Source organism: Psychrobacter celer, assembly GCF_016107555.1.
In the GTDB taxonomy this organism is placed as follows: domain Bacteria; phylum Pseudomonadota; class Gammaproteobacteria; order Pseudomonadales; family Moraxellaceae; genus Psychrobacter; species Psychrobacter celer.
In genome coordinates, this window is sequence record NZ_JABASU010000025.1 from 1 (window position 1) to 42,351 (window position 42,351).

General features: G+C 46.0%; 52 protein-coding genes and 1 tRNA gene. 46 read left to right on the plus strand and 7 right to left on the minus strand.

Annotated features, from left to right (window positions below):
- Positions 1-73: 73 nt before the first annotated feature.
- A complete protein-coding gene (locus JFC05_RS10545) occupies positions 74-853 on the plus strand; it encodes a DUF4230 domain-containing protein (RefSeq protein WP_198336856.1) in 780 nt (259 codons plus the stop codon).
- A 17-nt stretch (positions 854-870) separates the two neighbouring features.
- Here JFC05_RS10545 and JFC05_RS10550 read toward each other — a convergent pair whose 3' ends face one another.
- A complete protein-coding gene (locus JFC05_RS10550; RefSeq protein WP_198336857.1) occupies positions 871-2,475 on the minus strand; it encodes a cryptochrome/photolyase family protein in 1,605 nt (534 codons plus the stop codon).
- A gap of 229 nt (positions 2,476-2,704) precedes the next feature.
- Between JFC05_RS10550 and JFC05_RS10555 the strand changes: the two genes are divergently transcribed.
- From JFC05_RS10555 to JFC05_RS10605, 11 genes are all read left to right on the plus strand, one after another.
- On the plus strand, positions 2,705-3,376 hold the full coding sequence (locus tag JFC05_RS10555) for a phosphoribosylanthranilate isomerase (RefSeq protein ID WP_198336858.1): 672 nt from the start codon (positions 2,705-2,707) through the stop codon (positions 3,374-3,376).
- A 164-nt stretch (positions 3,377-3,540) separates the two neighbouring features.
- A complete protein-coding gene (gene trpB, locus JFC05_RS10560; RefSeq protein WP_227697530.1) occupies positions 3,541-4,815 on the plus strand; it encodes a tryptophan synthase subunit beta in 1,275 nt (424 codons plus the stop codon).
- 3 nt (positions 4,816-4,818) lie between these two features.
- On the plus strand, positions 4,819-5,751 hold the full coding sequence (locus JFC05_RS10565) for a hypothetical protein (RefSeq protein WP_198336859.1): 933 nt from the start codon (positions 4,819-4,821) through the stop codon (positions 5,749-5,751).
- A 7-nt stretch (positions 5,752-5,758) separates the two neighbouring features.
- A complete protein-coding gene (locus JFC05_RS10570; protein WP_198336860.1) occupies positions 5,759-6,238 on the plus strand; it encodes a Panacea domain-containing protein in 480 nt (159 codons plus the stop codon).
- A 15-nt stretch (positions 6,239-6,253) separates the two neighbouring features.
- Positions 6,254-7,078, plus strand: a complete 825-nt coding sequence (gene trpA, locus JFC05_RS10575; protein WP_198336861.1) for a tryptophan synthase subunit alpha — start codon at positions 6,254-6,256, stop codon at positions 7,076-7,078.
- A gap of 317 nt (positions 7,079-7,395) precedes the next feature.
- On the plus strand, positions 7,396-8,373 hold the full coding sequence (gene accD, locus JFC05_RS10580; protein ID WP_198336862.1) for an acetyl-CoA carboxylase, carboxyltransferase subunit beta: 978 nt from the start codon (positions 7,396-7,398) through the stop codon (positions 8,371-8,373).
- 162 nt (positions 8,374-8,535) lie between these two features.
- Entirely contained in the window at positions 8,536-9,903 is a 1,368-nt protein-coding gene (gene folC, locus JFC05_RS10585; protein ID WP_198336863.1) for a bifunctional tetrahydrofolate synthase/dihydrofolate synthase, read from the plus strand.
- 375 nt (positions 9,904-10,278) lie between these two features.
- The gene (locus JFC05_RS10590) at positions 10,279-11,517 is read left to right on the plus strand and encodes a LysM peptidoglycan-binding domain-containing protein (protein ID WP_198336864.1); all 1,239 of its coding nucleotides are present in this window, start codon (positions 10,279-10,281) and stop codon (positions 11,515-11,517) included.
- A gap of 286 nt (positions 11,518-11,803) precedes the next feature.
- Complete coding sequence (locus JFC05_RS10595; RefSeq protein ID WP_198336865.1) at positions 11,804-12,334, plus strand: DUF2726 domain-containing protein; 531 nt, start codon at positions 11,804-11,806, stop codon at positions 12,332-12,334.
- Positions 12,335-12,604: 270 nt separating this feature from the next.
- Positions 12,605-14,065 (plus strand): hypothetical protein, encoded by a 1,461-nt coding sequence (locus tag JFC05_RS10600; protein ID WP_198336866.1) that lies wholly within the window; start codon positions 12,605-12,607, stop codon positions 14,063-14,065.
- Positions 14,066-14,214: 149 nt separating this feature from the next.
- Positions 14,215-15,471, plus strand: coding sequence for a hypothetical protein (locus JFC05_RS10605; RefSeq protein ID WP_198336867.1), 1,257 nt, complete (start codon positions 14,215-14,217; stop codon positions 15,469-15,471).
- Positions 15,472-15,482: 11 nt separating this feature from the next.
- Here JFC05_RS10605 and JFC05_RS10610 read toward each other — a convergent pair whose 3' ends face one another.
- The gene (locus JFC05_RS10610; protein WP_227697531.1) at positions 15,483-16,448 is read right to left on the minus strand and encodes a DUF1853 family protein; all 966 of its coding nucleotides are present in this window, start codon (positions 16,446-16,448) and stop codon (positions 15,483-15,485) included.
- A 205-nt stretch (positions 16,449-16,653) separates the two neighbouring features.
- Here JFC05_RS10610 and JFC05_RS10615 point away from each other — a divergent pair, with 205 nt between their 5' ends.
- Positions 16,654-16,863 (plus strand): YdhR family protein, encoded by a 210-nt coding sequence (locus JFC05_RS10615; RefSeq protein WP_244658180.1) that lies wholly within the window; start codon positions 16,654-16,656, stop codon positions 16,861-16,863.
- Positions 16,864-16,967: 104 nt separating this feature from the next.
- Here the strand turns inward: JFC05_RS10615 and JFC05_RS10620 are convergent.
- The 4 genes from JFC05_RS10620 to gatC form a co-directional block, all read right to left on the minus strand.
- Positions 16,968-17,044 (minus strand) — tRNA-Pro (locus JFC05_RS10620).
- A gap of 115 nt (positions 17,045-17,159) precedes the next feature.
- Complete coding sequence (gatB, locus tag JFC05_RS10625) at positions 17,160-18,686, minus strand: Asp-tRNA(Asn)/Glu-tRNA(Gln) amidotransferase subunit GatB (protein ID WP_198336868.1); 1,527 nt, start codon at positions 18,684-18,686, stop codon at positions 17,160-17,162.
- On the minus strand, positions 18,686-20,182 hold the full coding sequence (gene gatA, locus JFC05_RS10630; protein WP_198336869.1) for an Asp-tRNA(Asn)/Glu-tRNA(Gln) amidotransferase subunit GatA: 1,497 nt from the start codon (positions 20,180-20,182) through the stop codon (positions 18,686-18,688). The genes gatB and gatA overlap by 1 nt, the downstream gene beginning before the upstream one ends.
- 66 nt (positions 20,183-20,248) lie before the next feature.
- Positions 20,249-20,563 (minus strand): Asp-tRNA(Asn)/Glu-tRNA(Gln) amidotransferase subunit GatC, encoded by a 315-nt coding sequence (gene gatC / locus JFC05_RS10635; protein WP_105244904.1) that lies wholly within the window; start codon positions 20,561-20,563, stop codon positions 20,249-20,251.
- 611 nt (positions 20,564-21,174) lie between these two features.
- Between gatC and JFC05_RS10640 the strand changes: the two genes are divergently transcribed.
- The 33 genes from JFC05_RS10640 to rplQ all read left to right on the plus strand — a co-directional run bounded on the left by JFC05_RS10640 (position 21,175) and on the right by rplQ (position 41,178).
- Entirely contained in the window at positions 21,175-22,212 is a 1,038-nt protein-coding gene (locus JFC05_RS10640; RefSeq protein ID WP_075102264.1) for a rod shape-determining protein, read from the plus strand.
- A 250-nt stretch (positions 22,213-22,462) separates the two neighbouring features.
- Entirely contained in the window at positions 22,463-23,317 is an 855-nt protein-coding gene (gene mreC / locus JFC05_RS10645) for a rod shape-determining protein MreC (protein WP_105244905.1), read from the plus strand.
- Positions 23,318-23,371: 54 nt separating this feature from the next.
- Positions 23,372-23,857, plus strand: a complete 486-nt coding sequence (gene mreD / locus JFC05_RS10650; protein WP_198336870.1) for a rod shape-determining protein MreD — start codon at positions 23,372-23,374, stop codon at positions 23,855-23,857.
- A 198-nt stretch (positions 23,858-24,055) separates the two neighbouring features.
- Complete coding sequence (locus tag JFC05_RS10655) at positions 24,056-24,766, plus strand: Maf family protein (protein ID WP_198336871.1); 711 nt, start codon at positions 24,056-24,058, stop codon at positions 24,764-24,766.
- A gap of 152 nt (positions 24,767-24,918) precedes the next feature.
- On the plus strand, positions 24,919-26,556 hold the full coding sequence (locus JFC05_RS10660) for an Rne/Rng family ribonuclease (protein ID WP_198336872.1): 1,638 nt from the start codon (positions 24,919-24,921) through the stop codon (positions 26,554-26,556).
- A gap of 466 nt (positions 26,557-27,022) precedes the next feature.
- The gene (rpsJ, locus tag JFC05_RS10665; protein WP_010196670.1) at positions 27,023-27,334 is read left to right on the plus strand and encodes a 30S ribosomal protein S10; all 312 of its coding nucleotides are present in this window, start codon (positions 27,023-27,025) and stop codon (positions 27,332-27,334) included.
- Between the two features lie 47 nt (positions 27,335-27,381).
- Positions 27,382-28,020 (plus strand): 50S ribosomal protein L3, encoded by a 639-nt coding sequence (gene rplC, locus JFC05_RS10670; protein ID WP_198336873.1) that lies wholly within the window; start codon positions 27,382-27,384, stop codon positions 28,018-28,020.
- Positions 28,021-28,034: 14 nt separating this feature from the next.
- A complete protein-coding gene (gene rplD, locus JFC05_RS10675; protein WP_075102270.1) occupies positions 28,035-28,637 on the plus strand; it encodes a 50S ribosomal protein L4 in 603 nt (200 codons plus the stop codon).
- The gene (gene rplW, locus JFC05_RS10680) at positions 28,634-28,984 is read left to right on the plus strand and encodes a 50S ribosomal protein L23 (RefSeq protein ID WP_198336874.1); all 351 of its coding nucleotides are present in this window, start codon (positions 28,634-28,636) and stop codon (positions 28,982-28,984) included. The genes rplD and rplW overlap by 4 nt, the downstream gene beginning before the upstream one ends.
- Positions 28,985-28,995: 11 nt before the next feature.
- Positions 28,996-29,826 carry a 50S ribosomal protein L2 gene (gene rplB, locus JFC05_RS10685; protein ID WP_100749084.1) on the plus strand — a complete coding sequence of 277 codons (831 nt, stop codon included), beginning with the start codon at positions 28,996-28,998 and terminating at the stop codon, positions 29,824-29,826.
- 12 nt (positions 29,827-29,838) lie between these two features.
- The gene (rpsS, locus tag JFC05_RS10690; protein WP_058368265.1) at positions 29,839-30,114 is read left to right on the plus strand and encodes a 30S ribosomal protein S19; all 276 of its coding nucleotides are present in this window, start codon (positions 29,839-29,841) and stop codon (positions 30,112-30,114) included.
- 10 nt (positions 30,115-30,124) lie between these two features.
- Positions 30,125-30,454, plus strand: coding sequence for a 50S ribosomal protein L22 (gene rplV, locus JFC05_RS10695; RefSeq protein ID WP_045446615.1), 330 nt, complete (start codon positions 30,125-30,127; stop codon positions 30,452-30,454).
- A gap of 3 nt (positions 30,455-30,457) precedes the next feature.
- Positions 30,458-31,180: a 30S ribosomal protein S3 gene (gene rpsC / locus JFC05_RS10700; RefSeq protein ID WP_075102273.1), complete on the plus strand. Its 723-nt coding sequence runs from the start codon at positions 30,458-30,460 to the stop codon at positions 31,178-31,180.
- Between the two features lie 3 nt (positions 31,181-31,183).
- Complete coding sequence (gene rplP / locus JFC05_RS10705) at positions 31,184-31,597, plus strand: 50S ribosomal protein L16 (RefSeq protein WP_025644399.1); 414 nt, start codon at positions 31,184-31,186, stop codon at positions 31,595-31,597.
- Entirely contained in the window at positions 31,597-31,794 is a 198-nt protein-coding gene (gene rpmC, locus JFC05_RS10710) for a 50S ribosomal protein L29 (protein WP_025644397.1), read from the plus strand. Before rplP ends, rpmC begins: the two co-directional genes overlap by 1 nt.
- Entirely contained in the window at positions 31,791-32,066 is a 276-nt protein-coding gene (rpsQ, locus tag JFC05_RS10715; protein WP_021813375.1) for a 30S ribosomal protein S17, read from the plus strand. The genes rpmC and rpsQ overlap by 4 nt, the downstream gene beginning before the upstream one ends.
- Before the next feature lie 181 nt (positions 32,067-32,247).
- On the plus strand, positions 32,248-32,616 hold the full coding sequence (gene rplN / locus JFC05_RS10720; RefSeq protein WP_010196702.1) for a 50S ribosomal protein L14: 369 nt from the start codon (positions 32,248-32,250) through the stop codon (positions 32,614-32,616).
- A gap of 8 nt (positions 32,617-32,624) precedes the next feature.
- Positions 32,625-32,942 (plus strand): 50S ribosomal protein L24, encoded by a 318-nt coding sequence (rplX, locus tag JFC05_RS10725; RefSeq protein ID WP_075102275.1) that lies wholly within the window; start codon positions 32,625-32,627, stop codon positions 32,940-32,942.
- A 21-nt stretch (positions 32,943-32,963) separates the two neighbouring features.
- Complete coding sequence (gene rplE, locus JFC05_RS10730) at positions 32,964-33,500, plus strand: 50S ribosomal protein L5 (RefSeq protein ID WP_075102276.1); 537 nt, start codon at positions 32,964-32,966, stop codon at positions 33,498-33,500.
- Positions 33,501-33,512: 12 nt separating this feature from the next.
- Positions 33,513-33,818 (plus strand): 30S ribosomal protein S14, encoded by a 306-nt coding sequence (gene rpsN, locus JFC05_RS10735; protein WP_075102277.1) that lies wholly within the window; start codon positions 33,513-33,515, stop codon positions 33,816-33,818.
- Between the two features lie 11 nt (positions 33,819-33,829).
- The gene (gene rpsH, locus JFC05_RS10740) at positions 33,830-34,228 is read left to right on the plus strand and encodes a 30S ribosomal protein S8 (protein WP_105244909.1); all 399 of its coding nucleotides are present in this window, start codon (positions 33,830-33,832) and stop codon (positions 34,226-34,228) included.
- A 220-nt stretch (positions 34,229-34,448) separates the two neighbouring features.
- Positions 34,449-34,982 (plus strand): 50S ribosomal protein L6, encoded by a 534-nt coding sequence (rplF, locus tag JFC05_RS10745; protein ID WP_105244910.1) that lies wholly within the window; start codon positions 34,449-34,451, stop codon positions 34,980-34,982.
- Between the two features lie 11 nt (positions 34,983-34,993).
- The gene (rplR, locus tag JFC05_RS10750; RefSeq protein ID WP_075102280.1) at positions 34,994-35,344 is read left to right on the plus strand and encodes a 50S ribosomal protein L18; all 351 of its coding nucleotides are present in this window, start codon (positions 34,994-34,996) and stop codon (positions 35,342-35,344) included.
- A 2-nt stretch (positions 35,345-35,346) separates the two neighbouring features.
- On the plus strand, positions 35,347-35,862 hold the full coding sequence (gene rpsE, locus JFC05_RS10755; RefSeq protein WP_075102281.1) for a 30S ribosomal protein S5: 516 nt from the start codon (positions 35,347-35,349) through the stop codon (positions 35,860-35,862).
- Positions 35,863-35,882: 20 nt separating this feature from the next.
- The gene (gene rpmD / locus JFC05_RS10760) at positions 35,883-36,062 is read left to right on the plus strand and encodes a 50S ribosomal protein L30 (RefSeq protein ID WP_071003155.1); all 180 of its coding nucleotides are present in this window, start codon (positions 35,883-35,885) and stop codon (positions 36,060-36,062) included.
- Complete coding sequence (rplO, locus tag JFC05_RS10765) at positions 36,062-36,502, plus strand: 50S ribosomal protein L15 (RefSeq protein ID WP_198336875.1); 441 nt, start codon at positions 36,062-36,064, stop codon at positions 36,500-36,502. The genes rpmD and rplO overlap by 1 nt, the downstream gene beginning before the upstream one ends.
- Positions 36,503-36,521: 19 nt before the next feature.
- Complete coding sequence (secY, locus tag JFC05_RS10770) at positions 36,522-37,853, plus strand: preprotein translocase subunit SecY (protein WP_178377954.1); 1,332 nt, start codon at positions 36,522-36,524, stop codon at positions 37,851-37,853.
- A 32-nt stretch (positions 37,854-37,885) separates the two neighbouring features.
- Entirely contained in the window at positions 37,886-38,002 is a 117-nt protein-coding gene (gene rpmJ / locus JFC05_RS10775) for a 50S ribosomal protein L36 (RefSeq protein WP_011279805.1), read from the plus strand.
- Positions 38,003-38,253: 251 nt separating this feature from the next.
- Entirely contained in the window at positions 38,254-38,610 is a 357-nt protein-coding gene (gene rpsM, locus JFC05_RS10780; RefSeq protein WP_198336876.1) for a 30S ribosomal protein S13, read from the plus strand.
- A gap of 20 nt (positions 38,611-38,630) precedes the next feature.
- Positions 38,631-39,020 (plus strand): 30S ribosomal protein S11, encoded by a 390-nt coding sequence (gene rpsK / locus JFC05_RS10785; protein WP_058368279.1) that lies wholly within the window; start codon positions 38,631-38,633, stop codon positions 39,018-39,020.
- 48 nt (positions 39,021-39,068) lie between these two features.
- Positions 39,069-39,710 carry a 30S ribosomal protein S4 gene (rpsD, locus tag JFC05_RS10790; RefSeq protein ID WP_186475030.1) on the plus strand — a complete coding sequence of 214 codons (642 nt, stop codon included), beginning with the start codon at positions 39,069-39,071 and terminating at the stop codon, positions 39,708-39,710.
- Between the two features lie 81 nt (positions 39,711-39,791).
- On the plus strand, positions 39,792-40,799 hold the full coding sequence (locus tag JFC05_RS10795) for a DNA-directed RNA polymerase subunit alpha (RefSeq protein ID WP_075102286.1): 1,008 nt from the start codon (positions 39,792-39,794) through the stop codon (positions 40,797-40,799).
- 19 nt (positions 40,800-40,818) lie between these two features.
- A complete protein-coding gene (rplQ, locus tag JFC05_RS10800; RefSeq protein WP_105244912.1) occupies positions 40,819-41,178 on the plus strand; it encodes a 50S ribosomal protein L17 in 360 nt (119 codons plus the stop codon).
- A 79-nt stretch (positions 41,179-41,257) separates the two neighbouring features.
- On the opposite strand, the gene JFC05_RS10805 is transcribed toward rplQ, so the two are convergent.
- Positions 41,258-41,878, minus strand: coding sequence for an L-threonylcarbamoyladenylate synthase (locus JFC05_RS10805; RefSeq protein WP_192994626.1), 621 nt, complete (start codon positions 41,876-41,878; stop codon positions 41,258-41,260).
- Positions 41,879-42,351 lie beyond the last annotated feature (473 nt).

Consider the following 42,351-nt stretch of genomic DNA (forward strand, 5'->3'; position numbering starts at 1 on the left):
GTTTAAAAATAGCATCCCAGTAGCGCTATGACATTTTTAGAGTGTATCGACTATAATACTGAAGGTGGTGTCAATGAATCATCCCGATAATAAAGCGCCTGCGGATAACGCGCGCGACAACAAATATCCAGCGCCAAATCCACCAACAAAAAAGCCCATTGCCTTTATGTCGTGGCTGATATTGCTGATTGGTTTGGCCGCGCTGGCATTTGCTATCTATAGTATGCAGCCGGCAAGTGAAGAAGCGCCTATCGAAACCATCAGCCGTGAGGGCTTGGTGACGCAAATTCAGCAGTTAAACCGCTTACAGACAGTCGCCTTTAATGTCGATACGGTGATTACCAGCGAGCGGCAAGGCAGCTGGATGAAGCTGTGGCAAGATGAACAAAAGGGGCTGTTTATCGCTCGCGGGCGCGTCGATGCGGGCATAGATTTGAGTGCGCTGACACCTGAGATGGTGCAAGTCATCCAGCCCGATCCAGCGGCTGACAGTGAAGTGCTGCGCAAAGCTGCCCAAAATGACACGCAGGCCACAACTGTCAATACCGCTGCCATGATGCCGCAAATCAATATCACCTTACCGCCGTCAGAGATATTTTCAGTATATCTGGATGATATTGAGATTTATGACTGGCAGACGGGCGCGTTTGGGCTGATGCAGGTCGATCCAAAGATACTTGCGCAAGCACAGACCATGGCAAAAAAAGAAGTGCTAGAGCGTGCCTGCCGCGGTGATGTGATGAATATTGCCTTGCAAAACGCTCAGACGCAGCTGCAGCAGTTATTTGCCATGACGGGCGCGGTGGTGACGGTGAACACCCAAGGCGCGGGCGCGTGTCAGTTGCCCTCGTAGCACGTCAGTCGACTGTATTACGATTTTTTAAACTCAGCAATGGCCAACTGACGAGCCGCTTTATGCTCAACCATCGGCACAGGGTAGTCGATATCAGCAAACTTGCCGCCCTTTGCCAGCTCTTTACGCATCTTGTCCTCACTATGCAAGATGCTGGCAGGAATATCTTTTAATTCAGGCAGCCAAGTTTTAATAAACACGCCATCCTTGTCATGTGTTTTGCCTTGGCTAAAGGGATTCATGATCCGAAAGTAAGGCGCAGAGTCTGTACCGGTTGAGGCGCTCCACTGCCAGCCGCCATTATTAGAGGCAAAGTCGCCATCGATGAGCTGCTGCATAAAATAGCGCTCGCCTAAGCGCCAATCAATCAGCAAGTCTTTGGTCAAAAACATCGCGGTGACCATACGCAGGCGATTGTGCATAAAGCCAGTCGCATTTAGGCTGCGCATCGCCGCATCAACGAGTGGCACGCCTGTCTTGCCAGTACACCATGCCTCAAGGTCATCCTTGTCATACGACCAATCAATCTTCTTATCTGTCTCTTCTTTATAGGCCTTGTGGCGGATAAGGGCAGGCTTGTCCACTAGCACATGACGATAAAAGTCGCGCCATGCCAGCTCACTTATCCAGCGATTGATGTCTTCATTGTCGCCATCATTGCCGTGTAGTTTTTCTTGCGCTAGGCTTGCCTGTAGATAGCATAATCTAGGACTGATGACGCCAATGGTCAGGTAGGCGGATAGCTGACTGGTGGCCTCGAGGCTAGGCGTATCACGGCTGATATCATAGTCGTCGATGTCGTCGGCAATAAAGTCGTTTAGACGCTGACAGGCAGCTGTTTCGCCTGCAAGGTAGGCGGCGCGGGCTTTTGTTAATTGAGCATCCATATCGAGATGCTGCGATAAATCAGCCTTTTGTCGTGCGTTTTGATAAGTGCTGACCACCTTGTTACTCAATGCTTCGATGTCTTGTAGTGTGGTGGCGCTGTCTTTTGATAATTTTAGCTTGGTTTTATTATTATTTATGGCGGTGGCTTCATGCATTTGTATGCTGCTGATATCCAAAGTATGCCGCCATTTTTTATAAAACGGGGTAAACACTTGATACATGCTATCGCCATCATTGGTGGTGATGCTTTGTGGTGGCAAGATACATTGGTCATGCCAGCGTACAAACTCGATATTGTCTTTTGCTAGCTGCTTTGCTAATTGTTCATCACGGTCGATCTCATTGCCTTCGTACTCATGGTTAGCCATGATACAGCGGATATTATTGTCCTGACATAGTGTGCTGAGCGCGTCGATACAGTCGGCAAAGCTGGGGCAACGTTGTACCGTCAATGTGATGTTTAGCTGCGCTTGTAGCGCGTTGGCAAGTATGGGCAAGGTGCGGGCGATATGATCCACCTGTACTAAGGAAGTATCATGCGCATGCCACTGCTCTGGCGTCAAAAAAAACACCGCACTGACGCGCGCATGATCTGCCTGCGCGCGCTCGCAAAGTGCCGTCAGCGCTGTATTGTCATGCAGTCGTAAATCTCGGCGAAACCACATTAGATAATGCGGCATATTCATATCCGTATTATCATCGTTATCGCCATTAGCAGACGCAGTCTTAGACATGCAAGTATCCTTATACCAATCAATCGCAATCATAAACAAAACTATGAATAAAAGTATGCTAGGATAAGTTTTTTGATGCAATGGGTTTGGCAGATAAGTAACAAATCAGCATCATAGCGTCAGGTCGATATAAAAGGGATACAACGAGATTGGGAGCATCAGACTCTCAGTACAATGGTAGATATTGAACCTATTAAATTTTTTAAGCCTTTCAAATTAAGGTCAGACAATGCAGGTGAAGTTTTGCGGGTTTACCCAGCTTAGTGATGTGCAGAGCGCTGTGCAGTTGGGTGTGGATGCGGTTGGTTTGGTGTTTTACCCACCAAGCCCGCGTGCTGTCACGGCCAAACAGGCGCAGGCATTGAGTGCCGCTATACCGGCGTTTGTCAGTGTCGTGGCACTGGTGGTCAATATGACTCACGATGAGCTGCTGGGGCTGGCAAACCATGTATCTTTTGACATCATTCAATTCCACGGCGACGAAACGCCTGAGCAGTGCCAGCAGCTGGCAAGCGCGGTCAATAAACGCTGGATCAAGGCGCTACGTATCGATGCCGAGCAAGACACGGCAGCTAGCGTGCGCGCGCGTATCGATAGCTTTGCCGCGACGGGTGCCAGTAGTATCTTGCTCGATGCTTATCATCCGCAAAAATACGGCGGTACGGGCGCGCGCTTTGATTGGAGTTTGATACCACAGGGCAGCGCTTTACCGATTGTTTTAGCCGGCGGCCTCGCTGCTGATAATGTCGCAGGCACACTTGATTTACCTATCTATGGCGTCGATGTCAGCGGCGGTATCGAATCTGCTAAAGGCAAAAAAGACGCTGCAAAAATGCGCGCCTTTATGAAGGCAGTCAAACGTGACCGATGGCAAAACGAGACGGTCACTGACGGGCTTTAAGATAATTGCTATATTGGTATCTATGTGATGTCTATATATTGTTATTTGCTCGTTATTCCGAATTTTTGCTTGTCGCCTAGTTATATGACGATATGGCGGCAAGCCTAGACGCTTTATCTCCTTCATCTTTATATTAAAAGCCCCCACTTATCGTAGGAATTATCATGAGTCATGCCTCAAACAAAGCGCTATCTGATGCTGCAAAATCTATCAATACCTTTACTAATCCAGCAGATGTGCAAGACTTTAATCAATACCCTGATGCACGCGGACACTTTGGTGTCCATGGCGGTCGTTTTGTTTCTGAAACGCTGATGGCGGCATTAGAAGAGCTAGAAACCTTATACACCAAAGTCAAAGCTGATCCGGCTTTTTGGGAAGAATATCACAATGATTTGGTCAATTATGTCGGTCGCCCAACCCCGCTTTATCATGCCAAACGCCTGAGTGATGAGATTGGCGGCGCGCAGATTTATTTTAAACGTGAAGACCTCAATCACACAGGCGCACACAAGGTCAATAATACCATCGGGCAGGCACTACTTGCCAAGATGTGCGGCAAAAAACGCATCATCGCCGAAACGGGCGCAGGACAGCATGGCGTGGCGACAGCGACAATTGCCGCGCGCCTAGGCTTAGAGTGCATCGTCTATATGGGCGCTGATGACGTCGAGCGTCAAAAGATGAACGTCTATCGTATGCGCCTGCTTGGTGCGACAGTGGTGCCAGTGACGTCTGGCTCGCGCACTCTCAAGGACGCCATGAACGAAGCGATGCGCGACTGGGTGACCAACGTTGACACCACTTATTACATCATCGGCACCGTTGCAGGGCCGCATCCTTATCCGCTACTGGTACGTGATTTCCAAGCGATTATCGGTAAAGAAGCCCGTATTCAACATTTAGAAAAAACGGGCAAATTGCCTGATGCGTTGGTTGCCTGTGTTGGTGGTGGCTCCAACGCGATTGGGCTGTTTTTTGATTTCTTAAACGATACTGACGTTAAAATGTATGGCGTCGAAGCAACGGGTGATGGTATAGAGACTGGCCGCCATTCAGCGCCATTGGCCGCTGGTCGCATCGGCGTGCTGCATGGTAACCGTACCTACCTAATGGCAGACGATGAAGGTCAAATCCAAGAGACGCATTCTATCTCAGCGGGTCTTGATTACCCTGGCGTCGGTCCTGAGCATAGCTTCTTAAAAGACATGAAGCGTGTTGAATACGTTGGCTGTACTGATAAAGAGTCGCTAGAGGGCTTTCATGAAGTGACGCGTAAAGAAGGGATTATCCCTGCGCTTGAATCTGCTCATGCGGTCGCCTATGCGCTGAAGCTGGCTAAAACCATGACGCCTGAGCAAAGCATCATCGTTAATATGTCAGGTCGCGGTGATAAGGATTTGCATTCGGTAATGAAGGCAGAAGGGATTGAGTTATAATTAATGAGTAAAATATGGTCGTTTTTAGGCTTCGCAAGCAATAGAGAAATATTCAGTAAAATTGGAGCTAAAATAGATAAGGGAGGTTATCTGGCGATAACCTCTGTTGCTACACTGTTCTCAGGATTTTTCTTGAAGTTACTCTCAGAGAGCGGCTTCAATACTTTACCATTCTGGCTATTTTTGTTTTTAACTATAACTTCAGCTTTATTTCTAATTTTCGGAATAATAGGAGGTTATAAAGACTCCAAAAAGCTATTGGATGCCAAGAATGAAATTCAAAAAAAATTCGATGAACTAGACCGAAAATACGAAAATTTGACTATTAGTTTGAAAGAAAAAGAAGGTGATTTGAGGCTTCTGTATGAAAAGTTAGTTAGGAGTTGGTTGAAAAATATTGATGTAGAAATTCGTATGGAAAACTCTGAGAGAGTATCAATATACTTTGTAAAGAATGATGAGTTTTATATACTTGGTAGATACTCGCAAAATCCTAAGCTAGAGAAAATTCATACTCAAAAATTTGCTCTAGATAAAGGGGTTTTAAGCCTCGCTTGGGAAAATGGTCAACATACAGAACTCTCATGTCCAGTGTATAAGGATAGTAGAGATAGTTATGTGGATTATATTAAGAAAACTTATGGTTATTCTGAAGAGATTATTGATAGATTTACTATGAAAAGCTGTAATTATATAGGTGTTTCTATTGAAGATAGAGGGAAAAGAATAGGTGTTATACTTTTTGAAAGTGAAGCTGAGTCTCTCGTTAACAAAGAAGATGATATAACGACTGTAATGAACAGTTATAGTGAGAAAATTAGAGGGCTCATAGTCGATGGACAAAACTATTATCACGTCTTATTCAAAGATAATAACAATGTCAATGCTGCTGAAATAGAAGTTATGAATGCATTAAGTAGCAAAGTGGAAATGTGAGGTCTATATGAATAAACTAGAAGCAGTGATGTTGTACTTATGCCAAAACTATCCGTATGAACATGAGCTATCCAACTCTAGGCTAACTAAACTTGTGTACCTATCAGATTGGTTTAATTGTTTAATTAACGAAAAGCAGATATCTGACATCCATTGGATATTTAACCATTATGGACCGTATGTTGATGACGTTATGAAAACAGCAGAGAACAGCAGCTGTTTTGAAATAGAATATCAGAAAAATTTTTATGGCAATTTTAAAACTCTTGTGAAATGCAGTTCGTATAAGGATGTAGTCTTAGCTCAAGAAGAAAAATTAGTTTTAGACTTTGTCATAAATAAAACAAATAAAATGTATTACAATGATTTTATCGACTATGTGTACTCTACTTATCCAGTATATTCTAAACATCGCTATTCAAGTCTAGACCTTGCTAATTTAGCAAACGAATTTAAGAAAGAAAATTTCAATAAATTAGAAAATTAAAAAAAAGAGAACACTATGACCCGTATTGAAAGCACTTTTGAAACTTTAAAATCACAAAACAAAAAAGCCCTAATTCCTTATGTGATGGCAGGCGATCCAACGCCTGATAACTTTGTCGGCCTCTTGCATGACTTAGTCAAGCATGGCGCGAATATGATCGAAGTGGGTTTGCCGTTTTCTGACCCCATGGCCGATGGGCCAACCGTATCGCTAGCGGGTGAGCGTGCATTAGCTGCAGGTACTAGTACGCGTGATGCGCTAAATATGGTGGCAGAGTTTCGCAAACAAGACACGCAAACGCCAATTATCCTGATGGGTTACCTAAACCCTGTCGAGATCATCGGTTATGATAATTTTGTCACCTTATGCGAGCAGGCAGGCGTCGATGGTATTTTGATGGTGGATTTGCCGCCAGCGGAGGCGGGCAGCTTTACTCAGCATTTAACTGAGCACGCGATGAATGAGATTTTCTTATTATCGCCCACCACTTTGCCTGAGCGCCGTGAGCAAGTGCTGACCCACTGCGGTGGCTATATTTATTATGTGTCGCTCAAAGGCGTGACGGGCTCAGCGACGCTAGATACCGATGATGTCGCCATTCAAGTACAAGCCATCAAAGCAGAGACCGATTTGCCGGTCTGCGTGGGTTTTGGTATCCGTGATGCGGCCTCTGCTAAAGCGATCGGTCAGCATGCTGATGGGGTTATCGTTGGTAGTGCGCTGGTACAAAACTTCGCCGATATCGATGCTAGTGATGCGGCGGCAGTGGCCAATGCTCAACAAAAAATCATGGCAAAAATGGACGAGCTGCGTGGTGCTTTAGACAGTTTGACAGTTTAACGGACGGTATCATAGGTAAGCGGTGAGTTGTTCAAGGTGTCCCTAGGGGTGATGAGCTGAGGCGACGGCGCGCTGGACGAATGACAAGGTTTATCATAACAGGGTTTATAATAACAATGTCTATAAAGACAGCACGAAATGGCTTTGCTAAAGTTAGTTTACGTGTGTAAACTAACCTCATATATAAGTTGTGACCGTCTCGCATGAGCTTACCTGCTGATGGCTTATATCATCGAGTGCTGTGACGATTAAATTGATTTTATAAATGGACTCTTAGGGACAAGTAAACGAGCCAACTTGCCTGTAAGCCTTTGATAATGGCGAATACTATGACTGATACAATAACCAAAGCTGATATGACAACTCCAAACAATATCGAAAAAACCGCAACTGACAAACCCAGCGCCGAAAAAAACGGCAATGCTGCTGGCCAATCGTGGTTTAATCGCCCAATACCTGGTATTAAGCAGCAACTGACCGCTCCATTGACTGCGGTTGAGACTGAACCATCGACCAAGTGTAGCAACTGCCACTCGATGATTACCAATACCGCGCTGATTTTTAACTGTTATGTGTGCCCGCATTGTGACCATCATCTACCGATGAGCGCCCGTGAGCGTCTAAACTGGCTGCTCGATCAAGTAGATGGCGAGATGGGGCAAGAGTTCAATGCAAAAGATCCATTGAGCTTCGTCGATAGTAAGCCGTATCCACAGCGCATGAGCGAAGCACAAGACAAGACAGGCGAGTCTGAAGCGCTGATCGTGATGTATGGCAAGCTGCGCAATCTAGACATTGTCACTTGTGCCTTTGATTTTCGCTTTATGGGCGGCTCGATGGGATCGGTGGTCGGTGATCGGTTTGTACAAGCCGCTGAAAAAGCCCTTGAGGAAAAAATACCACTGGTCTGTTTTGCAGCCTCAGGCGGCGCGCGTATGCAAGAAGGCTTGCTGTCGTTGATGCAAATGGCGCGCACCGCCGCTGCGATTGAGCGCTTGCGATTAGCGGGCGTACCGTATATTGTGGTGTTGACCAATCCCGTCTATGGCGGTGTGACAGCCTCGCTGGCGATGCTAGGAGACATTCATTTGGCAGAGCCAAAAGCGATGATTGGTTTTGCTGGCAAGCGCGTGATCGAGCAGACGGTACGCGAAACCTTAGAAGAGCCGTTTCAGCGCGCTGAGTTTTTGCTAGAGCATGGGGTGGTGGATGAAGTGGTGCATCGTCATCAGCTGATCGATACCATTTATCGTCTGCTGGCAAAACTGTGTCACGTCACCAATGTGGATGCGTAACGCCGCACCGGTTATGGCGTTTATCGCATAGGCACAGCTACAAAGCTGCTCTTAAAAATAGCATTTATCGTCAATCACGGTAAATGCTGTTTTTGCTTTTTGGCTGGGTAGTTATATACTGTCTTCAGTTTTTATTTGATTATTTTTTGATAGGTTTTCTTCATGTCTGACTCCTTAGTTGCTACCTCAAGTACGCCCGATAACCAGTCTAGTTTGACCGAATGGCTCAATTATATGCAGCAGATCCATGTGTCGGCGATTGACATGGGGCTGTCGCGCGTGTTGCCAGTGGCTGAGGCGCTAGGCTTGGTACAGTCCGCCAAAAACGATGCTTATGTATTTACTGTAGCGGGCACCAATGGTAAAGGCTCAACGACCGCAGTGATTGCGCAAATGTGCCAAGCGGCAGGGTATAAAACGGCGTTGTATCAATCACCGCATTTAAGCGTTTTTAATGAGCGGGTGCGCATCGATGGCGAGATGGTCAGCGATGAGACCTTAATCAATGCCTTTAGTAAGGTGGAGGCAGCGCGGCTGCAGTGCGATTTGACATTGTCGTTCTTTGAGATGACGACACTTGCTGCATTATTGATATTTGCCGAAGCAAACTGCGCGGTATGGGTATTAGAAGTGGGGCTGGGCGGTCGCTTGGATGTGGTCAATATCATCGATCCTGACATGGCGGTGATTACCAATATCGGTATCGATCATATCGATTGGTTGGGCGACAATGTCGAGGATATCGGACGCGAAAAGGCAGGTATCTTGCGTGAGGATATCACGCTGATTTATGGGGCGACTACGATGCCAGATAGCGTGCAGCAGGCGATTGATCAGCATCAAGCGCGCTGCTATCAGGTTGAGCAGGACTTTGCTTACCAAAGCCTCGACTCAGCCACATGGCAGTATAGTAATGCCGCTGTCACGATGCAACTACCACGCCCAGCATTGTCGCTTATGAACACTGCCAATGCCTTATCGGCTGTGCTAGCCAGTCCATTAGATATCGATATCAGTGCCATTGAGCAGGCGCTGCAGACAGTCAAGCTGGCAGGACGGTTTGATTACCGCCATACCCAGCAGCGTCATTGGCTATTTGATGTGGCGCACAATGAGCAAGGTGTCGAGTTTTTATTGACGCAGCTTGTACCGCTTTGGCAGCAGCACCTCGCCGAGCAGCACGAGTCTAAAGACAGTCATAGCGGCAGCCAACCTGCCAGCATCAAAATGCTGTTTTCTATGTTAGGTGATAAAGATATCGACCATGTCGTCCAGCGCTTAAGCCAAGCTGGCTTGCCAATCAGCGAGTGGTTTATCGCGGAGATTGACTATCCACGTGCCGCGAGTACCGAGCATTTATACAGCGTCCTGTCTCGCCATGTCGAGCAGACGCAGATACATCAGTTTGACAGATTAAAAGATGCCACGCAAGCGGTGATGCAAGCGAGCAGCGCACAGGATCTCATCGTGGTGTGTGGCTCGTTTCATACCATCGGTGAGGCATTAGCGGCATTGACCACCGATCAGTGATAATTGATGAAGTGACGACCCGTGATTAATTATAGTCGATACACTGTAAAAATGTCATAGCGCTACTGGGATGAATTTTACGCAGCCTCTGGGAACGCAGCACGCAAGTAAAATTTATACCAGTAGCGCGTTTAAATCCATAACAGTTTTACATTCAGCTAACTATAAAAGGACTTTGCTTTCGTGTTACGCTTAGCACAAGTGTGATAGCAGACAGCGCGAAAAATATGCTTTATAATCAAAGTGATTGAAATATAGCGTATAACGCCAAAAAACTGACGGATGGGTAAACTTTTAGAGCCTTGCCCGCCAAGGTCTTAAAGCGATAGCTGCGCCGCTCAATCAACCTTATTACCAACTAAGAGACGTAAACGGATGAACTTTTCGAGACAAGCCTTATTGGGCATTGGGATGATTATCGGCGGTAGCGTGATGCTATACGCTATGGTGCAACAAATCGGCGATAATAGTCAGCCTGCGCCGACCTTAGCGATGGTCGAAAGCTCAAGCACTGAGCAAACCACGCAGCCGCCATTGACAACAGACATCGAAACAGAAAAACGCATCTTGGCACAAAAACAAAAAGAGCGCGCCGCTCGCGTCGCAGAGCAAGAAAGACGTGCTCAGCAGTTTTTGATTGAGCAAGAAGCCGCTGAAGCTGAAGCACTGGCCAAAGCGCGCGCAGAAAGCCAGCAATATATAACAAATACTACCGCTGCTGACGATAGCGACAGCGCCGCGGCTAAGAAAAAAGACGATACCGCTTCGGCGACAGCAAGCCTTGAAGGTACGGAAAGTTCTGAAAGCGCTGATAGCAATACGGCGCAAGCCGCCGCAGCTGAAAAATTAAAAACTGCCCAGCAGCAAGAAGCCAAACGTCAAGCCGCTCTCAAAGAGCAACAAGCCGCCAAAGAATTGGCACAGCGGCAACAGCAAGCGGAACAAGCAAAGCAACAAGCAGAAGCCAAACGTCAAGCAGAAGCTGAGCGTCAGGCTGCCGAGAAGACCGCTGCAAAAAAGCAAGCGGCTGAAAAAGCTGCCGAAGCCGCCAAAAAAGAGCCGCCCAAATCCCCTACTGACTATGAAGTCAAACGAGGCGACGGCCTGATTAAACTTGCCAGGCAGTATAACGTACCGGTGGAAGCGCTGGCTCAGGCAAATAATATGTCACCCTCGACCTCACTGCAGCTGGGTCAGACACTGACTATTCCCTCACGCAAACAAGTACAGCGTCTAGAGCGAGAAGCAGCGGCAGCCGAAAAAGCGCGTGAAGCGAAGCGCAAAAAAGAAGAAGCATTGGCAAAAAAGTCAGCAGAGGCCAAACGTGATGCGCAGCAAAAACTGCGTGATGCCCGCCAACAGGTCAAGGAAACCGATGCCAAAGGAAGCTTTGGGGTGCAAGTCGCACTTGCCAATGATCAGGCCAAAGCAGATGAATTGGCCAAAAAGTTTCAGGCAGCAGGGTATCAAGTAAAGACCAGTCCGACCAGTCGCGGTGTCCGCGTCATCGTCGGTCCTGAGCGCGGTAAAGTGGCAGCGCTGGCGCTCAAAGACAAGATCAACAGCGACCCTAAAGTAAACACCACCAGCGCTTGGGTATTATACTGGCGCTAAGCCGCGACTAATGTATCGCCATTGGTAGTGAGTGCTGGTAGTGGGTATAGACGCCTTCGCTGTTTCTATGGTATGAGAAAACACGACACTAGATGTCGTGTTTTTTGTTTTATTGATTGCTCGGCTGGGTAGGTTTCGCTACCATGCTGCGCATTTATTCTGTTTTTGTATCACCTGTCAGCCTAAAAAGGTTGACCTGCCGTGATTATTCAAATACCCAGCTGTGCTTGTGAACCGTCGCAGCTGGAACTTGGGTAATCACTTGTTTATTTTATAAGGTAAAACCATGTCGTTTGGCGTTGTATTTTTAATATTGGCCGTTGGGTTTTTAGGGCTAATTACGTTACCAAAACTATCCTCAAAGCGTCAAAGCACCGAGCCTGAGCCAAAGCCTGTGCGCGGTGATGAGTTGACCATTTGGCCATTTGCACCGATGCCTATCATGACTGATACTGAGGTGATTTTTTTTAAAAAATTAAAAAATGCCTTGCCCGAGTATCACATATTTGTGCAGGTGCAGCTGTCGCGAATCATTGAAGCCAATAGCGATGAGACCTCCGAGCGTAGCTTTTGGTTTAACCGCATTTGTCGTCAGAGTGTCGATTATGTCATCGTCGATATCGACGCGCAGACCACCTTAATGGCTATCGAGCTTGATGATTGGACACATAGCAGCAAATCACGCCAAAAAGCCGATGACAAAAAGAACAAAGCCCTTGCTAGCGCAGGTATTCCTATCGTGCGCTTTCACGCTGAGCGTATGCCAAGCGCGGATATGCTCAGATATGAGCTGATGCAGGTGATTGAGAACTATTGAGACAAGGCTCATTCAGTATTAACTATTGAGTATGAGTGACTGACTATCAAAGTGAAGTAGGGTAATGAGTATTATGAAAAGAATTATATATTCTTAAAAACTTGTAGACTAATATCATAGTTAGTTGTAATATCCTGTTAACAAAAGCAAACTTTAGTTTCTTTGTTCCGTTTCTATAAAAGTTTTTCATTATCACTTGTGGTGCGGAATATAAAATAATCTGAAACAGAATAGTCTCTTATAAAGGCGTCTGACGTAAAGGATGTTGCAATGAAATTTTTTAAACTTTCGGTACTAGCCTTAGCCACTACTCTAGCACTCAGCGCTTGCGGCGATGACAATGATAGTAACACTTCTACTAATAACGGCTCAGGCACGCCCGGAATTCCGAGTCAGCCACCTGTTGATAATAGTTTGTCTGATCTTGAGCAAGCCAAAGAGATGATACGTACTGCTAAGCTTTTTGTTAGTGATAATCAAGCAGTTACTCAAGCCTATGAGGGTGCTAGCGCTATTATTACAGACCAACAAGACGATCGACTTGGCTATGCTTTAGATGTACCAAATGATCTTTTTTATTATATGCAAGAAAACAATCTCTCAAAACTAACCGCAGCAAATATCATAGCATTAGCTAATGATGAAGCGTTTGCGGTTGCTTTAGGTAATATCGCTCTATTACCAGCAGCAGATTTCTTAGCGACTTTGAATAGCGATGGTCAGTTTGCTTTAACGGGAACCACTGAGGTAGAGATTGAAGATTATGAGTATGATTACAACTCGCAAACGGGTCAGTTTGAAGAAATAGTTACGGTTGATGATACTTTTGACCTAAGTTTCGATGGTTATCAAAATGCTTTGAGCTCAAACACGAGCACTGATAACTTCAAAGGTAGTATTGGTTTTAAGAGTATTAAGATTGGTACTGGCAAAGAAGCGGTACTATTAAGTTCAACAACCAAAGGCGCGTCTGTCAATGGCCAGTTTAGCGAAAAAGTCACTTTCAATGATGAGTTTGATTTTGCTGAAGCCAATGCGGCGGGTGTCACCCTCGAAAAAGGCGTGATTACTTTAGCTAAGCTAAGATTAGAAGCCAATGATAGCGTTATCGAAGCGAGAAACTTTGCCATCGAAATCATGGATATTAGCAAAGAGCTTGCCAATGGCACCCTAGCGGTACGCACTATACCTTATAAGATTGATCTGACTGGTCAAATGATTAAGCAAAAACCGGCAACTAACGTAACGCTTACCCTGAATGCTCTTGCTAACGCCGATGATATCAAGAAGTTTATCACTGTAGATAACACGGGTAATATTGTAGAGGGCGCTGGCAGTTTTGTAGGCATGGAGGTGCTACTCGCTATCAAAGGCGATGTCAGCAAAAACGCTCAATTGACCATTCCACTTGACTTCCAAGCTCAGCTTGAGCGTACGGCTCGCAATACTATTGAGCTTAAAGGCTTAACTGCCAGCGTGGATAGCAAGACTCTATATGTAACGGGCGAATCTAATTTGAACGACGACTATGGCGTAGTAAGCAGCCAGTTTGTCATCAAACAAAATAATGCTTCTATCACTCTAAATGTCGATGAGGATAACGACTTTATCACCGATAATAATGGTAAGCTTGGCGATATCATCGTCAATGGTAAAGACTTTGGCGATCTGATGGATAATGATGGTAAAATCACGGCCAAATTTAGCGATAACAGCTTAATTGTTTTATAACAATATAGATTAAACATGACTCTTTAAGGGTTTTGAGATCTATTTAACTATTAAAGATGTTAAAAAGACAGTAAGATTTAAAAGAGACAGTAAGGCCTGTCTCTTTTTTTGCTTTCTAAAATCTATCGCTTGTTACCTATGGAATGTCCATGATCTCCTCAAGACTATTTGTAGCTTTACGTGCAACTTGGCAACCATTAATACGTTATCGATCTGAGAACGCAATTACTTCTATAGCATTGATAGGCTTAGGATCGAGCTTATCGATAGCTGCTACTGCGCAGGAGTCTAGTTTACTTGAGAGTAAAGCGGCAACTTCTCTATCCACCAATCTCTATGCTAATCAAATATCAACGCAAAAGACCAAAGTAGAGTTTGAGGTGTTGGCGAGCGCAGATAGTCCCGCTCAGCCTATTACCGCTTTTATCGATGACTGGGATGCGCCTTTGGAGTCAGGCGAGCATGCTTACGTACAAGGACGACTGGCGCTAACGGTACAACCTGCACATAGCGTCATTAGCTATGGGTTAGCTTGGCGCTATGATTACCTTATGGAATTTAGCGAGGAGACCGCAGAGGTCTATTGGCAGTATGAAAACAAGCAAAATCCTACACAGAGTAAATCGTATTCGTTATTTTTAAAAGCTAAGCATAACGAAAGATTTGGCGCCAATATTGGGTTTACTCAGTCTATAGCTGCTGATTGGCAAGTAACTGCGAAAGCTAATCTCTGGCAGGGGTTACATGCTTTAGACGGTAAGGTCACGGGTAATCTAAGCAACCGGATTTTAGCAGATAGTGAGCTTAACAATATTAGAGATACTATTGATAAAGCAGATGCTTATCTGGATTATTATTATGACAAGCCGGCGCTAGGGGAGGAGAATCTAGGCTGGAATCCTGCTCAGCCGTCGGGTTATGGCTACTCCATTGATTTAAACTTAACAGGTAAGTTCTCAGATAAGACTTGGCTTAATATTCGCGGTTATGATGTCCTTGGGCGTATGCGCTGGAAGGATATGCCAAGCACTCGTTATGCACTTGACTATGACGTTGATGGTCGACCATTATATAGTCTAGAAGGTCAGCTTGAGACCAAGGATATCACGCAGACGCTGCCATGGCGGGTTGAGGGCAGTCTTATGCACCAACTCGATGATCAATGGCAATTAGGCTTGCAAGGTCAAGTCAATGAGGTGCAAGACTTATATCAACTATCCGCAGGTTATCTGCTCAATAATTATCGCTATCCTTTTATGCTTACCGCATTGGTTGAGCCGCAGACGCAGGCGCTTGGACTGGCATTAGATAGTCGTTATGGCGGTATAAAAGTGCTCACCGATGATTTGGATTCACAGAAGGCCAAGCGTAGTGAAATTAGCTTATACGGGCGTTATGCTTGGTAGAATAAATCAGCTTAGCTACTAGCGCTCACATAAGGGTAAATCACCAATGGGCGCTCTTCTATGAAGTATAACCCTGTTTTAGGTGGCTGTCCCGTTGACCCTAGTGGCAGACCAGATAACGACTGATGCTCGTCATAAAAGTCGCGCTTGGTGAACCACTCAATATAGTGGGCTTGGCGTAGCGAGTTTTTATCGAGATGAGCAAGAGTAGTTTCATCGTTTATATCACACCATTCATGCAGCGGAAAGCTGGGCGTTAGCCAATCTGGTTTATTAAAGCCATAGATATTGAGCGGCAAAAAAAAGCGGCCTTTGATAATACCGTAGCGTTTGTCGATTTTTACTTGCCCGTGATCAGCGGTATCGACCCACACAGCGCGGAACTGCTTGGTCTGCATGTGGGTCATTTTGCGCTGTAAGTTATCATTGGAATTGATACCGACCCAGTTTGCAGGCTCAAACGGCGGTGCCCCCATAAAAAACTTGATCGCCAGCTCCCAGTGTTCGGTCAGATTGTCCTGATGATTGTATAAAATCAGATCCAGCTCGCCCGTTGTCTGTTTGCCGTTATACAACTGCACATTGTTAGCAAGCGTCTCGTACGGATGTAATTTGCGCACAAAGCCATCTTCTAGCCAAAATGATAACAATCCCTCAAAGTGAAAACCTAAGCGATTGGGACTGGGACGTGCCAGTAGATATCGCGTCAGCGCCTGATACGCATTGGTGGTATCGAGTTCCTCTAAGCGCGTCTGATAGGCTGCAAACTGCTGCTGCCAAAAGTGCGCGCTATGGACCGACACGGTATGTGTGTTCTGATGCGGCGCAACGTCCAACCACTTTGTTAAGACAGTGGGGCAGGCCAGCACATAAGCCAAATCGCGCACATAAGGGCGCCGATAGGCTTCCCACGGTGCGGTATGTAGATAAGTAAACGGGCCATGAGCCGTCGGCTCGATCATAGGATAAACCATCATTACAGTGTACGTTTACCCTAGCGGCTCATGTACCAAAAGTCTATAGTCAATCGATGACGTATTATATTATGCTAAAACTGCAACTGCCTGGCCGCTAATGGGCGGCCATTTACCCATCTTATATGATGAGGAATACGCCATGAAATACCTATTACAAATCGACTTTCCCTATAGTGGGCCTTTTGGTCACTAGTTCTTTGCCGCGATGAAAGAGCTGGCCGCTGATATCGCAAACGAGAGCGGTCTGGTCTATAAACTATGGACAGAAAATAAAGACACGCAAGAAGCGGGTGGTATTTATGTGTTTGATAACTTAGATGACGCTAATCGGTATTTGGCCAAGCATACCGAGCGCTTAGAGTCGTTTGGGTTTACAGGCACAAGTCTAAAGTGTTTGTCATCAATGAAGCGCTGAGCGCAATTACGAAGGCATCTTTGTAGTATTTAGTAAGAAGTTATTAACTATAAAAAAGCCAACCATTGATAGCAATGGTTGACTTTTTCTTTAACTACGATGTTTGGTCGGAACGGCAGGATTTGAACCTGCGACCACCACACCCCCAGTGTGGTGCGCTACCAGACTGCGCTACGCCCCGAATGACTGACTATTTTACGCAAAATTAGGCATATTGCAAGGGCTATTTATCTTGCTACCCATTTGCCCCAAAATTTGACATATCCATAGCCAGTATGAGCGCCATATTAGCAGGGCTATCCCAGCAGCTCTTTTAAAATTTGGTTGACTTGCTGCGGGTTGGCGCTACCGCGGCTGGCTTTCATCACTTGCCCGACCAGACCATTAAAGGCTTTTTGCTTACCGCCTTTATACTCATCTACCATCGTTTGGTTGTTGGCGATGACCTCTTCGACCATGGCTTTGATAGCGCCAGTGTCCGTTTCTTGTTTTAGGCCCTTTTCTTCGATGATTTTATCTGCCGCATCATCGCCGTCGCCGCCTTCGCGCTCATATAAGGCACTAAAGACTTTTTTGGCCAATTTGCCAGATAGCGTATCGTCTTTGATACGAGCCAGCATACCAGCCAATTGTTTGGCGCTGATAGGGGAGTGGGTGATGTCTTTATCGTCTTTGTTGAGGGCGCCGAGCAAGTCGCCCATCACCCAGTTGGCTGCCATTTTGGCATCTTGCTGGCCGACTTCTGCCACCACAGCTTCGAAATAATCAGCAAGCTGACGGCTGCCTGTCAATATGCGCGCATCATATTCTGACAGACCAAGCGCTACCTCAAAGCGCTCGCGGCGAGCCACAGGCAGCTCAGGCATGGCAGCACGAATGCTGTCAATCGTATGCTGCTCGATACGGACAGGCAGTAAGTCAGGGTCAGGGAAATAACGATAATCGTTGGCGTCTTCTTTGGTGCGCATGGTGCGGGTTTCATCGCGCTCAGGATCATAGAGCATCGTTGCTTGCACGACTTTGCCGCCGTCTTCGATGATGTCGATTTGACGTTCAATTTCGCGGTTGATGGCGCGCTCGATAAAACGGAACGAGTTTAGGTTTTTGAGCTCAGTACGGGTACCGAGCTCGCTGCCAGGTTTGCGCACAGAGACGTTACAGTCACAGCGGAATGAGCCTTCTGCCATGACCGCATCCGAGATACCCAGCCAAGTGACCAGCTGATGAATGGCCTTGATATAAGCCAGCGCTTCATCCGCTGAGCGCATGTCAGGCTCAGAGACGATTTCGATGAGCGGCGTACCCGCACGGTTGAGATCGACACCCGTCATGCCATCGACGGCATCGTGGACTGATTTACCCGCGTCTTCTTCTAGGTGCGCGCGGGTGATACCCATCCGTTTTGGGTATTCGTTTTTTTCGCCTTCATTGACCACCACATCGATATAGCCGGTACCCACGATAGGGTTGGCCATTTGGGTGATTTGATAGCCTTTGGGCAAATCAGGATAAAAGTAGTTTTTGCGATCAAAGGTGTTAAAAAGACCCAGCTCGGCATTGACGCCCATACCGAACTTCAGTGCGCGCTCGACCACGCCAGCGTTGAGTACCGGTAGCACGCCAGGTAAGCCTAAATCGACGATGTTGGCTTGGCTGTTTGGCTCGTGGCCGAAGTCAGTTGGGGCGCTAGAGAAAATTTTACTGTCAGTGTTTAGCTGGCAGTGAATCTCAATGCCGATGACCACTTCGTAACCATCAACAAACAATTCGGGACGAACGCTGTCGTTATGAGCGGTATTCTCAGTCGTAGTAGCTGTGTTCATTATACCGTCTCCTTTGCGACGAGTGAGTGTTGTAGATGATGATCGGTATGCTGCTGGAACAGATGAGCGGTCGTTAGCAGCTGACTTTCTTGCCAGTGCTTACCAATTAACTGTAAACCGATCGGCAGACCGTCTGAGGTCAAACCAACGGGCTGACTGAGTGCAGGTAGACCCGCTAGGTTGACTGCGATGGTATACACGTCGCCTAGGTACATGGTCGCAGGGTCGAGGTCTTCTGCCAGCTTATAAGCTGCGGTCGGCGCGGTGGGACTAGCGATGACATCACAATTGGCAAAAGCATCATCAAAGTCTTTGACAATTAAGCGGCGCACTTTTTGCGCTTTGGTGTAGTAAGCATCGAAATAGCCTGCCGATAGCGCATAAGTACCAGTGAGGATACGGCGCTGTACTTCAGGGCCAAAGCCTTCAGAGCGTGAGCGCGTGTATAGGTCAATCAGATCTTTTGGGGCTTCACAGCGATAGCCAAAGCGCACGCCATCAAAGCGTGATAGGTTGGAAGACGCTTCGGCAGGGGCGAGCATATAGTAAGTGGCCAGCGTGATATCAGGATCGGTGATATTGACCTCGACGATGGTCGCTCCCAGCTCTTCGTATTTTTTGAGTGCGGCACGGGCGGCTTGTTCGACTTCGCGGTCGAGGCCTTTGCTAAAGTATTCTTTGGCGACGCCGATACGTAGTCCTGCAAAGGGTTTGTCGCCTGCAGCGGCCTCTGCATCATGGATGTCTTGTACATAATCTGGCATGTCGTGCTTGATGGAGGTGGCATCGTGCGGATCATGACCGATCATCGGCTGCAGCAGATAGGCACAGTCTTTGGCGCTTTTGCCCATGCTGCCGGCTTGGTCGAGACTTGAGGCATAGGCAATCATGCCAAAGCGTGACACACGGCCATAAGTGGGCTTGATGCCGGTGAGGCCACAAAACGAAGCGGGCTGACGAATCGAGCCGCCCGTATCACTACCGGTAGCCACAGGCACAAAACCGGCGGCGACAGCGGCTGCACTACCACCAGATGAGCCACCAGGGACGCGTTCCAAATTCCATGGGTTTTGTACTGTGCCATAGTAAGAGCTGCTGTTGTCCGAGCCCATTGCAAACTCATCCATATTGAGCTTACCTAGGCTGATCATGCCCGCTTTTTCGATATTGGTCACGATGGTGGCATCATAAGGCGAGACAAAATTGTGTAGCATCTTTGAGCCACAAGTGGTCAGCACGCCTTGGGTACAAAAAATGTCTTTATGCGCCATGGGCACGCCAAGAAGGCGGCGTTTATCGCCTTGGGCGCGCATCTCGTCCGCAGCTTTCGCTTGCGCGCGCGCCGTTTCAGCGGTGTGGGTGATAAAGCTGTTGATCTTAGTGTCTAGGGCGTCGATACGTTTGATATAGTGTTCGGTTAATTCTGCGCTGCTAAACTGTTTTTCTTGCAAGCCTGTAATCAGCTGCTCGGTACTTAATAGATGAATCTCAGACATAGGGTGTCGTCCGTCAAAGTGTTAATAGCATAAAATAAGATAAAGCCAATAAAGTCATGCAAGTCGTTATTCAATCACTTGTGGCACCAGATATAGGCCGTCTTCGACTGCTGGTGCGACCGATTGATTGCGCGTGCGATCGATATCATGTTTGGCGACGTCAGCACGCAGCTCTTGGCAGGCTTCATGGATGTTTGATAAGGGTTTTATGCCTGCGGTGTCGACATTGCTTAGCGTGTGCATCAGTTTTAACACTTTGCTGATGTCGTCCGCATAGCTGCTCGCCGTGCTGTCATCCACGCCCAAACGGGCAAGGTTGGCAACTTCTAAGATTTCTTCACGGCTGACGTTGTTGTCAGACGTTGCTGGTTGCTGTGACATAGTTTCTCCAATGAAGGGCAGTTTTAGTTAGTGTCAATTTGGGTGGTGTCAAGACGTGACCACTAAAAATAAGAGGATTGCTAAATAAGATTGTATCTTGAGTTGGCTTATTATAAAGCATCTGGCCTAAGTTTACAGAGCACAGCATTTGATTGATGCATAATATCAACCAAGTTAAAATGATTTACAAAACTGACCGTATAGTTAGTGTTTCATTTTTAAATGCTCACCCATTGTTCGCTGAAATACGTTACAGTATGCACCTGCTATTGAGCAAAATCATCATCTGTCTGTAGCGCCTTGTTAGTTATTGAATTAAATGGTCTTTCATGAAGTCAAATGGTCTTGCTGACGATTTCAAACTTTGTAACAACTTTTAGCATTTAGGACCAAAATCCTGACTTACTGACGCAAATATCTGTGTTTTTTTTGAGCCAAATCGGTATAATTTGCCTCAGTTTTTTCATTTCATTATTATTGCTTAGGTTTGACTTGTTGCGAGGTTCAATTTTCGCCACAGGTAATGTCTATCGACGACCTGCTCAACACTGCCGAGAAACGCCTCAGTCACTCTCATTCGCCTCATTCGCCTCATTTGTAATACGCTGGAAATATTAGTCATGAACCTGTTTGGATTTTTATCAAATAATATCGCTATCGACCTCGGTACTGCGAACACCCTCATTTTTATTCCTAATAAAGGCGTCGTTCTTGACGAGCCTACGGTGGTCGCGCTACGAAGTAATCGTACTCAAAACCCTACCGTCGCCGCTGTTGGTATCGATGCCAAGCAGATGCTAGGTCGTACACCTGCCAACATCACCGCCATTCGTCCACTAAAAGACGGGGTGATTGCAGACTTTGAGGTGACCCAAAAAATGCTAAAGCACTTTATCACTAAGGTAAAAGCCAAGCGTTTTATGGCGGAGCCAAATGTGGTGGTATGTGTGCCATGCAAGTCTACTTTGGTAGAGCGTAAAGCGATACGTGAGGCGGTGTCATCAGCGGGCGCCAATAAAGTATTGCTGCTTGAGGAGCCAATGGCAGCAGCAATCGGTGCTGGCATGCCTGTCCATGAAGCCAGCGGTTCGATGGTGGTGGATATCGGTGGCGGCACCACTGAGATTGCCGTGATTGCATTATCAGGCTGCGTCTATGCCGAGTCGATTCGTATCGGCGGCGATATGTTTGATGAGGCCATTATCACCCACGTACGCCGTACCCATGGCTGCGTCATCGGTGAGACGACGGCTGAGCGTATCAAACAAGAAGTGGGCTCGGCACTGAACGAAGACAGCCAGCTAGAGGTAGAAGTACGTGGTCGTAGCATGGCAGAGGGTGTGCCAAAGACCTTTACCGTCAATTCAGAAGAAGTACAAAAAGCTCTTAGCGATCCATTAAGCGGTATCGTCAGTGCGGTCAAAGCAGCACTCGAGCAAACGCCACCTGAGCTATCATCAGACATCGCTGAGCGCGGTATTGTCTTGACAGGGGGCGGTGCGCTATTACGTGATTTAGACAAGCTTATCTCCAAAGAGACCGGTCTACCAGTGACAGTCGCCGAAGACCCATTGACCTGCGTGAGCCGCGGCGGTGGTATTGCGCTTGATTTTATCAATAACAAAAGCCTAAACATGATTTTTGTCTAAACAGCTTTAGCAGGCGCATGGCTGCGGTGGTACTAGTCGTGCGCTGATGAGGGCGGTAGAGCGCGTGGCAGTATCCATCATGTTCAAAAGACCCTAATAAGTGTATAGCTTTATAGTGAAGTGAAAAAAGGTGAAAGTAAGGTGGCCAGATGCGCGGCCTGTCATCTCAGTAATAAGTACAAAGTACGCTCAAGCCATGAAAAGCAAGTTCATATCCTTGCTTATTTTAAAATTGCTAATTAGACCTCTTATGATTCCAAGTATTTTTGCCCGTCAGCCGTTATCACTTCGTAAGACTGCCATTGTATTGATAGTCGCTTCGATACTGATGTGGTTTGATAGCAAAAACGCAGAGTGGTTTAACCCTGTCCGTAATACCAGCCATGCCGCCATGCAGCCCATCTATCAGCTGTCACTGTTGCCGAGTTATGCTCAGCACTGGGCTAGTGGTAGTTTGCAGTCCAAAGAAGCCTTGCGCCGCGAAAACATGCAGCTAAAATCACAGCTGATCCACGCGCAGGCCAAGCTGCAGCAGCAAGACTATATTTTGGCACAAAACGCTCGCTTGCAAGGCATTTTGTCGACCACCAAGCCTGAGCAGTTTGATCTTAATTTGGCGCAAGTGATTGGTACCGACACCAACTTGCTCAGGCAAATTGTGGTCATCAATAAAGGCGCGCAAGATGGCGTACAGGTGGGTCAGACGGTCATCGACGAAGATGGTATTTTGGGGCAAATCATCAATGTCTATCCCAACACCAGCCGATTGCTACTAATCACCGATGAGCAGCAGTCTGTGGCAGTGACGGTCAAACGTACCGGTCAGCGTGCCATCGTGACAGGCAAAGGCATCCCGACGTCTTTGAGCTTGGATTATGTGTTTAAAACCTCAGATGTGCGGGTGGGGGATGAGCTAGTGTCATCAGGTTTGGGTGGCCGTATCCCAGCAGGGTATCGCGTTGGCCGTATCGCTCAGATCGAGGACACGCAGGCGGATAACTTTAGAAGCATCGAGGTCACACCCACTGCCAATTTTATTGACAATGCCTATGTACTGATATTGCAAGACAAGCTGATCAATAAAAACAATACCGTCATCAATTAGCTATCGCCTAAGCCTAAGAAGGTATCTCATCGTTTCTCATTAAGGTAAGTGCTCATGTCGTATCCTGATTCTGAGAATGAAACAGTACTGCTGATTGCTGTCATTATTGTCAGTATCGTCGTGGCCTCATCCCTCAATGTCTATCCATTAAGCCCCAGTATGGCCACCTTGCGACCCATGGTCATGATTATGGTGCTGATTTTTTGGCTGTTGTTTCAGCCGCGCTATGTCGGTATCTTTACCGCCTTTACGGTGGGTATCATTGCCGATTTGTTGATGGATACCCATTTAGGTCAGCAAGCCTTTGCTGCTGTGCTGGTCGCTTTTGTTATCAAAGTCACCAGTATTTATGTCAGACAATTAAATACATGGAGCGCGTGGCTACTTGCCAGTTTTAGTTTGCTGATCTTTCAGTTGACGCTGTGGATATTGCAAATGTTTATCCAAAATGTGTTTGTCGTTCAGTCCGCTTTGTCATTAGTCATGAGTATTCTTAGCTGGCCTTTGGTGCTTTTGGTGCTACGTAAGTTTGCGCGTTGATACGTTGATACTGATGCATCCATGAGCGAGTCGATCACCCTATAAGACAAGCGTGCTCACTGTGCGTGCTGCTAGCAAAATATGCCCTCATGAAATGTTAAAACAAATCAACATGACCGTATTTATGACCTTATCTGCAAGCGTTGTCAGCCCACAAGTTTATACAATCAGACAAATTTATATAATAAGAGATGAATAATGGATATTATTTTAGCGTCCGGCTCGCCGCGTCGTCGTGAGCTGTTGTCTAGAGCGCAGCTGGACTTTACGGTCATGAGTGTCGATATCGACGAAACCCCGCATGCCAATGAATCCCCCAAAGACTATATCGAGCGCATGGTCGCGACCAAAGCCGCCGCCGCGGTACAGCAGCTAAATGCTAACAGTAGGGAAGAGAATGTGGATAAAGACGTTGAGCCGCGTCTGGTGTTAACAGCCGATACCATCGGTGTCCTAGCAGACGGCAAAACGGTGCTGGTCAAGCCTACAAGCCGTGAGCAGGCGTATGAGATGTGGCAGCAGATGTCTGATACGGCGCATGAAGTATGGACAGCGGTGCAAGTGACCCTTATCGCCCGCTCTGCTCATCTGGTGCCTTGCGATAACGCCGCTGCGCATGCAACAGCCGCCCATGCACTCAAGCAGCCTGCATGGCAGGTCGTTTCTCAGCAGCAGCTCACGGAGCGCACGGCGGTGACCTTTATCCCCTTAACGGCGCAGATGATGAGTGAGTATTGGGACAGCGGCGAGCCTCAAGACAAAGCAGGAGGTTATGGCATTCAGGGGTTAGGCGCTGCTTGGGTGAGCCGTATCAACGGTAGCTATACCAATGTCGTCGGCTTGCCACTTGCACAAACGTTGGCTCTGATCAATACCGTCAGCCAACACAGTAGTGCAAGCGTGTCGTGATAATCAGCTACTGAGTTGTTTTTTACGCACACTTTTTATGCACATAATGACACGCTAGGATAATGGGCAAGCACAAGGCGCATTTGTTACACTGTAAGCCTAACAGGCGATGAACGTCGAATAAGAAAGCTGAGAGATAAGAGAAAAATATTATGTCCGAAGAGCTGCTGATTAATATTAGTCCAATGGAGTCGCGTGTCGCCGTGCTAGACAACGGCATTTTGGGCGAGATTTATATTGAGCGTCATCATAAATTGGGGTTGGTGGGTAATATTTATTTGGGTACAGTGGTGCGGGTCCTGCCAGGTATGCAGGCCGCTTTCGTTGATATCGGTCAGTCACGCACAGCGTTTTTACACGTCAACGATATGCAGCGCGAGCCGCGTCCGGCAGTAGATAAGACAAACGCAATAGCCAAAGATAGTCATGCCCAAGCTGGTGCTACTGTCGATGGTATGGCCAATGAGCGCGCGATTAGAGATGATGGTGTGATTAGTGCGACGGACGATCTAGCAGTGACGCCGCCTGTGGTCGAGGTACAGAGTACAGAGGTCGTACCAGCCGCCAAGACCTTGATTCAGCACCGTTTGCATGAGAGCCAACGTATCCTTGTGCAAGTGACCAAAGATCAGCTCGGCAGTAAAGGCGCGCGCTTGACCACCAATATCTCGCTGCCTTCACGTTATTTGGTTTATCTACCATCGAGCGACCATATCGGCATCTCACAGCGTATCGATGGCGCTGATGAGCGCATGCGTCTAAAAACCGAGCTAACCTGTCTGATGCAGACAGTCAATCTCAAGGGCGGTTTGATTGCACGTACGGCCGCTGAGCGTGTGCCAGTCGCAAAACTAGAAGAAGACATCTACTATCTGTTGCAGTTATGGCGGACGATCTGCGCACGCCGTCAAGAGGTCAATCATCATCAAAGCTCAGAGCTTATCTATCAAGAATTATCCTTACCGCTACGCTCGATACGCGACTTGGTACATAGTGATACCGAAAAAGTCGTCATCGATAATAAGCAGGTATATGAGCAAGTCAGATACTTTGCCAAAGAGTTTGTCCCCTTTATCTATGATCGCATCGTTCACTACACGGCAGAGCAATCACTGTTTGATGTGCACCGAGTCGAAGATGATCTGAGAGATGCGCTCAAACGCCGTGTCGATCTCAAATCTGGCGGCTATTTGATTATCGATCAAACCGAAGCCATGACGACCATTGATGTCAATACCGGCTCTTTTGTCGGTGGTCGCTCATTAGAGGATACGGTCTATAAGACCAATCTTGAAGCCACCCATGCCATCGCCCGCCAACTACGACTGCGCAATCTGGGCGGTATTATTATCCTCGACTTTATCGATATGCTCGAGCAGCAGCACAAAGATGACGTATTGACCAGTCTGCAAGAGCAGTTAGCGCAAGATTATGCTAAGACCAAAATTACCCAAGTCAGTGAGCTGGGCTTGGTTGAAATGACGCGCAAACGTACCCGTGAGTCGCTGGGGCAGCAGCTCTGTGAGCCGTGCTCTACCTGCCAAGGTCGCGGCTTTGTTAAGACCGCTGAGACCGTCTGCTTTGAGATTTTCCGCGAAATCATGCGCTGCGCTCGCACTTATAACTCTCCAAAAAAGTTTACCGTGGTGGCTCATGCCGCTGTGATCGATTTACTGCTCACCTCAGAATCAGATACCGTCGCTGATTTGGAGTATTTATTGGGTCGGGTTATCACCTTCGATGTCGAAAACCTCTACACTCAAGAGCAGTATGATATCGTTTTAGACTAGCGAGTGAATTGAAGACACACTCTAAAATAACAGCCATTATTGAGAGGTTTTATTGATGTTTTATCAGGGTGTAGAAGAGACTTCAATAAAAATATTATCGATAAAAACGCTTGTTTATAAAGAGTAAAATCTCAAGCGCCCATTGATATTACTCTTGCAATGACCAAAATTCTATGTATAATACACACCACTGAATTATATATGCGCAGCCAATAAAACAGCTGGCGCTATGACAGCTAGAGCATCGTTTCTAGCACTATTTCATTATGCCTTTGCTGACATCCATAAAAGTGGGAGGGTCGGCGGGGCTTTAAATTATTTTGCTTTTAGCACGCTGCTGGTTCTCTCGAAGAACAGATTCTGCAAAGAATGGGAAGCCGCTTGAAGTAAATCTTTAACCAAACGGCTTTTGATCATAGTCTTGCAGCGCAAGAATGACAAAGGCACATATTAGGAGCTTGCTGGCATGGCTAACCAGAGAATCCGTATCCGTCTCAAGTCATTTGATCATCGTCTGATTGATCAGTCGGCCCAAGAGATTGTCGATACTGCAAAGCGCACCGGTGCGCAAGTTTGTGGTCCTGTACCGTTGCCGACTCGCATTGAGCGTTTCAACGTTCTAACCTCACCACACGTCAACAAAGACGCACGTGACCAGTACGAAATTCGTACCCACAAGCGTATGGTTGATATTGTTCAGCCTACTGACAAAACTGTGGATGCGCTAATGAAGCTTGATTTAGCGGCGGGTGTTGACGTTCAAATTGCTTTGGGTTAATGCAAAACACACCCAACCCATTAATATAAGATATAAAGAGGTCTAAAATGGCGATCGGTTTAGTCGGTAAAAAATGCGGCATGACCCGTGTCTTCACTGAAGCAGGCGCATCTATCCCTGTCACAGTGGTTGAGGTCGATGCAAACCGCATTACTCAAGTAAAAAATACTGATGTAGATGGTTATCAAGCCATCCAAATCACCACAGGTACCCGTCGTGACAGCCGCGTAACGGCCGCACAAAAAGGTCACTTCGCGAAAGCTGGCGTTAAAGCTGGCCGTGGTATTTGGGAATTTCGTGTCAATGATAGCGAACTTGAAGGTCGTGAGATTGGCGGTGAGATCCTAGCTGACTTGTTCGAGCAAGGTCAGATGGTTGATGTCACAGGACAAAGTAAAGGTAAAGGCTTTCAAGGCGGCGTAAAGCGTCACAACTTTAGCATGCAAGATGCGACTCACGGTAACTCAGTATCTCACCGTGCCCTTGGTTCAACTGGTCAGAACCAGTCACCAGGTAAAGTCTTCAAAGGCAAAAAGATGCCAGGTCAAATGGGTAACAAGCGCGTTACTGTTCAGGGCCTAGAAGTGATATCAGTGGATGCCGAAAAAGGGTTACTTGTCATCAAGGGTGCTATCCCAGGTGCCACCGGTGGCGATGTCATCGTACGTCCGTCAGTCAAAGCCTAAGCAAGGGGATTAACGTGGATTTAAAAACAGTTACAGGTGCGGCGGTTGAGCTTTCTGATACGGCTTTTGGTCGTGAATTCAACGAAGCATTAGTGCATCAGGTCGTCACCGCATATCTTGCAGGTAGCCGTCAAGGTACACGTGCGCAAAAAACCCGTGCCGAAGTTTCTGGCGGTGGCATCAAGCCATGGCGCCAAAAAGGTACTGGTCGCGCTCGTGCAGGCTCTATTCGTAGCCCAATCTGGCGTTCAGGTGGTCGTGCATTTGCTGCAAAACCACAAGATTGGTCACAGAAAGTAAACCGTAAAATGTATCGCGGTGCGATGCAGTGTATCCTAGCCGAATTGATTCGCCAAGAGCGTTTGATTTTGGTAGAAGAGCTAAGCGTTTCTGAGCCAAAGACCAAAGAGCTGATTGCAAAGTTAAATGAGCTTAATGCACCTCGTGCACTCATCGTCACCAAAGAAGTTGACGAAAATTTATACTTAGCCGCTCGCAACATTCCACACGTCAATGTACTTGGTACAAACGAAGTGGATCCAGTGAGTTTGATCGCATTTGATAAAGTGATCATGTCAGTTGAAGCTGCGAAACAATTTGAGGAAGCACTAGCATGAATAACGCAAGACTTTATCAGGTCTTAAGAGGGCCTGTATTCTCAGAAAAATCTCAAATGCTTGGCGACTCACTTGGTGTGCAGGTATTTAAAGTTGACTCTAACGCTACTAAGCTAGAAGTCAAAAAAGCAGTTGAGATGATGTTCGAAGGTGTTGAAGTTACTAAAGTGAACACTTTGAATGTTAAAGGTAAGACAAAGCGTTTTGGTAAGAGTATCGGCCGTCGTAACGACTATAAAAAAGCCTATGTTACCTTAAAAGCTGGTCAAGATGTACAAATGGCTGATGCTGGTGAAGAAGTTGCAAACGCGACTGATTCTACTGGTGAAACAGCGAACAACGAATAAGGATTACACTCATGCCTATCGTAAAAGCAAAGCCAACATCACCAGGCCGTCGTTTTGTTGAAAAAGTGGTGCATCCACACCTTTACAAAGGTCGTCCTTATGCAGCGCTTGTCGAATCAAAAAGTAAGTCAGGTGGTCGTAACAATAACGGTCGTATAACCACTCGTCACGTTGGTGGTGGTCATAAGCATCATTATCGTGTTATCGATTTCAAACGTACTAAAGACAATATCCCAGCGACGGTAGAGCGTATCGAATACGATCCTAACCGTACTGCTCATATTGCACTACTTAAGTACGCTGATGGCGAACGTCGTTATATTATTGCACCAAAGAAACTAGCTGCTGGCGATACTGTACAGTCAGGCGAAACTTCTCCAATCCGCCCAGGTAACTGCTTACCGCTAAAAAACATCCCATTGGGTACTGTGATTCACAATATCGAGCTTAAAATCGGTAAAGGTGCACAGATTGCTCGCTCTGCGGGTGCTAGCGTTCAGCTACTAGGCCGTGATGGTATCTACGCAATTCTACGTCTACGTTCAGGCGAGACTCGCCGTGTACACGTGAACTGCCGTGCGGTTATCGGTGAAGTATCTAATACTGAAAATAACTTGAAATCACTTGGTAAAGCCGGTGCTTCACGTTGGCGCGGTGTTCGTCCTTCAGTTCGTGGTGTTGCTATGAACCCGGTTGATCACCCACATGGTGGTGGTGAAGGTCGTAACAAAGGTCGCCATCCTACTAGCCCTTGGGGTCAGAAGTCTAAAGGACTTAAAACGCGTCACAATAAGCGTACTGACAGTATGATCATCCGTCGCCGTCGCGCCAAGAAGAAATAAAGGAAGAATTTCATGCCTCGTTCATTGAAAAAAGGTCCATTCATAGACGCGCATTTGTTTGCCAAAGTTGAGAATGCTATTGACACCAACTCTCGCAAGCCAATTAAGACTTGGTCGCGCCGCTCGATGATTCTGCCACAAATGGTTGGCCTAACTTTATCTGTTCACAACGGCCGTACTCACGTACCGGTTATCGTAAGCGAGCAGATGGTTGGTCATAAACTAGGTGAATTTGCCCCGACTCGTACATATCGTGGTCATGGCATTGACAAAAAAGCTAAGAGATAAGGTGCTTACCATGGAAGTAACTGCAAAATTACGCGGTGCCGCCATATCGGCACAAAAAGTTAGACTCGTTGCTGATGAAGTTCGTGGCAAATCGATTGAGCGTGCTTTGGATATCCTAACGTATAGCAACAAAAAAGGCGCTGTGTTTGTTAAGAAATGCCTTAACTCAGCCATCGCCAATGCCGAACACAACAACGGCTTAGATATCGATACTTTAAAAGTATCAACCATCTACGTTGATGAAGGCATCACGCTAAAACGTATCCTACCACGTGCTAAAGGTCGCGCTGATCGTATCAGTAAGCGTACTTGTCACATCACTATAAAGGTAGGAGAATAAGTTATGGGTCAAAAAGTACATCCAATCGGAATTCGTCTTGGTGTTGTAAAAAAGCATAATGCAAACTGGTATGCTAACCCTAAACAATACTCAGAATACCTCATCAACGATATTCAAGTTCGTGAGTATCTGCGCAAGAAGCTAGACAACGCGATGATCAGCAACATCATGATCGAGCGTCCTACTGGCGCAGCTAAAATCACCATCGCTACTGCGCGTCCTGGTATCGTGATCGGTAAAAAAGGCGAAGATATCGAAAGACTTCAAAAAGAATTGACCAAAATCATGGGCGTACCTGCTCAGGTCAACATTGAAGAAATCACATCGCCTGATCTAGATGCACGTTTGGTAGCAGACGGTATCGGTAGCCAGCTTGAGCGCCGTGTTATGTTCCGTCGTGCCATGAAGCGCGCCGTACAAAACAGCATGCGCTCTGGTGCTAAAGGTATTAAAGTTGAGCTGTCTGGCCGTCTTGGCGGTGCTGAGATTGCTCGTACTGAATGGTACCGTGAAGGTCGTGTGCCATTGCATACACTCCGTGCTGATATTGACTATGCGTCAATTCGCGCCGAGACAACTTACGGCACCATCGGTGTTAAAGTTTGGATTTTCCGCGGAGAGATCCTTGACGGTATGAACAGTGTTTACAATCCCGTCAACGAAGAGAAGCCTCGTGCGCCAAAACGCCGTGGTCGTGGAAACCGTCGAAACTCAGACAGAGGTTAAACTATGTTACAGCCAAAACGTACCAAGTTTCGTAAAATGCACAAAGGTCGTAACACAGGTCTTGCTCATCGTGGAAGCACCGTTGCATTCGGACAAATTGGTCTAAAATCATTGACGCGTGGTCGTATGACAGCTCGTCAAATTGAAGCAGCACGTCGTACCATCACTCGTAAAATCAAGCGTGGCGGTAAAATTTGGATTCGTGTATTCCCAGACAAACCAATCACCAACAAGCCTCTAGAAGTACGTATGGGTAAAGGTAAAGGTCCTGTCGAGTATTGGGTATGCGAAATCAAACCTGGTAAAGTGCTATATGAAATCGAAGGGGTCTCAGAAGAGCTTGCTCGCGATGCATTAACGCTTGCTGCGGCAAAACTGCCCTTTAAAACTACCATTGTTAAGCGGACGATAATGTAATGAAGATCAGTGAATTACGTGATAAATCATTAGAAGAACTGACCCAGTTACTTGATGAAAAGCAACTTGATGCTTTCCGTATTCGTATGGCTAAAGCAACTGGTCAGTTGGGTAATACCCATGAAGTACGTGCCAATCGTCGTACGATTGCTCAGCTTCAGACTTTGATTAACGAGAAACAACGAGGCGACTCATGAGCGATAACAATCAAACAGCTACCAATGCTAGCGTATTGACAGGACGAGTTGTCAGCGACAAGATGGACAAATCCATCACAGTTTTGATTGAGCGTCTGGTTCGTCATCCTTTGTATGGCAAACAGCTTCGTCGTTCTACAAAAATCAAAGCTCATGATGAGAATAACGTTTGCCAACAAGGCGACCTTGTCCGCATCAAAGAAACGCGTCCAATCTCAAAAACTAAGTCTTGGACTTTAGTTGATGTGGTTGAAAAAGTAGAAAAAATCTAAGTAAATTGCATTAAAAGCCAGAAGCTGTTAAAATAGCCGCCTTTTTAAGGATGCTGATTGCGCCCGTCGCATATCACTCACATTAAGAGTAAGTCGCGGTCATTTATAAAAAATGCCGTCTACTCATACTGTGCTAGCGGCAGCAACTGGTTTTTATTGCTCATACGTGTGGAGTAACGCTATGATTCAGGTTGAGTCAATGCTGGAAGTTGCAGACAATAGCGGTGCAAGGCGAGTTCAGTGCATTAAAGTACTGGGTGGTTCTCATCGTCGTTATGCATCAGTTGGCGACATTATTAAAGTAACGGTTAAAGAAGCCATTCCACGTGGTCGTGTCAAAAAAGGCGACGTGATGAATGCAGTAGTTGTACGTACCAAAAAAGGCGTTCGTCGTCCTGATGGTTCTGTCCTGCGTTTTGATGACAATGCTGCGGTATTGTTGAACCAAAATAAAGCACCGATTGCAACTCGTATTTTTGGACCGGTAACTCGTGAACTACGTGGTGATCAGTTTATGAAAATTGTATCACTAGCACCAGAAGTATTGTGAGGTAATCCATGTCAAAATTACGTAAAGGCGATACAGTTATCGTGATTGCTGGGAAAGACAAAGGCAAGCAAGGTACTGTACAAGCTGTAAAAAATGATCGTATTAAAGTTGAAGGCATTAACATCGTCACCAAACACCAAAAGCCAAATCAGGCGACTGGTACTGAAGGTGGTATCGTTAAGCAAGAAGCTTTTTTGCATATTTCAAATGTCGCAATCTTAAATGCGCAAACCCAAAAAGCAGATCGTATTACTTATCAGTTTGACGAAGACGGCAACAAACAACGCGTCTATCGTTCAAACGGTGAAGTAGTGGCGACTGCGTAAGACACTAAGGGTGTAATGGTAATGGCAAGATTAAAATCTTTATATAACGATAAATTAAAACAGCAAATCAAAGAAGAGCTTGGTTTGGCAAACGTGATGCAGGTGCCTAAAATCACCAAGATCACACTAAATATGGGTGTAGGCGGCGCGTCTCAAGACAAAAAATTGCTTGAAGGTGCTGTGTCTGACATGACCGCAATCGCTGGTCAAAAACCTGTTATCACCAAAGCGCGCAAATCAGTTGCTGGTTTTAAGATTCGTGAAGAATGGCCAATTGGCTGTAAAGTAACGCTACGCGGTGAGCAAATGTACGAATTTTTAGATCGTCTCATTGCCATTGCAATTCCTCGTATTCGTGATTTCCGCGGTTTTTCGCCTAAAGCCTTTGACGGACGTGGCAACTACTCATTGGGTATCAAAGAACAAATCGTATTCCCAGAAGTAGATTTTGACAAGATCGATCGCATCCGCGGTATGGATGTGACCATCACCACGTCAGCAGGTACTGATGAAGAAGGTCGTGCGTTGCTTAAAGCATTCGGCTTCCCATTTAAATAAGGTAAAGACGTTATGGCAAAGAAGAGCATGATTAACCGCGAATTAAAACGCGAAAAAATGGTTGCTAAGTATGCTGAAAAGCGTATCAAGCTAAAACAAACTATCAGTGATATCAACGCATCAGACGAAGAGCGTATGGACGCGATGTTAGAGCTACAAGCACTACCACGCAACGCCTCACCAGTACGTCTACGCAATCGTTGTGCTATCACCGGTCGTCCTCACGGTTACTTCCGCAAGTTTGGCTTATCACGCAATATGCTGCGTGAACGTGTCATGCAAGGCGATGTGCCTGGTGTTCGTAAAGCAAGCTGGTAAGGAGTAACTACATGAGTATGCAAGATACCGTTGGGGATATGCTAACCCGTATTCGTAACGCACAAATGGCCAATAAAGTGTCGGTAGCAATGCCGAGTTCTAAACTACGTAAATCAATCGCTGATTTATTGGTTGCTGAAGGTTATGTGGCGAGCGCAGTTGTGACAGAAGAAGAAAACAACAAAGCGACACTAACTATTGAGTTAAAATATTTCGAAGGCCGCCCTGTCATCGAAACGATCCAACGTTATAGCCGTCCTGGTCTTCGCCAGTTCCGCGGCAAAGACGCTATCCCTACTGTTAAGCAAGGTATGGGTGTTGCTATCGTATCAACCAGTCAAGGCATCATGAGCGATCGTGCTGCACGCGCTGCTGGTATCGGTGGTGAAATCGTCGCATTCGTTGCCTAATTAGCATTTGTTGCTTAGGTAATCGGACGATAAAGTCTACTTGAACCCATTAAGCTTGTCGTGATTTATAGTGGTACATGACAAGCTTAGAAAGCTAAACATCAGATTTTAATAAAATTGTATGGTGTTTAACGGGGACAATTATGCTAAACTAGCAGGCTTTTTAGCCTGTTAGTTTTTTCGCTAATAAAAGCAAGTTAATTTTTTAAGGAATATTCCTATGTCTCGTGTGGCTAAAGCCCCAGTGACGCTGCCAAACGGCGTAAGCGTTACTTTGAACGATCGGCAGGTCGAAGTTAAAGGCAAGAACGGCACTATGTCTTTACGCCTGCATGAATTGGTCGAGCTGAAACAGGAAGATGATGCTATCATTTTCTCACCTGCAGTCGATTCAAAAGAAGCTATGATGCACACAGGCACCATGCGCGCACTGTTAAACAACTATGTGACAGGCGTGAGCGAAGGCTTTGAAAAACGTCTTCAGCTAATTGGTGTTGGTTATCGCGCACAAGTTACTGGCAACAAAATAACCCTAAACGTTGGTTACTCACATCCAGTAGAGTATACGCTACCTGAAGGTGTGTCAGCTGAAACCCCAACGCAAACTGAAATCGTTTTAAAGTCAAACGATAAGCAGCAGCTTGGTCAAGCAGCGGCTAATATCCGTGGTTTCCGCCCACCTGAGCCTTATAAAGGTAAAGGTATTCGTTATAGTGACGAGCATGTGATTCGCAAAGAAGCTAAGAAAAAATAAGGTGAGTTGAAATGTTTGATAAAAAAGCAGCTCGTCTACGTCGAGCAAAGAAAACCCGTGCGCATATCCGTCATCTAGGCGTTCATCGCTTAACGGTTAACCGTACACCAAGACATATTTATGCCCAGATTATCTCTCCAAACGGTGGTGAAGTGATTGCTCAGGCATCTACCTTAGACAGCAGCTTACGCTCTGGCTCAACTGGTAATGTTGATGCAGCAACGTCTGTAGGCCAAATGATCGCAGAACGCGCAAAAGCAGCTGGCATTACGAAAGTTGCCTTTGACCGTAGTGGTTTTAAATATCATGGTCGAGTAAAAGCTTTGGCTGAAGCTGCTCGCGAAAACGGATTGGAGTTTTAATCATGGCTAGAAATGATAAAAATGATAAAAATGAACAGACTGACGGTCTAGTAGAACGCTTAGTTACCGTTGATCGTGTTGCAAAAGTAGTTAAAGGTGGTCGTATTTTCTCATTCACTGCCTTGACGGTAGTGGGTGATGGTAATGGCCGTGTTGGTTTTGGCCGTGGTAAAGCACGTGAAGTGCCAGCTGCTATCCAAAAAGCACTAGAAGCTGCTAAGCGCAACATGATTACTGTTGAGCTCAATGATGCAACTTTGTATCATCCGATCAAAGCACGTCATGGTGCTAGTAAAGTCTTTATGCAGCCTGCATCTGAAGGTACTGGCGTAATCGCCGGTGGCGCAATGCGTGCGGTATTAGAAGTTGCTGGTGTCAAAGATGTTTTGACTAAATGTTATGGTTCTACCAACACTGCTAACGTTGTTCGTGCAACGTTTAACGGTTTACGTGATATGTCAACTCCAGAAAAGATGGCAGCAAAGCGTGGTAAATCTGTAGACGAAATCTTGGGTTAACTTAGACTAGGTGAGTTACGATGAAAAAAATGAAAGTCACTCAATTTAAATCGGGTGCCCATCGCCTAAAGAGCCACAAAGCGAGCTTGAAAGGATTGGGTTTACGCCGTATTGGTCATAGTGTGGTCGTTGAAGATACTCCTTCAACCCGTGGTATGGTTAATCGCGTCAACTACATGGTAAAAGTGGAGGAAGCGTAATGGGTCTTAGATTAAATGAATTATCACCAGGTGTTGGCGCAAAGAAAACTGCCCAACGTCGTGGTCGTGGTATCGGTTCAGGTCTTGGTAAGACTGGTGGCCGCGGTGTAAAAGGCCAAAAGTCTCGTTCAGGTTCTAGCATTCGCTCAGGATTTGAAGGTGGTCAAATGCCTTTATATCGTCGTCTACCAAAATTCGGTTTTACCAGTAAAATGGCAATGACAACTGCAGAAGTTCGTCTGTCTGAGCTGAACAAAATTGAAGGTGATGTGGTTAGCATTGAAACGCTAAAAGCAGCCAACCTTATCCGTCACGATATGAAACGTGCTCGCGTTATGCTATCAGGCGAAGTTACTAAAGCTTATACCTTCAAAGGTATCAAAGTGACTAAAGGCGCCAAGCAAGCAATCGAAGCTGCTGGTGGTAGCATCGAGGAGTAGTAACGTGTCAAAACAATCAATGACCTCAAGTGGTATACCGCTCAATCCATTTGCCTTCATACGCAAGTATGATGAGCTATGGACGCGTTTATTATTCTTAATCGGCGCATTGATTGTTTATCGTTTAGGGTCGCATATTCCAGTACCGGGTATCAATCCGGTCAACTTGGCTGATCTGTTTTCGCGCAACGAAAACACCATTTTGAGCATGTTCAATATGTTTTCAGGTGGTGCGCTAGAGCGTATGTCGATCATGGCACTTGGCATTATGCCATATATTTCAGCATCGATTATTGTACAGATGATGTCTGCAGTATTGCCATCGCTTGAAGCCCTCAAAAAAGAAGGTGAAGCAGGACGACGCAAGCTAAATAAGTATACCCGTCAAGGAACGCTTGCTTTGGCTCTAGTACAGTCATTAGGAATGTGTGCTGGCTTAATCAGCCAAAATCTTACTTTATCTACCGGCCTGACCTTTTATATTCCAGCGGTTACTTCGCTGGTAGCAGGTGCTATGTTCTTGATGTGGCTTGGTGAGCAGATTACAGAGCGCGGTGTCGGTAACGGTATCTCAATGCTGATTTTTGCCAGTATTGTAGCCGGTACGCCAGGTATGATTTCGCAGTCTATCGAGCAGGTCAATCAAGGTCAGATGAATTTGATTGTACTGTTTATTTTTGTGTTACTAGGCATCGCAGTGACCGCTGGTATCGTTTATATTGAACGTGCCCAGCGCCGTGTCCCTGTCAATTACGCACAGAAACAGCAGCAAGGGCGCAAGATTTATGCTCAGCAGCAGTCACATTTGCCGCTGAAATTAAACATGGCAGGGGTTATTCCCGCCATTTTTGCCAGCTCTTTATTGTTGTTTCCAGCTAGTTTAGGGCAGTGGGTCGGTCAATCAACAGATCCTACTTTTACACAAAAAATATTACAAAATATGGCATTGGTACTGTCGCCAGGACAACCGCTATATTTAGTACTGTTTGGCGCAATGATTATTTTCTTCTGTTATTTTTATACGGCATTGGTCTTTAGCCCGCGTGAAGTAGCAGAAAACCTTAAACGTAGTGGTGCGTATATCCCAGGTATTCGCCCCGGACAACAAACTCAGCGTTACCTCGATCATGTATTAAACCGACTGACCTTTATTGGCGCGATGTATATGACGGTTATTTGTTTAATGCCAATGGTCGTCCAGTCATCGTTTGGTGTACCTTTCCAGCTTGGTGGTACGTCTTTGCTGATTATGGTGGTTGTGGTAATGGACTTCATCTCGCAAATTCAAGCGCATTTGATGACCCATCAATATCATGATCAGACGTTAATTCAATCGCCCACTCAACCTTAAATGAACGGTACGATATCTCAAAGGAGCATGCTATGAAAGTTCAAGCATCAGTTAAAAAGATTTGTGGTAGCTGTAAAGTTGTGCGCCGTAAAGGCCGTGTACATGTTATTTGTACAGCAGAACCTCGCCACAAGCAACGTCAAGGTTAATATCTAGTAGCAACAAACCCTCGGTTTTGTTACTATATCAATTAACACTTGAAAAATAACGGCGGATGCGATATCATCCGCCACTTGCCGTAGTTTATGCAAAACTTTTATAATACTGTCGATGAATAGGCTTGTTGATGAGTCAAAGCAGCGATAGTCATTATAAAAGCTTTCGTATTGACAGCAACAAATCTGAAAAATACAGCCTTATTGATAAATAACGCTTATTTTTCTTTAATGGAGAGAAATCAATGGCTCGTATTGCCGGCGTAAACATTCCGGATAATAAGCATGCTGTTATTTCACTAACTTACATCTTTGGTATCGGTCGTACCACTGCTCAGAAAATTTTAGACGCAGTTGGCATCGCTCCTACTACTAAAGTCAGTCAGTTAGATGATACACAGTTAGATGCTATCCGTGCACAAGTTGCAGAATACATGACTGAAGGTGATCTTCGTCGTGAAGTGTCTATGAATATCAAGCGTTTGGTTGATCTAGGCTGTTACCGTGGCATCCGCCATCGCCGTAACCTACCTGTTCGTGGTCAAAACACCAAAAACAACGCTCGTACTCGCAAGGGTCCGACACGCCCTCTCAAAAGATAATTAACTTAGGAAGCTAAAAGATGGCTAAAGACACTCGTAGTCGCAAAAAAGTGACTCGTCGTTCAGTATCGGAGGGCGTTGCCCATATCCATGCGTCTTTTAATAACACCATTGTTACGATTACCGATCGTCAAGGTAATGCACTGGCTTGGGCCACTTCAGGTGGACAAGGCTTCCGTGGTTCACGTAAATCTACACCATTTGCAGCCCAGGTTGCAGCTGAAGTTGCTGGTAAAGCCGCTCAAGAATATGGTGTTAAGAATATCGATGTTTTGGTCAAAGGACCAGGACCGGGTCGTGAGTCTGCGGTAAGAGCACTAGGTGCATTGGGTTATAAAGTAAACAGCATTTCTGATGTAACCCCAATCCCACACAATGGTTGCCGTGCGCCGAAAAAGCGCCGCGTCTAATATTAAAGACGAAGCTTTTTATCATAAGAGCTTATAGGAGACATAACAATGGCCCGTTATATTGGACCAAAACTCAAATTATCACGTCGTGAAGGCACAGACTTAGGCCTTAAGTCTGGTGTTAAGCCATATGACGTAAAAACAAAGAAAGCTGCTCGTCCACCTGGTCAACATGGTGTGAGCCGTAACAAAAGCTCAGAGTACTCTTTGCAGTTACGTGAAAAACAAAAAGTTAAGCGTATCTACGGTGTACTAGAGCGTCAGTTTGCGAACTACTATAAAGAAGCTGCTCGTAAGCGTGGTGCTACTGGTGAGAACCTACTAGCCATGCTTGAGAGCCGTTTAGACAACGTAGTATATCGCATGGGCTTTGGCTCAACTCGCGCCGAAGCACGTCAGCTAGTCAGCCATCGTGCTGTTATGGTCAAAAAAGCTGGCCGTGATGAGTTTGTTCGTGTGAACATTCCATCAATTCAGTTGCAAGATGGTGATGTCATCGCTATCCAAGAGAAGTCTCGCGAACAGCTACGTATCAAAAACGCTATCGAACTAGCGACTCAGCGTGGCATTCCAGAATGGCTAGATGTTGATCACAGCAAACTACAAGGCACGTTTAAACAAGCGCCTGATCGTATTGATCTACCTGCTGACATCAACGAAAGCTTGATCGTTGAGCTATACTCTAAGTAAATGACGTACCGCTCAATGTCATAATCATGGCGTTGAGCAATGAACGTTAATTAAACCAGTTTAATAAATCGAGGTGACATCATGATGCTAAATGCAACTGAGTTTCTAACGCCGAACGCCATTAATGTGGATACGGTGAATGAAACGATTGCGAAAGTCACGCTCGAACCGTTAGAACGCGGCTTTGGACATACCCTCGGGAATGCTCTGCGTCGCATCTTGTTATCTTCATTACCTGGTGCTGCAGTCATTGAAGCTGAGATTGATGGTGTTGACCATGAGTACTCAACGCTTGAAGGACTACAAGAAGACGTACTTGACTTGCTTTTGAACCTAAAAGGCTTGGCGATTACCCTTCATGACCAAAATGAAGTATTTTTGACCTTGGATAAACAAGGTCCAGGCACTATTACTGCTGCAGACATCACACTACCGCATAATGTCGATATCATCAATCCAGATTTGGTGTTGGGTACATTAAGTGACCGTGGTCATCTTAAGATGCGTTTGCGCGTAGTAATGGGTCGTGGATATGAGCCAGCAAACCAGCGCCGTGAAGATGGTGACACCAAAGCAATCGGACGTTTAAAGCTTGATGCAAGCTTTAGTCCTGTGCTACGTGTTGCTTATCAGGTTGAGAACGCTCGCGTAGAGCAGCGTACTGATCTTGATCGTCTTATCGTTGAGCTTGAAACTAATGGCACTATAGATCCAGAAGAAGCAATTCGTAAAGCAGCCACTATTTTACAACAACAGATTTCTATCTTTGTTGACCTAGAAGCTGAAGAAGCGCCTGAGCCTGTGAAAGAAAAAGAAGAGGTCGATCCGGTGCTATTACGCCCTGTGGACGATCTTGAACTAACGGTTCGCTCAGCCAACTGCTTGAAAGCTGAAAACATTTACTATATCGGTGATTTGGTACAGCGTTCAGAGACTGAACTACTAAAAACCCCAAATCTTGGTAAGAAATCATTGACCGAAATCAAAGACGTGCTAGCGTCTAAAGATTTAGAGCTTGGTATGCGCCTAGACAACTGGCCGCCAGCTGACCTTCGTGTCGATGATCGCTTTTCTTATCGTAGCCGTTAAACTTTAAGGATTTTTGACTATGCGCCATCGTAAGAGTGGAGTCAAGCTGGGTCGTACCGGCAGTCATCGTAAGGCAATGTTTCAGAACATGACCAACTCATTGTTTGAGCATGAACTGATCAAAACTACTTTGCCAAAAGCTAAAGAATTGCGCCGCGTTGCTGAGCCATTGATCACTTTGGCTAAAGAAGACAGCGTTGCTAATCGCCGTTTGGCATTTAGCCGTATGCGTAGTAAAGCTATGGTCGGTAAGCTATTTGGCACGTTAGGTCCTCGTTACCAAACGCGTCCAGGTGGTTATTTACGTATCGTAAAATGTGGTTATCGTGACGGTGACAACGCGCCAATGGCTTATGTAGAATTGGTTGATCGCGACTAATTTTGCATTGACGATATAATGTATAAAAAAGGCTCCAATTCAATTGGAGCCTTTTTTTATGTTTCGAGTTTGTCGCTGATTACAATAATAGTGAATCAACATCGGCTGCACCTTGTCTGATGATTTCAGGCATCCCACCAGTCATATCTACAATGGTCGTCAGCTTGGTGGTCTTGATACCGGCATTGATCAAACCATCAATTTGATTGCTTAATAACTCCTCGATTTCAAAGGGATCATCAAGGATGTCATCACGCTCAGGCAATATCAATGAGCTGGTCAAAATTGGTTCATCCATGGCTTCTAATAATGCTTGAGCGATAGGATTGCTTGGTACACGGATACCAATGGTTTTTTTCTTAGGATGCGCCAGTTTTTTGGGGACATCTTTTGTCGCATTTAGGATAAAAGTAATTGGGGCTGGGGTATGCGCTTTTAGTTGTTTATACTGAGCATTGTCTACGGTCGCATAGGTGGCAATCTCGCTTAAGTCGCGACAAAGTAAAGTAAATTGGTGTTTGTCATCCAGTGCGCGGATTTGCTTAAGTTTGTCTAAGGCCTCTTTTGCGCCCAAACGGCACCCAAAAGCGTAGCTGGTATCGGTAGGGTAGATGATTAGTTGATCTTTGCGCAGCAGCTCGGCTGCTTGAGCGATCAGACGAGGTTGCGGATTGTCGGGATGAATATAAAAAACTTGCATAATCGTTCCTTATTTTATAATTATAACAGTATCGATGATCGGTACTACGTCGCCTTATTGTGAGTCATACTAAGGGCCAATGACTGCTGATGTGGGGTGATAAAGACAAGCACAGAGTAACCCTTATACCTATTAATACTTGTATCAAACCCATACCTTATAAAGGCGCTTTACTGGTTTAGTATAACGCAAGGCAAATATAAGTTTAGTGGCAGGGCGTTACGATGCGTAGAAAATCGTTAACGGTTTATGATGATATCAAAAGCGCCTGCTTTATTTTAGCCGCGCTTATGGTGACTTTATAGACGATGCTGCGTGAGATAAATACCAGCAGCACAGAGCACATATACTATGTGTCCGGGGGCTGTCCTAGATAACTAGTTCAAACCCTGTTTAACCCATTGTTTTAATTGTAGTCATTGCGACTTTGGGTCACTGTGATTAAAACGCCACTCACATTCCTTTAAATAGAG

Bases quoted from the DNA above. Each gene is read 5' to 3' on its own strand.
- rplO (WP_198336875.1), top strand. From the start codon at position 36,062: ATGGGTCTTAGATTAAATGAATTATCACCAGGTGTTGGCGCAAAGAAA.
- rplB (WP_100749084.1), top strand. From the start codon at position 28,996: ATGCCTATCGTAAAAGCAAAGCCAACATCACCAGGCCGTCGTTTTGTT.
- rpmJ (WP_011279805.1), top strand. From the start codon at position 37,886: ATGAAAGTTCAAGCATCAGTTAAAAAGATTTGTGGTAGCTGTAAAGTT.
- JFC05_RS10615 (WP_244658180.1), top strand. From the start codon at position 16,654: ATGAAAGAGCTGGCCGCTGATATCGCAAACGAGAGCGGTCTGGTCTAT.
- rplV (WP_045446615.1), top strand. From the start codon at position 30,125: ATGGAAGTAACTGCAAAATTACGCGGTGCCGCCATATCGGCACAAAAA.
- JFC05_RS10610 (WP_227697531.1), bottom strand. From the start codon at position 16,448: ATGATGGTTTATCCTATGATCGAGCCGACGGCTCATGGCCCGTTTACT.
- accD (WP_198336862.1), top strand. From the start codon at position 7,396: ATGGCGAATACTATGACTGATACAATAACCAAAGCTGATATGACAACT.
- rpsE (WP_075102281.1), top strand. From the start codon at position 35,347: ATGGCTAGAAATGATAAAAATGATAAAAATGAACAGACTGACGGTCTA.
- rpsM (WP_198336876.1), top strand. From the start codon at position 38,254: ATGGCTCGTATTGCCGGCGTAAACATTCCGGATAATAAGCATGCTGTT.
- rplN (WP_010196702.1), top strand. From the start codon at position 32,248: ATGATTCAGGTTGAGTCAATGCTGGAAGTTGCAGACAATAGCGGTGCA.
- rplF (WP_105244910.1), top strand. From the start codon at position 34,449: ATGTCTCGTGTGGCTAAAGCCCCAGTGACGCTGCCAAACGGCGTAAGC.
- JFC05_RS10555 (WP_198336858.1), top strand. From the start codon at position 2,705: ATGCAGGTGAAGTTTTGCGGGTTTACCCAGCTTAGTGATGTGCAGAGC.
- rplE (WP_075102276.1), top strand. From the start codon at position 32,964: ATGGCAAGATTAAAATCTTTATATAACGATAAATTAAAACAGCAAATC.
- mreD (WP_198336870.1), top strand. From the start codon at position 23,372: ATGTCGTATCCTGATTCTGAGAATGAAACAGTACTGCTGATTGCTGTC.
- rpsK (WP_058368279.1), top strand. From the start codon at position 38,631: ATGGCTAAAGACACTCGTAGTCGCAAAAAAGTGACTCGTCGTTCAGTA.
- trpA (WP_198336861.1), top strand. From the start codon at position 6,254: ATGACCCGTATTGAAAGCACTTTTGAAACTTTAAAATCACAAAACAAA.
- rpsD (WP_186475030.1), top strand. From the start codon at position 39,069: ATGGCCCGTTATATTGGACCAAAACTCAAATTATCACGTCGTGAAGGC.
- rpmC (WP_025644397.1), top strand. From the start codon at position 31,597: ATGAAGATCAGTGAATTACGTGATAAATCATTAGAAGAACTGACCCAG.
- gatA (WP_198336869.1), bottom strand. From the start codon at position 20,182: ATGTCTGAGATTCATCTATTAAGTACCGAGCAGCTGATTACAGGCTTG.
- trpB (WP_227697530.1), top strand. From the start codon at position 3,541: ATGAGTCATGCCTCAAACAAAGCGCTATCTGATGCTGCAAAATCTATC.
- gatB (WP_198336868.1), bottom strand. From the start codon at position 18,686: ATGAACACAGCTACTACGACTGAGAATACCGCTCATAACGACAGCGTT.
- rplX (WP_075102275.1), top strand. From the start codon at position 32,625: ATGTCAAAATTACGTAAAGGCGATACAGTTATCGTGATTGCTGGGAAA.
- JFC05_RS10550 (WP_198336857.1), bottom strand. From the start codon at position 2,475: ATGTCTAAGACTGCGTCTGCTAATGGCGATAACGATGATAATACGGAT.
- JFC05_RS10590 (WP_198336864.1), top strand. From the start codon at position 10,279: ATGAACTTTTCGAGACAAGCCTTATTGGGCATTGGGATGATTATCGGC.
- JFC05_RS10600 (WP_198336866.1), top strand. From the start codon at position 12,605: ATGAAATTTTTTAAACTTTCGGTACTAGCCTTAGCCACTACTCTAGCA.
- rpsH (WP_105244909.1), top strand. From the start codon at position 33,830: ATGAGTATGCAAGATACCGTTGGGGATATGCTAACCCGTATTCGTAAC.
- JFC05_RS10565 (WP_198336859.1), top strand. From the start codon at position 4,819: ATGAGTAAAATATGGTCGTTTTTAGGCTTCGCAAGCAATAGAGAAATA.
- rplR (WP_075102280.1), top strand. From the start codon at position 34,994: ATGTTTGATAAAAAAGCAGCTCGTCTACGTCGAGCAAAGAAAACCCGT.
- JFC05_RS10595 (WP_198336865.1), top strand. From the start codon at position 11,804: ATGTCGTTTGGCGTTGTATTTTTAATATTGGCCGTTGGGTTTTTAGGG.
- rplQ (WP_105244912.1), top strand. From the start codon at position 40,819: ATGCGCCATCGTAAGAGTGGAGTCAAGCTGGGTCGTACCGGCAGTCAT.
- JFC05_RS10545 (WP_198336856.1), top strand. From the start codon at position 74: ATGAATCATCCCGATAATAAAGCGCCTGCGGATAACGCGCGCGACAAC.
- rplW (WP_198336874.1), top strand. From the start codon at position 28,634: ATGAATAACGCAAGACTTTATCAGGTCTTAAGAGGGCCTGTATTCTCA.
- rpsQ (WP_021813375.1), top strand. From the start codon at position 31,791: ATGAGCGATAACAATCAAACAGCTACCAATGCTAGCGTATTGACAGGA.
- gatC (WP_105244904.1), bottom strand. From the start codon at position 20,563: ATGTCACAGCAACCAGCAACGTCTGACAACAACGTCAGCCGTGAAGAA.
- JFC05_RS10660 (WP_198336872.1), top strand. From the start codon at position 24,919: ATGTCCGAAGAGCTGCTGATTAATATTAGTCCAATGGAGTCGCGTGTC.
- rpsS (WP_058368265.1), top strand. From the start codon at position 29,839: ATGCCTCGTTCATTGAAAAAAGGTCCATTCATAGACGCGCATTTGTTT.
- rplC (WP_198336873.1), top strand. From the start codon at position 27,382: ATGGCGATCGGTTTAGTCGGTAAAAAATGCGGCATGACCCGTGTCTTC.
- JFC05_RS10570 (WP_198336860.1), top strand. From the start codon at position 5,759: ATGAATAAACTAGAAGCAGTGATGTTGTACTTATGCCAAAACTATCCG.
- JFC05_RS10805 (WP_192994626.1), bottom strand. From the start codon at position 41,878: ATGCAAGTTTTTTATATTCATCCCGACAATCCGCAACCTCGTCTGATC.
- secY (WP_178377954.1), top strand. From the start codon at position 36,522: ATGACCTCAAGTGGTATACCGCTCAATCCATTTGCCTTCATACGCAAG.
- rpsC (WP_075102273.1), top strand. From the start codon at position 30,458: ATGGGTCAAAAAGTACATCCAATCGGAATTCGTCTTGGTGTTGTAAAA.
- JFC05_RS10655 (WP_198336871.1), top strand. From the start codon at position 24,056: ATGGATATTATTTTAGCGTCCGGCTCGCCGCGTCGTCGTGAGCTGTTG.
- JFC05_RS10795 (WP_075102286.1), top strand. From the start codon at position 39,792: ATGATGCTAAATGCAACTGAGTTTCTAACGCCGAACGCCATTAATGTG.
- rplP (WP_025644399.1), top strand. From the start codon at position 31,184: ATGTTACAGCCAAAACGTACCAAGTTTCGTAAAATGCACAAAGGTCGT.
- JFC05_RS10605 (WP_198336867.1), top strand. From the start codon at position 14,215: ATGATCTCCTCAAGACTATTTGTAGCTTTACGTGCAACTTGGCAACCA.
- mreC (WP_105244905.1), top strand. From the start codon at position 22,463: ATGATTCCAAGTATTTTTGCCCGTCAGCCGTTATCACTTCGTAAGACT.
- rpsJ (WP_010196670.1), top strand. From the start codon at position 27,023: ATGGCTAACCAGAGAATCCGTATCCGTCTCAAGTCATTTGATCATCGT.
- folC (WP_198336863.1), top strand. From the start codon at position 8,536: ATGTCTGACTCCTTAGTTGCTACCTCAAGTACGCCCGATAACCAGTCT.
- rpmD (WP_071003155.1), top strand. From the start codon at position 35,883: ATGAAAAAAATGAAAGTCACTCAATTTAAATCGGGTGCCCATCGCCTA.
- rpsN (WP_075102277.1), top strand. From the start codon at position 33,513: ATGGCAAAGAAGAGCATGATTAACCGCGAATTAAAACGCGAAAAAATG.